Consider the following 56,216-nt stretch of genomic DNA (forward strand, 5'->3'; position numbering starts at 1 on the left):
GTTTACTTTTACCCTGCTGCCGGCAACGACAGCTAACCCTGTCAGCATTAGTGTCAAGGGAACTGAATCAGCTAAAGTTAGCCAAGGGGCTGATAATTTAATCTATACTTCTTTTTTGCAAGTTTATCAAACAATAGGACAGAATCCGCCCCCTATCGCCATCGAGATCGGTTTAGGGGTTCCTCTGGCTAGAGGTTTAGGTAGTTCTGCCACTGCTATTATCGGTGGGTTAGTGGCTGCCAATCAATGCGCCGGAAATCCTTTATCTATGGGGGAAATCGAAGCATTAGCGATCGCATTGGAGGGACATCCAGATAATGTGGTGCCGGCTTTGCGGGGCAACTGTCAGCTATCGGCAGGTGATAGCACAAATTGGGCTATTTGTCAAGTATTTTGGCAAAAAAATCTCATTCCCGTCTTGGCGATTCCCGATTTTGAACTGGCTACGGAAAAAGCTAGGGCGGTTTTACCCGAAAAAATTAGCCGTCAGGAGGCAATTTTCAATATTTCCCGCTTGGGTTTATTATTGCGGGGATTAGAGACGGGTAACGGCGATTGGCTGAGAATTGCCCTAGAGGATAAACTGCATCAACCCTATCGCCAATCTTTGATCCCGGGTTACGAAAAGGTGAAAAAAGCCGCCATTAATGGGGGTGCTTACGGGATGGTAATTAGTGGCGCAGGTCCGAGCCTATTGGCTTTAACTAACCCCGACAATGCCCAAAAAATAGCCACAGAGATGACCAATGCTTGGGAGGAAGTGGGGATTAACTCCAGCGCCAAAATTTTGGCTTTAGATACCCTAGGGGCCCAAGTAAACTGTTAAGAGTCCCTGGCAGATGGGTGTAGGGTGTGGGGTGTAGGGTGTGGGGAAGTGGGGAAATGGGGAAGTGGGGAGCTTTTCAGTGTTGCCAAAGGCACGGCGTAGCCGTCCAGTAAACAGTGAACTGATCACTGATCACTGATAACTGATCACTGACTCCGGACTGCCAAAAGCGTTAGTATAAAAATAAATATAAATAATTATTAAGAAAATGACGCAAATTACCGTTATTGGTGCAGGGATTGGCGGACTAACGGCGGCGGCATTATTGGCGCGTCGAGGTTATCAAGTCACAGTATATGATCAGGCGCTCGTCCCCGGAGGTTGTGCCTCGACTTTTTCCCGTCGGGGTTTTACCTTTGACGTGGGGGCAACTCAAGTGGCAGGATTAGAAGTAGGGGGCATTCATCAGCGCATTTTTGCCGAATTAGGGATAGATTTACCCGATTCTGTCCCCTGCGATCCCGCTTGTGCCGTTTTTCTGCCGGGGGAAACCACTCCGATAAATGTCTGGCGCGATCCGCAAAAGTGGCAAGAGGAAAGACAAAAACAATTTCCGGGCAGCGAACCTTTTTGGCAATTATTACAAAAACTCTTTCAAGCAAGTTGGCGTTTTCAAAGTCGCGATCCAGTTTTACCCCCGCGCAACTGGTGGGATTTAGGGCAATTAATCGCCGCTTTGCGTTTAGATACTGCCATTACCTTCCCCTTTACTTTGATGACTGTGGGAGATGCTCTGCGATTATACGGCTTAGAGAGGGATAAACGCCTAAAAACCTTTCTTGATCTCCAGTTAAAGCTTTATTCCCAAGTTAATGCCGATGAAACTGCTTTACTTTATGCCGCCACCGCTTTAGCAGTTTCTCAGTCTCCCCAAGGTTTATCCCACCTTCAGGGTAGTATGCAAGTATTAAGCGATCGCCTAGTAGCAGCTTTGGAAAAATACGGCGGTAAATTGCAAATGCGCCACACAGTAGAAAAAATACTGACAGAAAAGGGAAAAGCCACGGGAATTATCGTCATAAATCAAAAAAATGGTCAAATATATCCAGAAATGGCCGATGAGATTGTGGCTAATATCCCGATCCAAAATTTACCACAATTAATCGATCGCGAAGCCATTCCCAGTCTTTATCACCAGAGAATCGAAAAACTTCCCCCCGCATCCGGTGCTTTTGTGGTTTACTTAGGAGTCGATCGCGCTGCTATTCCCCCCGATTGTCCTCCCCATTTGCAATTTCTCTACGATTACGATGGCATAATCGGCGAAAATAACTCTTTGTTTGTTTCCGTGAGTAAAGAAGGGGATGGCCGCGCTCCAGTGGGAAAAGCGACGATTATTGCTTCTTCCTTCACCGATACCAGTCTTTGGTGGCGAAAAGGAGAAGATAATTATCAGCAATTAAAAGCAGCATACACCCAAGAGGCGATCGAGCGTCTCGGTAATTATTTCCATCTTAGTCCTGATCACATCGTTCACATCGAATCAGCTACACCTCGTACTTTTGAGCGGTTTACGGGGCGAAATCAGGGCATTGTCGGCGGTATTGGTCAAAGATTGTCCACTTTTGGCCCTTTTGGAGTAGCGACGCGCACTCCGATCCCCCATCTTTGGTTAGTGGGAGATTCCACCCATCCGGGAGAAGGCACTGCCGGAGTCAGCTATTCGGCGCTAACGGTAGTTAGACAGATTGAGAATCAATTAAGTAGTCGTGCAAAATAAATTTCCTAGTGAAGATAGGCAAGAGGCAATAGGCAATAGGCAAAAGCTTTATCGAAATGTGTAATTAATTTTGCTTAGGTACTTAGCTTCTAGTTAGCCGTAATTATGAATTATGAATTATGAATTATGAATTGGGAAGAATAAATAAAAGCAATCTTCTGAATACTGAATACTGTTAACTGTTAACTTACCCACTGATAACTGATAACTGATCACTGATAACTGTTATAAAGCGCCGGCTGCCGTGCGATCGAGTATTCCCGCTCCTAGATGAGAGGTAATATTAATTGCTTGTAGGACCGGTTGAGAGTCAACCCCTTTGGGATAATCGATAACACTAACCGCGCCATTTCCCTGTTTAATATTCCAGAAATTGGCGGGTTTTAAACCCAATAAATAACAAAGAATCACCTTATTAATGGCATCGTGAGCTACTACCATAATTGTCTTAGGACTATCGCTATTACTATAGGTTTTAACGATTTGCTGCCAACAAGCGATCGCTCGATCCCAAACCTCCTGTAAATTCTCCCCTTCCGGCATTTGCACGGTTTCCGGGGCATTTTTCCAGTCTTCTAACATCCCGGGGAAACTTGCTTCAATTTCCTCCTCTAATTTACCTTCCCAAAGTCCGTGACAGATTTCCGTCAGATCTACTTGGGTATCTAAGGTGACATTGGGGTGATATTGCAGGATAATTTGGGCAGTTTCCTTGGGACGAGACAAAGGACTGGTGACAGCGTGATCGATCGCCGTTTCTCGCAGAAATTCGGCGGCTTTCTCAGCTTGAGCTTTGCCATTATCATTGAGAGGAATATCGCGCACACCTTGAAAACGTTTATCCCGATTCCATTGGGTTTCTCCGTGACGCACCAGTAGCAGCCTAGAACCTTGGAAAGGAGGACGCGGTGGGGGTAAAGCTATCCCTAAGTGTGCCGTTTGATTGAGGGATTCCACCTGGACAGGATCACCAAAATTACGCGTAAAATTGAGAACATTAACACAACAGTTAGATTGTTGCAGGGAATGGTATAAGGAAACTGGAATACCGATGGCACTGAGGATTAAACAGCGATTAATGCCGTTATGGGCAACAATGAGGATAGTTTGGCCCTCGTGTTGGGGAATAATTTCTCGCCAAAAATCCTGCGCTTGTTGATAGAGAGAGAGAACGGGATAATGTTCTTGACCATCGGGCAGTATCATCTTAAATTCGTGAGGTTTTTGGTGCCAATCCCGATATTCTTGGGGGTATTGAGCTTTTACCTCCTCTTTGACCATATTTTCCCAGATAGGCAGATCGATTTCTAGTAACTGCGAAGTGGGTTGAATGACGGGAGAGTTATTTAAACGAGACTGAATCACCTCAGCAGTAGATTTGGCTCTTTGGAGAGGACTACAGTAAAAAGCGGCGATATCGATTTGACTGAGGGCATTTCCCACTTTTTCCGCGTCCAGATGCCCTTTTTCCGTCAAAACCGAGCCATCACTGCGACCTTGTATTTTCTGCTCTGCGTTATAACTGCTTTGTCCATGACGAACAATAATCACACGGGTAGCCAAGCGGTTCAGTCTCCTTAACTAAAAGTCTCAATATCAGATTACAGGCGATCGGGATCGGAGTACAAATCAGTGATCAGTAATCAGTGGAGACTGTTAAGTAAACAGTGGGGAGCGGCGAGCATTTGTACTAAAATTTCCTGATGCAGTTTCAAGGCAGCACAGCGTATCAAAACTTCCTGATATTACAATCTCTTTGGGATCAAGGGTTTGGCGGTTTTATCAAGAAATCATGACAATGTACTTGGCCAAAATCGGAATCTTACTGTTTAATAGGTATTTATAACAAGCGATTCCCTTGATCCCCATCGAGTGGATCTCTCGTTCACACAGCAATCGATGAGTAGTTAGAAGGGTTAACCAGATCACTGCTTTTGCAAATGCTCAAAAACATTTGCCGTCGTAACTAATCGGAGAGTGTCAACTCATGGTTCCAGAATACCCACCCTTAGATGAGATGACCTTGCGGCAACTACGACGAGTTGCCAGTCAATACAGCATCTCTCGTTATAGTCGGATGCGGAAAACGCAATTAATTGAGGCAATCAGCCAAGCTATGGGAGTAAGCGGCAATTTTAAATCTACTATTAAAGAGGAAAAACCAGTGGAAGCAGCAAAATTTGAATTAGGTCAAGCTCACCCGATCGAAGATATCCTAGGTTCGGTGGATGATGGTTTAGGAGATCTGCCCGGTGGCTACGGTGAAAATCGCATTACCCTCCTACCTCGCGATCCCCAGTGGGCCTATGCTTACTGGGATATACCCAACGAATCGAAGGAAGGTCTACGTCGTCAAGGGGGACAACAATTAGCCCTGCGTCTTTATGATGTCACCGATATCGATCTCAATAGCCAAGGCGCTCACAGTGTCCAAGAATATCTCTGTGATGAATTGGCCCGGGAATGGTATTTACCGATTCCGGTCAGCGATCGAGATTATGTTATCGATATCGGTTATCGTTGTGCTGATGGTCGTTGGTTAGTTTTGGCCCGTTCTCCTTTAGTCCGGATTCCTCCCGTCTATCCTTCCGACTGGATTGAAGATGTTTTTGTCACCGTTAACTGGGAAGAAGAACTGGTGGGTAAAACTGTTTACGAACTCGTTCCCCCCAGCAAACGCTACGGCAGCAGCGCTGGAACCACGGCAACTAGCCCCATCTACGACCAAATTTTCGAGAGTGTCGGCGATATCGAGGCCCTACGGGTGGCCGGTTCCTTGTTTGGTTCCATGCAGCACGTCGCCGGTTCCGTACCGATGTCGGAAGTGATCAGTTCTTATGTATTCCCCTCCGGAGTTGGTATGTGGGCGGTTCCCACGGTATCGGGACTAACCGCTTCTGGTATCGGCATGACTGCTTCTGGTATCGGTATGGGTGCTTCGGAAACCCTACAACGTCCGCGCAAATTCTGGTTAGTTGCCGATGCAGAATTAATCGTCTATGGTGCCACCGAACCCGATGCCACCGTAACTATCGGTGGTCGTCCGATCAAACTCAATCCCGATGGCACTTTCCGCTATCAGATGTCCTTCCAAGACGGTTTAATCGATTATCCGATTATGGCCGTGGCCGCCGATGGTGAACAAAATCGTTCTATCCACATGAAATTCACCAGGGAAACCCCCTCTCGCAATACCAACAGTAAAGACGAGGCGGTTCTAGAATGGTTATTCTAGATCGGGTTTTCTAGCGTTACCAAAGCCAAACCAATTACTTCCCCCTAACTAAATCTCAGTTAGGGGATTTTTTTGGGATTGTCAACGCTATCAACTTCTATTCCCAAATCTGACAGCTTAAATCGCCCGATTTTTGGGAAAGACGCAGATTTTCACCGTAATCGACGGGAACATCGATCACCGTAGGGACATCTTGCCGGAAAGCATCCTCTAGTGTCGGGATCAAATCCTGAGCAGATTCCACCCGATAGCCTTTTAATCCCATACTTTCAGCAAATTTAACAAAATCGGGATTACCAAACTTAATAAAAGAAGATGTCCCAAAATAGTTTAACTGCTTCCATTCGATTAAACCGTAACCGCCATCATTAAAAATGAGAGTGACGAAGGGAGTCCCCACCCGCAAAGCTGTCTCCAATTCCTGACAATTCATCATAAAACCGCCGTCCCCCGTCACCGCTACAATGCGTTTATCGGGATGAACTAACTTAGCGGCGATCGCACCAGGGATAGCAATACCCATAGCGGCGAAACCGTTAGAAATAATGCAAGTATTGGGACAATCGGAGTGATACTGGCGCGCCATCCACATTTTATGAGCGCCCACGTCACAAATAGCGATATCTTCTGGTCCCATCACCTGACGCAGATCGTAGATCAATTTTTGTGGCTTGATCGGAAAACCCGTATCATTGGCATAGGTTTCGTAATCGGCCCGAATTTCCGTCTTTAATGCTGCGGTGACAGGAGTTGGTTTATTCTGGCGATCGGCCCGTTTGAGGATATCGATGAGAGAATCGGTGATATCACCCACCACTTCCACTACTGGGGCATAACTGCTGTCAATTTCCGCCGGAGTCATGCCGATGTGAATAATCGGTAATTTCCCGTCTGGATTCCATTTTTTCGGGGAATACTCGATTAAATCGTAACCGACAGCAATAATTAAATCACTGCGATCAAAGGCACAACTAATCAAATCCCGTTGCTGTAATCCTACCGCCCAAAGAGCCAGAGGATGGGTATAGGGAATCACCCCCTTACCCATAAAAGTGTTAGCCACAGGGATATTCAAGGCCGTGGCGAATTCCGTTAAAGCCTCACTAGCATTAGCGCGAATTGCCCCATTTCCCGCCAAAATCAAGGGATTTTTCGCTTTAGAAATCACCGCCGCCGCCATATTCAAAGTCCGATAGGAAGCGTAAACTTTTTCCTGACTATCGAGGGGCAAAGGATGACCATCGGCAGCCATAGCGGCGATATTTTCGGGAAGATCGATATGAACTGCCCCCGGTTTCTCACTTTGGGCGGTTTTAAAGGCTCTCCGTACCACTTCCGGGGTGATACCTGGCCGGACGATCTGTTTATTCCATTTCGTCACCGGGGCGAACATGGCCACAAGATCCAGGTATTGATGGGATTCAATGTGCATCCGGTCGGTTCCCACCTGGCCGGTGATGGCCACCAAGGGCGCCCCATCGAGGTTAGCATCGGCTACCCCTGTCATTAGGTTAGTCGCCCCCGGTCCTAAGGTGGAGAGACAAACCCCCGCTTTTCCCGTCAAGCGTCCATAGACATCGGCCATAAAAGCCGCGCCCTGTTCGTGACGGGTGGTGATAAATTTGATCGAGGAGTTTTTGAGGGCTTCCAAAACATCGAGGTTTTCTTCCCCGGGTAGCCCAAAAATATACTCGACTCCTTCATTCTCCAGACATTTAACTAGAAGTTCGGCTGTGTTTAATTCCCCCATAATTCCCTCCTGTAGAGCTTACTTCATCAGTAAAGTCTCTAGAGATAGTTCATCCCGGCGGATTGAGGTTGTTGCGCTCAACTCGTCGGGATGATATCAGTAGACTATATGTACCAATGCAGCTGACTAAAATTTTGTTTAAGCCTATCCATATATCATTGTGACTTAGATCTTGACCCTTGGCAGATTATTTATTAGGACAATGGGAGGGAATTTTGGCTCTCTTAGGTTTGATGGGTAAAATGTATTCTAAGATACAGTCCTGCCAGTGAGCCAGTGGAACGAACCACAAAGACACAAAGGACACAAAGATCGATCACTCTTATATAAGTTAAACTTATCACACAAAGAAGAAGAGAGCCGAATTTTTTTTAGGCTGTTAATTCTTCGGCGGCGTGGGCCAGTTGGGCAGCGACTTTGGCTAAATAGGGACGACTTAACCACCAGATAAAGGGGGACAGCCAACCGCGCAGGGTGACAGAATAGGAAATATAACTACCACAGAGGGTTGATTCTACTTGGTAGGTCATTTTCTGTTCCATGCCGGGGATAGCGAGAACTCTTAAGCTGAGGAGTTCCCCGGGGCGGACATTTTCCACGAAAACCCGGATAGGAATGGGAGTCAGACGGGTGACAGCTTGATAGATTAACCCCGGTTTAGCGATTAAACCCAGGGGAACATCAGCCTTGGCGATCAAAGGATGCCAAGAGACATCGGCCACATTGATTAATTTTTGCCAGAGGACATCGACGGGGGCGCTACTGACCACCCGATAGGTTTTGTAGAGTGAAAACTTACAGAATAGTCTGCCTTTGGCCGCTACAATCCTTAAGGAAAAATTGAGAATCACCGATTGCCTCCCGCAAAAATAATCCGGCGAATTTTCTATTGTAAAAAATAAATGGCTTTCCGGGAGTGTGAGCTTTTTATAACTTTAACTTAGTCTCAGCAGAAGTCCCTCGCGCTTAGTGCGATCGGATGAAGGCTGACTTTGTATATAGACAATTCTCAAAAACTGAGCCACAACAAACAGATCTCGACCACTATTCCTTACGCGATAACCGAGCTTCGGCGGGTCCTGTTGCAAGAAAAAGTATGGGTCTTGTAGCAAATTAAATTGTATTCAGTGCAGATAGAGCATCAAGGATGAAGGGAAATCCTGTCAGAGAAGCAACCCTCTGGGGGTGTTAAATTCTTAAACAATTCATCTAATTTGACTTCCAAGCTTTCTTTGACTACTGTTGAGGTTACTGCTGCCATGATTTTTCAATCATATACGACCTCTTCATTCTAGATCATTTGCCTTTTTCTCTATTTAATTTGGTAAGTACCTAAGCAAAATTAATTACACATCTAAGCCACTACTCCGTCAGACTTCTGGTGTGAGGAAACAGTGAACTGAAAACTCAAATCCGATCCCTAATAGCTGTCTCCTGTCTCCTGTCTCCCGTCTCCTGTCTCCCGTCTCCTGTCTCCTGTCTCCTGTCTCGACTAGGAAATTAATTTTGCACGACTACTTATGTAACCAACAATTCCCGACAGAGAAGTCATCATAATCGGTCAGAAACCGGACCTAGCCGCCTCTACCGATGATGGCGTGGAGGATCGCCTCGATGGTGTTATCCTTGACATCAGCGATCACTATATCGACGAAAGTAGTCGTCTCAAAAGCTACCTCGACCTTTAGCCCTGGCGGAAAACTTTCCTGTCAGCGAGCGATCGCATTTTTCATCGTCTCTCCAGAGGGTTATCAATAAAAGCGATCGCTATTTACAGGCCATTACTGCGATTGTGTAGGCGTTATTATTCATCCCGTTAATATTAAAATTAATCTGATAGGGCTGTCTACCCGTGGGTGATTGGAAGGGTAAAGAATAGGTTTCACCCCGTTTCATTTCGACATTTTTCTGGAAGGCACTATTAACCGAATTATCGGGATACTTGAGATTGATCGTTACTCCGTATTTGCCATCGTTTTCGGGAACCATGACTCCTTTAAAAGAGGCAAATTTCACCCCGGAGGGAACGGCGAAATCGGTGTTAAAGTTATTCTTTCCTATGGCATCGATCTGTTTGCGGATATGGGTCTGATTAGTGGCTACTTCCTTGAGGTACTGACAGTTTTTCGGAAGTTCTGTAGCCTGATCTTTAGTAGCGGCAACAACCCCTATCGAGGTCAGTCCGAGGATTAAACCGACACAGAGAAGGCTGAAAGTTTTTGTCAACATGATAGTTCTTCCCGTTAAGGTTTTCTAAAATTGGCTCTTCGGGGACGATTAAAGATAATTAAGCCTTAATTGTCCCGCCTTGACTTTTTCCGTGACCAAAGTTCTCACTAATTCTAATTCTTGGCGCGGTACTTGGTCATTATCGCTCGCAGTGGAGCGAGTTCTCCTGTTTCTTCTGGGGTTAATTTCTGTGCGTCAACCCGTGAGATTTTCAGAGAATTGCTCCTCGTTTACTACTAATATTTAACGTTGGCAGGCTCGGAGAAACTATCAAAATTCTGCAAATCTAACTTTTATTTTGTTAAGAATTATCTCGCAAAGTTGCCGACGGACACTCACCGAACATTTTCTTATAATCTTTGGCAAATTGACCCATGTGCCAGAATCCCCACTGTAGGGCGATCGCACTAACGGTAATTCCTTGACCCGCAGACGCTTTTAGTTGTCGTCGTACCCCGTTAAGACGTTGAATTTTGAGATAAGTCGCAGGTCCGAGGCCAAAACATTCCTGAAAACCATAACGGAGGGTACGTTCACTGATGTGCAGTTCTTGGCACAGATCGAGGATCGAGAGGGGGCGATCGAGATTGTCCAGTAAGATCTCCTCTGCTCGCTTAATATAGGGATGTCGTATTGAAGGGCGCAGCGGCGGATAGTTTTGATGGGAATCGAGGGCGTTGCATAATAGAGATATGAATGGAGGAAATCAAAATGCAATGCCCTGAATGTAAATCTACCCATATCCGTAAAAATGGCATCAATAAACAAGGTAAACAAAATCATATTTGTGTAACCTGTGGCCGTCAATTTATTAATAACTATGAAAAACAGAAAGGCTATGACGAAAAAACGAAGCGAGAATGCCTAACTGCCTATGTTAATGGGATGGGATTTAGAGGAATAGAAAGGCTAAAGGGAGTTCATCATACGACCGTAATTAATTGGGTAAAATCTGTGGGAGAATTATTGCCAGTCGCCTATGACCCAGAAACAATTCCTGAAGTAGGGGAACTGGATGAATTGGAAACCTTTGTTGGCTCAAAAAAAACAAAATCTGGGTGTGGACAGCCGTTGACCACTTTAAAAAAGGAATTTTAGGTTGGGTAATCGGAGACCATAGTAGCGAAACGTTTCGCCCATTATGGGAATTAGTTAAGTCTTGGGGATGCTATTTTTATGTGAGTGATGGATGGTCAGTTTATCCATGTTTTATAGCAGAGGGCGACCATATAATTAGTAAGACTTATATGACCAGAGTAGAGGGTGAGAACACACGTTTAAGACATTATCTAGCCCGATTGCATCGCAAAACACTCTGCTATTCTAAGTCTACAGAAATGTTAGGATACTCTATTCGTTTATTAATTCATTATCTGAAGTTTCAAGAAGTGCCTATTCCTTACTGATTCATAGCTTAATTCAGCAACGCCGAATCGAGTACATCTAGAACCAGAGAGATAAAATCCTCTCGGATCAGCGATTGCATAGCTGGCTCTAGAATTGTCTGGGGTTGTCTCCAGAAAAGCTCAAAAATATATCTTAAATGAGAGCGGAATCGTCTCAGGACAGTCGGCTCTGGTTGAATTGCCAGGGTTGAATCCGTAATTAAAGATGCTACCCCGAGCCGATCGGTTTGTTCGGCCTGGGAAAACAGAGAATCGTTATCGATAGTAACCAGAGCGAGGGGCAAGTTTCCCGATCGAAGCATATCGATCCCCCTGGAACTTTTCTGCAAGAGAGCGGAATTCGACGATAAAGAATACCCGTGCCACTTGAAGACTCGGGGTGTAGACAAGGGTATCCCGACGGTGATTGTCCCGGGAGGAGAATCCCCTTGAGAACGAATTCCTCGATTGTAAATTGGTCGGGCGAATTGTATGCCCCCGACTTGAGCTACGAACAGTTCCCCCTCGAAAGTTCCCGCCTCGATCGGTCGATGAACCATGTCCCAACGAAAAGCTCTCATCCGCGACCCTAGTTCATCGATATCGTGAAAAGTAATAGTCTCGATCAGGGGCTGTAAATTGATATTCATTTTGTCTGATTTGGGATAGCAGAATTATTAAAAATTATTAAGTATTATTAAGAGTTATTCTCTTGTAAATATGCAGGATACCTCACTAATCTTAATTGTAGAGTTTTTTGGCTTTTATGGGTTAATAACGTCAGACTCTGACTTTTTTCCTTGATTGAAACAAATAGGGGTTTCTGGTTATCTGCAATATTTTTTAAAATTTATGGTCAATTCTTAATAAAAAAATTACCGAAAAGTTCTATCTATAAGTCTAAGTTTGCCATTTTTTGATAGCGATCGCTCTTGCCAAGCGTCTATAATAGTCTTCTAGAGGCTAATAGATAGAAACTCGCTGTTTATTCAAGCCAGAAAATTTATAAAGAAGATAGGAGATAAATACCCTTAAAATTAATTAGCAGGAGGAAATATTACCAATTAAAGGTTCGCTGCTATGAAATTTCGTCAATTGATGCGGGCAACAGAAAATAAATACAATCGGCTGCTGGCAAATCTAGTCTTGCTCTACATTATTTACCCGTTTTTAGTATATCTACCCCTGGGAGATTTGCTAGTTTTCTTTTTCTTCTCCCTCTCCCTGATCATCGCCGTCTATCAGATCGATCGCAGTAAATTGGCTTTAAGATGTAATATCGGTCTGTTTCTAATTGCCCTCATCCTGCGAGTATTCGGCAGGATTATCCCTATTTATAGGGATTTAACCGGTTGGTTCGATCTGTCTAGTACATTAATTTCTCTAGCTTTTATTAGTTTATGCGTGTACTCGATTTTACGAGAATTAATTCTCGCCGAACAGGTAACATCCGATATCATCAAAGGGGGAATTTGTGTCTATTTTCTCCTAGGATTTTTCTGGGCATCCGCTTATAGTATCGTCCAGATTTTTGAACCCGATTCCTTTAGCTCCGCCGCTAAAACCGTCAACCAGGCGGATCTACTTCATTTCAGCTTTACTACCCTGGCCACGGTTGGCTACGGTGATATAGTTCCTACCAGTAAAGTCGCTAGAGTTTTGGCCAATTTAGAAGGAATGACTGGAGTTCTCTATCCCGCCGTTTTTATCGCTCGTTTAGTCAGTTTACACAATGGTCGTTAACCAAAACAATCCATCGCCTTGGGGGAATATTAGATGATTATGCCTCGCTTCATGCCGATTCTTTCTTTACTTTTGCCTTGGGTCACTGCCGCAGGAGTCTTGGCGGAAATACCGACTCTATCCCAGGAAATCCGCCCAAAAACGGCGGAACAGGTGATCGAGCAACTCTGTGCTAATTTAACCAAACAGCGATCGTTCACCGTCAATATGGATGTCACCTATGACGATATACTCGACTCCGGGGCGAAAGTTCAGTACAGTGCCTATCAAAACATCTGGGTAGAGAAACCCGATCGCCTGCGCTCGGACTACACTGGGGATGAACGAGTTACCCGCTTTTTTTACGACGGTAAAACCTTCACCCTCGCGGATCTGGAACGGGATCTATACGTCACCAAACCGGCTCCGAATACTCTAGATGAAGCCTTAGACCAAGTAGAGCAAAGGTACGGAATCACCATTCCCATGTCAAATCTAGCAGCCAACGATCCCTGTGCAGATCTAATGGCTGATGTCAGACAAATTATTTTTATCGGCAACAACATGGTCAACGCCGAACAAATGTATCATCTGCTGCTGATCGGTAGCGATCGCGATTATCAAATCTGGGTTACGCAGGATGCCACCCCCCTACTGAGGAAAGCGATTATCACCTATAAAACTCTACCCGGTTCACCCCAGTACACGGCAATATTATCCGACTGGAATTTTAATCCCAGCACACCCGCCGATACTTTCACTTTCCAACCAGGATCAGAGTCGATCCCTATCGAACTTCTACCCCCTAGGAATAATCAATCCCAGCCATAAAGCCCGTTCATAAAACGCGATCGCTTGTCGGTATTCCCCTAAATCAGCGTTTTGATATACTTTAAATATCTAACGAATTCGAGGTGGGATCATGAAGTCGCAGATTGGACGCTGGGGTAATTCTTTAGCGATTCGGATTCCTAAGTATGCGGTGGAGGCGCTGAACCTCAATCCTAAGGACGTTGTTGAATGTTCTGTGGAAAACGGAAAGCTAGTAATTGAGCTAATTCAAGCCTTGCCTGAGTTAAGCCTAGAAGAACTACTGGCTGAGGTTGTTGAATCACCGGAGCCGGAAGTGGATTGGGGACGGCCAATGGGAGAGGAGGTTTGGTGACATACATTCCAGAACGTGGAGATTTCGTGCGTTTGAGCTTTGACCCACAAATTGGGCATGAGCAAATGGGTAATCGTCCAGCACTGGTGGTAAGCCCTATTGATTTTAATCGCAAGATTGGTTTTGCCTTTGTCTGCCCGGTGAGCAATACGCAACGCCAGAACCCTTTCTACGTCAAGATTCCAGATGGAGAGGCGGTGACAGGAGTTATCATGGTAGATCAACTGCGATCGTTGGACTTCCGAGCGAGAAAAGCGAGCTTTATCGGCAAGTGTCCAGAACGGTTGCTCCAGGATGTTTTCAGAAGAATTAAGCCGATTCTGTTCTGATCGGGACATTCTCAAAAGCCTTACACATCCATTGTAGCTATCCCTCTCGCTCTTTACTCAAAATTAAGTAGCTGGTTATAATTAAATTAAAAATGGATTTTAGGTTCGATCCCCCCTTAGTCCTAGAGTTGATTCATAGTAGGGTTGATTCATGAATCAACCCTACCCTTAGTCCCCCCTTGATTAGGGTGGTGTCTGATAATTTTTAACGCCTACCTACTTATCGAAGATGTTCCCGCCAGAGTGTGTCTAGAAACAGGAGAGCGTTTTTTTGCACCAGAAACCGTCGAACGCTTGCAGAAAATAATCTGGGAAGATAAGCAGCCAAGGCGAATAAAAAAATCAAGGAGTCCGGGCCATGAAAAGATCTTTATGTCAAAACTTATGTGTTCTTGCCGCCCTCCTCTTGGGTACAAGTTTACTGGTAACGGATTATGTGGACGCTCGCGGTGGCGGTGGTGGCGGTAGTCGTGGCGGTGGTGGCGGTAGTCGTGGCGGTGGTGGAGCTTCCCCACGGGTTAACCGCAGTAGTGATCTGCAAAACCGAGGTAATTTTAGTAATCGTTCCCAACCCTCTAGAGATTTTTCTGGAAGACAGGGAGAACGGCAAACCAGTCAACAAACCCGTCAAGGGGAACGCACGGAAAGACAGGGTGAACGGCAAACCAGTCAACAAACCCGTCAAGGGGAACGCACGGAAAGACAGGGTGAACGGCAAACCAGTCAACAAACCCGCCAAGGGGAACGCACGGAAAGACAGGGTGAACGGCAGGGGGAACGCAGCGAAAGAACCGATATCCGTCAAGGGGAACGCAGCGAAAGACAGGGTGAACGGCAGCAGCAGGTTAGCGATCGCCAACAGAACCGTCAGAACTTTATTGACGATAATCGCAACGGTTACTGGCGTGGTGGCGGTTGGTACGGTGGCGGTTATTACGTCCCCCCGGGTTGGGGTTGGGTGGGGTTAACCACTGGCCTAGTCATCGGTTCAGCGATCGCCACTCTCCCCCCCTACTACAATACCGTCTATGTGGGTTCCACTTCCTACATTTACTCGGACGGCATCTATCTTCAGCCTAGCGGTAGTTCCTACACGGTGGTGGCCCCTCCCATCGGCGCGATTGTCACCTATCTTCCCGACGGCTGCACCACAATCACGGCTGACAATACACTTTATTACAATTGTAGCGGTATCTACTATCAGCCCCTGTTTGAGAATGGTTCCACGGTTTATCAGGTGGTTCGCTTCTAATCGGTTTCTTCTTCATCAATAATTGCCGATCGATCTAATAATAATAAATCTCGCAGGCGATCGGTATCTAATTCTGTTAACCAATTTTCCCCAGCATCTACGGTTTGTTCCGCTAATTGTTTCTTGCTTTCGATCATCTCATTAATGCGTTCCTCTAGGGTTCCCGTACAGATGAATTTATGTACCTGAACATTGCGTTTTTGTCCGATGCGGAAAGCGCGATCGGTGGCCTGGTTTTCTACGGCCGGATTCCACCAGCGGTCGATATGAAAAACGTGATTAGCGCGGGTTAAATTTAATCCTGTTCCCCCCGCTTTGAGGGAGAGAATAAAAATCTTCGGTCCTTGGGGATCATTTTGAAAGCGCTCGATCATTTCTACCCGATCTTTTGTTTTGGTAGAACCGGAGAGAAATAATATTTCCTCGGTTAATTTTTTCTGAAGATGGGTTTGTAGGAGTTTTCCCCACTCGGCAAATTGTGTAAAAATTAAAGCTCGATCGCCTTCTGCTATCACTTCCTCTACCATGGCTTCTAAGCGTAATAATTTCCCCGATCTTTGACTGGTTTCTAAACTATTTTCTTTCAAAAAATGGGCGGGATGATTACAAATTTGTTTTAGTTGCATTAGCAAGGTTAAAATTAATCCATGTTTCTGAATTCCCTGAGTTTCTTCAATTTTCTGGAGCGTTGTCTCGACTAATTGTTGATAAAGTTGTCCCTGTTCTTTCGATAAACCACAAAAAATATTCATTTCCTGTTTTTCTGGTAAATCTTCAATAATATTTTTATCGGTTTTTAATCTCCGTAAAATAAAAGGACGGACGAGGGAACGCAAATTATGCAGGGATTCTTGATCGCCGTATTTTTCAATAGGAAGGGCAAAACGACGCTGGAAAAATGTTTGAGTTCCTAAAAAATTGGGATTGAGAAAATCCAAAATTGACCACAATTCCGTCAGGCGATTTTCTACGGGAGTTCCCGTTAAGGCAATGCGAAATCCTGCGGGTATTTTTCGCACTGCTTGGGATTGTTTAGCCGTAGAGTTTTTAATATTTTGAGCCTCATCTAAAACTAAACCTTGCCATTGTACTGCTTCCAAAGTGGACAGATCGCGATAGATTAAAGGATAACTGGTAATAACAACCGATTTATTTTTTACCTCTTGAGCAAAAGCTTGACCTTTTAATCTTTTTTCGCCATGATGCACAAAAACCGCCAGGGTGGGAGCAAATTTTCTTAACTCATGTTCCCAGTTATTAACCACAGAAGTGGGAGCCACCACTAACACGGGATTAACTAACATATCCTCTTCTTTTAATGCTAGTAAAAAAGCGATTAATTGCGGGGTTTTTCCTAAACCCATATCATCGGCTAAACAAGCACCTAAACCCCACTTTTCTAGGAAAGCTAACCAACTAACCCCCTTGATTTGATAGGGACGTAATTCCCCCCGAAACTCCCGGGGTGGGTTGATTAATTGAATCCCTTGATTGTTGTTTAAATTATCAATTAATTCCTTTAATGATCCCTCCGCTTGGAAATTGACTACCGGCAGTTTAGCAATTAGATTATTATCTCCTGAACTCAAGCGCAGGGCATCCTCCACCGAGAGATTCAGGGGAGCGATGGTATTATTTAAAATTGCCTGAGCTGCTTTGACATCCGTAGGCTGTAGGATTAACCATTTGCCCTCCACTTCCACCACTGGCGATTTTTTCTCTAATAACTTATCAAAATCTTTTTTCGATATTTCCTGTTCCCCTACCACTAATTTAAGCTGAAAGTTTAACAAACTGGTTAAACTTAATCTTTCTCCTTTTTTGGGAGTTACACTGGCAGCAATCTTAATTCCTAATCTTTGTTCATTACTACCAGCAGTTAAACCCGTTGGCAAAATTACCCCTAATCCCTGATCTTGCAATTGCCAAGCGATCGAGCGAATAAACTGATAAACTTCGATCGAATCAAGAGAACATTCCTCTGGGTGTCTCTGCTCTAAACTAATTCTAATCGGTTCGTACAATCGCGCCGCTAGTCCCAATCCTTTTAAGAGAATTTCCTGGGGATTATTGACAACTCTTTGATAACTATGATAACTTTCTTTGCCCTCTAACCAAATCAACTTGGCACTAATGAGAAAGTCGGGATCATCTAACGCTTGTAAATAATAGCTGAGTTTCCATACTGTTCCTAAACTGGGAGGTTGTAAGGATAGACAGACACGGTATTGATTCTCGATTAATTGGCGATTATTGCCATTAACTAAACTTTCTTGGATAGGAAACACCCAGTTATGATAAGCATTTTCTAGACGCTGTAAATTCTTGGCTTCTAAGGCAATGTCATGATGATCACCGCTTAAAGATTGTAGCCAAGGTTTCACCATCAATGAGGGGGAAATATTAACAGTACTATCTATCTTTTGTCGCAAACGAGCATCGACAATATTTTTTAAGCAATCGAGAATAATTGTTTGTGGTTCGCTATTTTCTTGATAGGCAAGACAGACCGGGGGGATGGTTTGGATAAACTTAGCTAAACGAGTGCGATCGATGGTACTATCCAGCAGGGGATACCAGCAACTTTCACCCTGATTTATTCCCGCTAAAAATTTCCCTCTTGCTAATAAATCTAAACTCCAACGGTGCAAATATAGCCAAAATCGTAGATCATTGCCGATAAATTCGGCCTTAGCTAGGGGCAATTTCTCCCATAACCGCACTATCATCCCCGCAGAAAAAGTTAATCCTGATATCTGCCATGGTTGCCAAGACAAGGATTTAGGTATAGGTTCGAGAATTTGCCCCGACAGCAGCGGTAAAAAATATTTTTTCCTAGGGGGGGAATAACTAGGCAGACTGAGCTTGATTGATTCTGGAGAATAGCAGTCAAGCTGAGGAGAAAATTTCTCGATAAATTGGGCTAATGCCCCGGATTCTAGACAAAAAGGATGATTTTCCTTTGTTTCACTTAATTCTTTCCCTTGCCACTGTTCACCCCAAAGAAAAAAAACACTATCTTGCGAACGAATCAGCCAATTACCGTGTAGAGTAGTCATTATAAAATAGGGAAATTCCTCTAAAAAACTTGCTGTTGAAAAGGTAACAAATCTCGATTTTGTCGCTTCTTCTGACCTTAAGAGCCTCTCATCTTCTATTTTAGTTGACAAGGGCTGATTTCTCAAGCAGAATCTAGTTAAGCGATTAGCCCCGATCGAATGGTTATTATCAATAATAATAAATAGAGTTATTTTAAACTATGTACAAATCGATCGCCCTAACCCTCGTCCTCAGTCTTCCCCTGAACTTCTCCCTAGTTGGTTGGACGGAAGATTTAAACCACCTACAGCAATTATTATCGACCCGAAAATGTCCCCAATGCGATCTGAGCGGTTCAGGGTTAGTGCAATCGAATCTAGTCGGGGCAAAATTAAATGGGGCCAATCTCGTCGGTGCTAATCTTAGTCAAGCTAATTTAAGTGGGGCGGATCTGAGGGGCGCAAATTTAACTGGAGCCTCTCTTTTTGGTGCTAATCTGACTGGAGCGAACTTAACTGGCGCAATCTTGACGGGTGCGGATTTAAGAGGCGCTTATCTCAATAATGCTAACCTCGAAAACACTAAACTAGATACTGCATACGTGCAGGGTGCGGTGGGAATTCCCAGTAGTGCCGGTACTCCTGAACTATTCTACGGACTAGGGATGGTGGAAGGAAAACAGGGACGCACCAGTGCCGCCATAGAAAATTTTAATAAGGCCTTGACAATCAACCCAGAATATGCTCCAGCTTATCTGGCCCGGGCCATGGCTCACTATCGTCTGGGACAAAATGCTCTAGCGGCCCAGGATGCTCAAATGGCTTCGACTCTCTTTCAACGCCAAGGCAATACCCCCGGTTACGAAGCGGCAGAGAATTTTATTAAAGGCATGGAAATCGCCCTAAAACCGCAAGAACAAGGTGGTGGCAACGCTCAATTAGACCAAATGGTGCAGGGGATTGGTTCTCTGCTCTTACAGTTTGTTTTACCCGCTTTGGGACTGTTTTAATCCTCGTCCCCCGGTTCTTCTAAATGTTCCGAGACCGCGTAATAAAGGTCAAGAACATGATGATCGGCAAGGCAATAAAAGACTCTCCGTCCCTGTTTTTGGTATTTAACTAATCTTAAGGCTCTTAGGGTTCTTAACTGGTGCGATACGGCCGATTCACTCATCCCTAACTCGTCGGCTAAGTCACAAACACATAATTCTTGTTTGGCTAAAAGCGATAGAATTCTGAGGCGGTTGGCATCCCCCAAAAGGCTGAAAAATTCGGCCATTTTTTGGGCTTTTTCTAGTTCTAATCCCTGCAAGTGCTGGAATTTCCCCTCTTGGTGATGGGATTCCCCACAAACCGGTGCTATTTTCTCTATGGCCATGTTTTTTCCCGATCAGTTATTAAGGGAAAGTTGAGAAAGGGGGGTATCGATCGAATCTTCAATGCCGATACTTGTCCCTTTCTTCCCAATAACTAAATTTAACCGCAAATACAGCCCTGGTGTCCACAGCCTTTCCCGTCAACGTGACCATCGGCACAAGCTTGGCAACAGTAGTATTTATCGTTTTTTTTGATGGCATCGGCGATCGATACTACACAGTCACAGGATTTACAAGCACATTTCATGGTGGTGTCAGCGATCATGGTTACTACCTCTGAACTTCTTTACTGACTTTAGTATAACATCTGAACAGATGTTCATGGATTGAATAAAGTTAAATTTTTCTAAAACTCAGACAGGAAAGTTAGAGCAGTCATCTCAAGGGTAAGGTGGGAAGTTCTCCTTAATGTTTTTAGACGCAGAACGACCTACCAGCGATCGCCAGCCTCATAAATTGCTAAACGTCCGACACCTAGATATAATCCGGGAGAATTCTCACCGGGGGGATAAGCAGTGATTCCAAACTGATAGACACCACCATAATCGGGATTTCGTACTGGTTTCAGACCGATGGAAACGGTATTACCGGGGGGGACAGGAGGATCAAAAATGACCGTAATCGTCTGAGTCTTGGGGTCAAAGGTAGTGGATTTTAGGGTTAATTTTTCGCCTCGCTGATTGCGATCGCCAAGAAAAGCAAAGGTTTGATCAACAAGAAAAGCAATAGTTTGAATATTAGGCTGCTGTTGTATGGTTACTTTGGCCAAGGGCGCCCCGAGAGACGGCGGTAGAGCGATGGTAAGATAGTATTTGGCCCCCCAAGTACGCACGGATTGGAAAGTAGCGAAAAAATTAACCAGAGTAGGAGAGCGCTCAAAAAATATTCTGCCATCGGGAAATTGTCCTGCGAGGGAAACAGAAGCATCAAAAGCGAGTATAGCAATCAAAGCGAGTTTAGATAGACTTTCAGTCTGTTTTAAGGGTAAAAAAGGGATTTTCAAAGCAAAAGCTACTATAAAATATTGATTGTCAAGGGGAATTATAGCAAATTCACTTAACCCTAAACCTCTGCCATTGTCAGTGATCAGGAGTCAGTGATCAGTGATCAGCTTTTTTCTCCCCACTCCCCCACCCCCAACACCCCACACCCCACACCCCACTTCATAATTTATAATTCATAATTCATAATTCATAATTCATAATTCATAATTCCCCAACCCCGAACTTGCAATGTATCTAGAACACCTGCACCTTCACAGTTTTAGAAATTATGCCGAACAGGTGCTAAAATTCGAGTCCAAAAAAACAATATTATTGGGCAATAATGCTCAAGGAAAATCCAATTTACTAGAAGCGATCGAACTTTTGGCCACTCTCAAGAGCCATCGAGTCAGCAAGGATCGGGATCTGGTGCTAGAATCGGACTCGGAGGCGAGAATTTTTGCTAGGGTTAATCGTCTTTATGGAGCATCAGAATTAAGTTTAATTCTCCGTTCTTCCGGTCGTCGCACCGTGATCCGTGACCGTCAACCCCTGCGCCGTCATCTCGATTTTTTGGGCGTGATTAATGCGGTACAATTTTCTAGTCTCGATCTGGATTTAGTGCGCGGTGGTCCGGAAGCTCGCCGAGATTGGTTAGATACTTTATTAATTCAATTAGAACCCCTATACGTTCATATTTTACAGCAATATAATCAGGTTTTACGACAAAGAAATGCCCTATTAAAAGAGATTCGTAAACAGGAATTAGAGGGAAAAGTTTATGGAGATTTGTCCCAACTAAAACTCTGGGATTTACAACTAGCAGAAACCGGTTCAAGAGTTACGAGAAGAAGGGCGCGAGTCCTGCAAAGATTAATTCCTTTAGCCCAAAAATGGCACGAAAGTATTAGCGGAAAAACTGAATATCTAGAATTACAATATGTTCCCAATGTGCCTTGGGTAGAAGATGATGTCAATGGGGTACAAAGGGCTTTTTTAGATAAGATTGAAACCCGTCGTTTGGCAGAGAAACAACTAGGGACATCGGTAGTCGGTCCGCACCGGGATGAAGTGGATTTTTTAATTAACCAAAACCCCGCTAAATCCTACGGTTCCCAAGGACAACAAAGAACCTTAGTTTTAGCCTTGAAATTAGCGGAATTACAGTTATTAGAGCAGATTATCGGAGAACCTCCCCTACTACTCCTCGATGATGTTTTAGCGGAATTAGATATCGAACGACAAAATCAATTATTAGATGCGATCGAAGACCGTTTTCAAACTTTAATTACCACCACTCATCTCAGTTCTTTTGAGTCTCGCTGGTTGCAATCTTCCCAGATATTTTCTGTCAAAAAGGGACATATTTTTTATTAGCCTATAGCCTCTCTTTATTTTGCTCTTTGTCTGTATAAACCCATAATAATAAAACAGGCTGCAGGCCTGTTTTATTATTAGCTTAAGAATAATTAAGCCTACCTAATCTCGCGCACTACCGGCTTACCGTCGATAATTTCACCGACGAGAATCAGATCAGCAACCCCGACAAATAAACCATTTTCTAAAACCCCCGGCATATTATTAATAGTTCTTTCCAAATCAGCCGGATCATCGATACTATCAAATTTAACATCGATAACTAAATTGCCTTGATCTGTCACCACGGGGCCAGCTTTTTTCACTCCCATGCGGAGAGAAGGTTTACCACCGAGGGCCTCTAATTTCAGCATCACTGGAGTCATGGCCATGGGTAACACTTCCACCGGCAAAAGAAAAGTCGATCCCAACTTATCCACCAGCTTATTGCCATCCACTACCACGACAAAAATATCGGCGAGACTATCGACAATTTTCTCCTGAGTATGGGCAGCACCGCCGCCTTTAATCAGGTTTTTCTGGGGATCCACCTCATCGGCCCCATCGATAGCGATATCCATCTTGGCGATGACATCGAGGGTAGTGAGGGGAATTCCGTACTTCCTGGCCAAAACTTGCGCTTGAAAAGAAGTAGGAACCCCGACAATATTGCTGATTTCCCCGCTTTGCAGTCTAGCGCCCAGATATTCGAGCGCGTAGGCCGTCGTTGAACCAGTTCCTAATCCCACGACCGAATTAGATTGAACTAGATTAGCGGCGGCCTTCCCGACCTCCTGTTTCATGATAATGACCGGATCGATTGCTGTCATGATGCACATTCCTAAAAGCGATATTTTGAACCTCTTAGTTATCGGCTATCCCTTGCCCTCTTGTCAATGGAATTAGGGATTAGTGGCCTGGGCTGCTAACATTTCCTTGAGTTTAGCCAATTCATTGGCCCAACGGGGATCTGGCTGTAAAGCGTCACCATCGCTGGTAACTTTCGGGGCATTATTGCCACCCCGTTCAGCCTTGCGTTTTTTGCCGCTGCCGCCGCCACTGGATTTGCGCGGTGCTGCCGTCGTCGGTTTCGGAGTTGGTCTTTCGACTTTTTCGGGGGTTTCTACGCTGGCCTCTGGGCCTTCTGCTTCTTCTCCTTCTTCTTTACCTCCCTTGCTGCGGGGGAGAGCTTTCTCGATTTTGATCGGGTTTTCCATGAAGGATTGACCGTTGTATTTTTCGATAAACTGGTCAGCTAGTTCATCGCTAGGGACGGTAACGAAGGCAAAACCGCGACATTTGCCAGTTTTGCGATCTTTGATGACTTTAGTGGTAATCGTCTCCCCTTCATCAGCAAAAAGCGCCTGTAATTTTTCGCGCTCGACGGATTCTTTGGGCAAATTACCAACGTATAGACGAATGGACATGATGGATTCCTCCAAGTATAGGTTGATGTAAAAACTTGTGCGACATTCCCTGCCTGTATCCTGATTTTTTTAAGGCAAACAGAGCTAAGGAGGATGTTTCCCAGCGATAGGCTTGTAGTTTCTGCACGATAGCGGCTGTGGCCGTCAATTTCGACTATCCTTAACGATTTCAACGAGAGGGACGGAATCTAGGGGTTACGTTTTTTAGCTGTTAACAGGGCTAATCATTCAACTTACCCGATTTATGTCGCTCTATTCGATTATTACAGAATGTTTACACAATTTGTCAAATATTTTCTCTCGCTCTGGGCTGTCATGGAAAATATAAGTATAACTACTTAAGTATTTGTTCACAGTAAGCAAATTTTTATGAAAACTCTTGCTAAATGTATCATTATATGCTTCTTTGCTTTTGGCGCCGGGGTATCCTAGCCAAGAGAAGGGAAAAAGCAGAACCCTCTCTACAGGTACATTGACACTTTGTCAAGTATTTGTTACATTAGTTAAAAAAGGTGATACCAATCACCCATCTCGCTTGTTATCAACCACTGTCTTCATCGAGGAGGAACACCATGTCTCAACCGATCGAACTTTCCTTAGAACAACAGTTCAACATTCGTTCTTTTCAGACTCAGGTAGAAAAAATGAGTCAGGAGCAAGCGCAGGATTTCCTGATCAAGCTCTACGAACAAATGATGGTCAGGGAAAATATGTACAAAGCTTTTCTCAAACACCAGTGGGGTCTAGATTCTAATCCCTGGGCCCCCCAGTAACTCATTTCACCCCTGCGGGCGACCTCTTTCTCCGGCTGGGTTTCTGCGGAAACGAGCTAGGGATGCGGGGCGCATTTCTTCACCTTTTTAGTTATTCTTAGGGAAGAATAACCGAATTGCTAGGGGTTAATTTATGTTCGAGCGCGCTTTGATCTGTACAGATCTTTTCGATGGTCTCCATCGTCTTGTCCATTGTGTGCCACACTTAGCCCTGAGCGGCTTAAAACAAGTTATCTTCCTCCACAGTATTCCGGTTTGGGAACAACCCACCCTAGCTGCCGTAGATCAAGGAAAAATTGACGCGGCTAAAGAAAAATTATCCCCAGCTTTAGCAAATATTCCCGACGGTATGACAGTTATTGTCGAAATCTCTAACCGTCGTCCCGTGGATGCCGTGCGGGAAATCCTCGCTCATCACTCTATTGACGTGATTTTGATGGGAAATCCCATGCGCGGTGCTGTCCAAGAAAAATTATTCGGTAGTACCAGTTTAGCGATCGCAGGTATTACCGATATTCCGCTGCTGATTTTCCGACCGCAATTATTATCAGTTTATACTCACGATGAATTAGCCCTGCGCTGTCAGCATCTCTGGAAACATTTATTAATTCCCTACGATGGCAGTCCCGACGCGATTTATCTAATTGAACAGATAGAAAAATACGCTCAAACTCGCTCCCCTGGCTCTTTTGAGCAATGTCTCCTCGTCCGGGTAGTGGAAAACATCAGTCGCGATCCCAGTGTCACCGAATCTCGTTTAAATGATGCCCGTCAACAATTAGAATCGGTGCAAGCGCGACTAGAAAAACTCGGTTTGCAAGTACAGAGCCAAGTGCGACAAGGAACACCTGTATTAGAAGTTTTGACGGCAGCAGAAGAAAATGATATAAGTGCCATCGCAGTGGCTACCTGCCATCGTTCCAATATGTTGGAATGGTTAGCAGTGCGTCGGATTAATGAAGATATTCTTCATCAACTGTGGTTCCCCTTATTATTTTTCTCCCCCAAGGGATAGACTGGAAAAAAAGGCTCTCTTGGGGAGAAACCACAAAGGCACAAAGGACACAGAGAGGAAGACAGATTCGATCGCTAAAATCTATCACACAAACGACAAGAGAGCCGCAAAAATTTGGGGAAAATTAACTTAAGTAAGTAGTTATAATTAAATTAAAAATAGATTTTGCCTCTGATCCCCCCTGCCCCCCCTAGGGTTGATTCATAGTAGGGTTGATTCATAGTAGGGTTGATTCATGAATCAACCCTACCCTTAATAAGGGGGGTGTCTGACAACTTTTAAAACCTACCTACTTAACTGCTCGATTAATCCGACAACTTTAGCCTTAATTTCATCGCGAACTCGGCGAAAAGTTTCCATGGGTTGACCATCGGGATCATCAATTAACCAATCCTCGAAAATTTCCTGTAAAACCCATCCTTCCGGCAGATTGACACCGCAACCACATAGGGAGATAACCGCATCGTAATCTTCAGGATTAAAATCCCTAATTGGTTTAGAAGTTTGGTCAGTAATATCGATACCAATTTCCCCCATAACTTCGATTGCTCCGGGGTGAACTTTGGCCGCTTCTAATCCGGAACTGGTGACAGCAATTTTACCCGCACCTAAAGTTTTAGCGAAACCTTCGGCGATTTGGGAACGACAGGAATTTTTTCTACAGGCAAACATGACTTTTTTCATGATTTTAACTCCTAGAAATTGATTTAATTAATAGCTTTATGGGCAATTGTGGCTATTTCTTTGGCGGCTTTTTCCTTCCTTTCACTATAGCGATCGGTCAGATAATCTACCTGATCTCGCAGGAGAATGGTAAACTTATAAAGTTCCTCCATCACATCAATAACTCGATCTCGATAGGGGGAATCTTTCATCGTGCCATCCTCGTGAAACTCCTGATAAGCTTTAGCCACCGAAGATTGATTAGGAATAGTAAACATTCGCATCCAACGACCAAGAATTCGCAGAGTGTTAACCGCATTAAAAGATTGGGAACCTCCGCTTACTTGCATAACTGCTAAAGTGCGGCCTTGGGTAGGTCTAACCGCACCAATACTCAAGGGAATCCAATCAATTTGGTTTTTGATAATGCCGCTAATATTGCCGTGAAGTTCGGGAGATGACCAGACTTGACCCTCAGACCATTGACTTAATTCTCGTAATTCTTGCACCTTGGCATGAGTATCGGGAACACTGCCATAAATCGGCAATTCACGCGGATCAAAAAAGCGCACTTCTGCCCCATATTCAGTGATAATTCTGGCCGCTTCTTCTGCTAATAAACGACTGTAGGAACGTTCGCGTAAAGAACCATACAGGAAAAGAATTCTCGGTTTGTGAGTCGATTGGATCATGGTGAATAATTATTTATAAGAACTCAAGCAACGAGGATCAAGAAGGGTGGCTTTTTCTGGATCTCTGGGAAACCAAAAGGCGGTTTTTTTACAGAATTCTACCAACATTAACATCACAGGTACTTCAATCAATACCCCCACTACTGTCGCTAAAGCAGCCCCCGAATTCAATCCGAATAACATCACCGCAGTGGCGATCGCTACCTCAAAATGATTACTAGCACCAATTAAAGCAGCGGGAGCGGCATCTTCGTAAACTAAATTGAGTTTGAGAGCGGCCACATAACTAAGTAAAAAAATCAGATTAGTTTGAATAAACAGGGGAATAGCAATCAGGAAAATATGCAGGGGATTACTAACAATTAAATCGCCTTTGAAAGCAAAGAGGAGGATTAAGGTTAACAATAAGGCAGTGATTGCCACAGGACTGAGATAGTGAAGAAAACGCGATTCAAACCAGGCCCGTCCTTTATGTTTAAAAATCCAGTGACGGCTATAGATACCAGCAATAAGCGGTAAACCAACGTAGATTAACACAGAAAAAACAATGGTCTGCCAGGGGACTACAAAATTATTAGCTGCCAGTAACCATTTACCTAGGGGAGCGTAGAGAAAAAGCATCGCTAGGGAATTGACTGCTACCATAATTAGGGTATGACCCTGGTTACTGTAGGAAAGATAGCCCCACATCAAGACCATGGCCGTGCAGGGAGCAATTCCTAGTAAAATAGCTCCAGCAGTGTAGGAACTAGCTAAACTTACCGTCTGTCCTCGGATAATCTCCGTTTGACTCAACCAAGGCAGAAACAGCCAGCCGAGAAAAAATTGAGCCAGCGCCACCATGGTAAAGGGTTTGATCAGCCAATTAACCACTAAAGTTAAAATAACTGGTTTGGGAGTACGGGCAGCCCGGAGAGCCTGAGAAAAGTCGATCTTAACCATGATCGGATACATCATGAAGAAAAGACAGATGGCGATCGGAATAGAAACGTTATAGATACTCATGGCATCTAAAGTCTGCGCTACGTCCGGAAATGACCGACCGAGGGCAATTCCCGCCAAAATACAGAAAATAACCCAAAGGGTAAGATATTTTTCAAAAACACTCAGGCTACCACCAGCTTTGGCGGCTTTAGGATTGATTTGATTAGTCATCGCACAAAGGTGGAAAGGGAATAATGGGAGATTGGGCAACCCACCTTTATTATTTCAAAAAAAGTTGATATGTCAAGGGTAAAAGCCAGTCATAAAGCTTTAATATTTCTAAAAATCTTGATTGGTTACTGATTTTCTTCGCAGAAACGAGCGGGGACGAGGGCGGCAAAACGACGATATTCCGATAGATATTCTTCTAGGAGAAGAAATTGAGATAGATTTAGGCTGTAGTAGATCCAACGACCCTCTTGACGACTGCGGACTAAATTGGCTTCTTTTAGCGTTTTTAGGTGAAAAGATAGTTTAGATTGGGCGATATCGAGATGGTCGCGCAATTCACAGACGCATAATTCCCGATGTCGCAACAGTTGCAGGATTTGCAGTCGCAGGGGGTCAGAGAGTGCCTGAAAACCAGTATAAATCCGGGTTAACGAGTCGGGAGATGTGGCCAGAGAGTTGAACATTGAGATTGCCCCTAGTGGGAAGGAAATAGGAAAGCGGGAAAATTCAGAATTGCAACAAAACTTTATGTATTTTTGTATCGAATCAGGAAAACCGGCGAATCATCCCCTGTATGATAGACAATGGTTTTGACCAGATTAGCCTTTAAAATCATTGTAGACAGGTTAGGAGACATCATGGAATTATTTGCGGCTCTCAATTTAGAACCCATTTTTCAACTCACCTTCGTGGCGCTAATCATGTTAGCTGGCCCCTTTGTCATTTTCCTACTAGCTTTTCGTGGTGGCGACCTATAAAAACTGCCTCCCCCCATTGTTATTCGTGCTTTTTTGAAATCTCTCCTCTTTAGGGAGAGATTTTTTGTCTAAAACACAGGAGTCAGTTATCAGTCATCAGTTATCAGTTATCAGTTATCAGATGTGACGCGATGTGCAACTAAAAACGACAGAATCAGGGTAGGGTTCCAGAGGATACTTTATCTCTGCTGATTTCTGAAAGCCTTGTAAATCAAGACTAAAAATATAGTTGCACACGGGGTGATGTGAGTTTTCAGTTCACTGTTTACTGTTTACTGGACGGCTACGCCGTGCCTTTGGCAACACTGAAAAAAGCTCCCCACTCCCCATCTCCTAACAATCGACTGCTAAGATCGAAGATAGCGATCGATCTCTCACTGCCACGATACCTGACAAAACTATCTATGATCATTAAAAATAACCCCTATTATCGGGCTGTAATCGGCTTTTGGGTGGCTTTCCTTGTGTTTTGGGGTTTTGGGAGTTTCTCACCCCTTCTTGCCCAAGCGAAAGAGGAACCAGCCGATGTACAATCGATTACCCCCTACCTTAAGCAATTTCAACAAAAAATTACCGAATTTCGCCTCGATAACGGACTAAAATTTATTATCCTAGAAAATCGCGATGCCCCTGTTATTTCCTTTGTCACCTACGCGGATGTGGGAGGTGCTGATGAACCAGACGGTAAAACAGGAGTTGCTCACTTTTTGGAACATTTAGCCTTTAAAGGCACAAAAACCATTGGTACTAGCGATTATCTTAGCGAGAAAAAAGTCCTCGATCGCCTTGAAGCTATAGACAAAGAACTGCAAGCGGCCAAAAAAGCGGGTAAAAGCGCAGAAGTGGCCAAATTAACGGAAGAATTTCAAAAAACTAAGGCAGAGTCCGAGAAATTCGTCCAACGCAACGAATACGGGCAAATCGTCGAAACTCAGGGGGGAGTCGGTTTAAATGCCACCACTTCCACCGATGCAACTAGCTATTTTTACAGTTTCCCGTCGAATAAATTGGAATTATGGATGTCTTTGGAATCGGAACGATTTTTAGAACCGGTGTTCCAACGGGAATTTTACAAAGAAAAAGACGTAATTCTAGAAGAAAGACGGATGCGGACGGATAATAGCCCCTTGGGTCTATTAATCGAAGCTTTTCTCGATCAAGCTTATACTGTCCATCCCTACAAACGTCCCGTTATCGGCTACGATCGAGATATTCGCAATCTGGAACCCTCGGATATCCAAAACTTTTTCGATAAATTTTATCCTGCCAGTAATTTAACCATAGCTATCGCCGGGGATGTGGACCCAGAACAGGTCAAACAGTTAGCTAAGGTTTATTTTGGTCGTTTTCCCGCTAAACCAAAACCCCCACAGGTGACAGTAGTGGAACCGGACCAAACCAAAACAAAGGAAATTACCCTAAAATTAGCCTCGCAGCCTTGGTATTTAGAAGGATACCATCGTCCCGCCCTCAATCATCCCGATCATGCGGTTTACGAGGTTATCGCCACTTTAATGAGTGAAGGAAGAACTTCGCGACTGTATAAAGCTTTAGTGGAGGACAGACAACTTGCCCTCGCTGCCCAGGGATTTAACGGCTTTCCGGGAGATAAATACCCGAATTTGCTGTTATTCTATGCTCTGAGCGCTCCTAATGTCAGTGTAGAGGAAGTAGCGCAGGGTTTGAATTTGGAGTTGGAAAGATTGAAAAATGAACCGGTTTCGGAACAGGAATTAGAACGGGTTAAAAATCAACTACGGGCAGCCCTATTAAGAGGTCTTGATTCTAACATGGGCATGGCGCGATCCTTGATTGAATACGAGGTAAAAACCGGCGATTGGCGTAATTTATTCGCCCAATTAGATGCTTATAATGCTGTCACCGCTGCCGATATTCAACGGGTGGCTAAAGAGACTTTTACCCCGGAAAATCGCACTATTGGCCGAATTTTACCGAAATAGAGAGATGGGGAGATAGGCGATTTTTCAGTGAGCAGTATTAGGTGAGCATTCCCTGAAAAAAAAGCTACCTTCTCTCCTCTTCTAGGTTCTGTGTGATAAGTTTAACTTACAATATGATCGATCGATCTTTGTGTCCTTTGTGTCTTTGTGGTTCGTTCCACCCCCTCGCTAGGAGGAATGTATCTTAGAATACATTTTACCCACCAAATCCAAGAGAGCCCCTTCTCTCCTCCCCAGTGCAGTCTTAACAAGTAATTTAGATACCAGTTAATCACCCACTGCAGGATCGCAGAATCCAACCCAGTAAGACTCCAATACCACCAAAGCGGACAATTTGCCAAAAAACTTCCCCCAGCAGTCCGCGACGGATTCCTTCCCAGAATAGGCGCTTTAATTCCCCTTCTTTGAGTAAATTGCTTTCTAAAATTACCTCTAATTCTTGAATCTGTTCGCGAATTTGTACCAATTCCTTTTCTAGTTCAGGTAGGGGATTTTCCCGCCATTGGGGTTCTATTTGGCTAAATTGTGCCTCTAGGTCTTTTTTTTGCTGTTCTGCTTCTTTGATCTGTCGATAACGGTCTTTTAGTGCTGCGATCGCCGCTTCGACTTCTTCAATCGCTTGGGTAAATTCTGCCGATTCATCGTTAGGGTATGGGTTTTCTTCTAAGGACATGGACTCGATGCGATTTCCTGCGTCTAAACTATAGTTATAGACGATTTTACGGTTTTACGAAACCTTTTGATTATGATTCCATCCCCTGTCTCTTCCTCATCTCAGACTATTGATCATCTATCTACCCTGGAATTAGCGCGGATTTTGGCGGAACGTTTGGCGATCGCACCGATTGACTGGCATCGTCTGAAGGCCAACCGTAATGCTCGGGCTGCTGAACAATTAGGGACGGCTTTAGTGTTTTTATTAGATAATCAGCCAGAAGAAGCACTTCCTCGGCTACAACAGGCTACAGGCTGGCTCGATCGCTCGATTTCTGCTCCTCCCTGTCCTTCTCACGGTCATGGTCATTAATTCAACCAGCGTTCCTGCTTAATTTGCTTACAAAGTTTCAGTTGGGTTCCTTGTTGATTCCAGTGAACTTGGTCGAAGATTTGATATAACATACACAGTCCTCGGCCATTTTCCGCTTCTTCGGGGGGAAAATCGGGGCAATCGCAACTACAGCCATGATGGTGACAACGGGGAGTAAATCCACAACCTTCGTCGGTAATTACCCAAGAATACTCGTCTTTACTGCTAGAAAATTGAACGACCACGGTTTTGGTAGGATCGAGATGATTGCCGTGTTTAGCGGCATTAACTAAAGCTTCTTGCAATCCTAATCTAATTTCTGGTTCTAATTCTTCGGGAATACTAGCGGTCAATAAATCTAAAATCGGACAAAGATACAAGGTGGAAGCGAAACTCATGGTGTTCCAGCTTCGTTTTCCTGTGGGCAGTGAAATAGCAATCACGCACTTTACCTCTAGCTTATATTCAATTACTGTTCTCTTACAGAAAGATTAAGGTCTCTTAACCGTCGATCTAGATGATTGCCATACCTAATGAGTCATATTTTGTCCCTTTTCTGTCTCTGAGATGGATTAGATATTTTTATGATTGATCTACAAACCAATCGAGAATCAAGGCAACTTTGAGCGGGTGATTAATTAAAAAAGTAGCTGATTGGAACGGTTCCTAATATGCTATTATCCTTAACCGTTGACTTTTGAGCTACAAACGGCTAAAGTGTCAGGTTTTTCCTCCTCTCTCATCCTACCATATTCGCTGTTTTTTGTCCAAGAAAAGCGACGCATTCGACGTGGGGAGTTTGGGGAAAGAAATCAGCTGTTTGCACTTCTAGCAGTTGATAATCGCCTGTTTTACAGAGATATTGCAAGTCTCTGGCTAAAGTTGCACTTTGACAACTGATATAAACAATGCGTTGACTTTGCAGCTGTAACAGACTATCAAGGACAGAGCGATCACAACCTTTGCGGGGCGGATCGAGTAGAATAATATCGGGTTTAACTGTCAGTTGCGGTAAAGTTTTTTCTACTGCCCCCAAAATAAAGGTTGTGTTGGTAATATTATTTAATTGGGCGTTAATCTTGGCTCGATCGAGGGAAAAGCTATAGGATTCTAGTCCAATCACCTCTTTAACCCGTTTAGCGAGGGGTAAAGTAAAAGTACCGATACCACAGTAGGCATCAATAAGAATTTCTTCACCTTTAAGCTCTAATTTCTGGCAAATAACCGCAAATAAGGCTTCAGCAGCCTCTGTATTAACCTGAAAAAAGGTATCGGCAGCCAATTGATAGGTTAATCCGGCGAACTTTTCGGTAATATAATCCCGTCCGGCGATAGTTGTGGTCTGAGTGCCAAAAATAGCATTCCCTCGATCGGGGTTATAATTCACGGTTACACCGACTAAATTGCCGTATTTTGCCAGCCATTGCCGCGCCTGGGTCTCAATTCCCTGTAAATTATTATCGGTACTAATCAGGGTTAATAAAACTTCTCCAGTGTGGCGGCCAATTCTCAGGGATAAATGGCGTAATTGTCCTTGGTGGGTCTTTTCATCATAAATTGACCAGCCTTGCTCCTGAATATCCCGTTTTATCTCTGCTAGAAACGGATTTAAAGCCTGATCTTGAATCGGACATTGATTGAGATTAATCAGATGATGGCTGCCGCGACGATAATAACCCGCTTGCACATTGCCGGTGGGGGAAAATCCGAGGGGATAAGTAGCTTTATTGCGATAAGCGAGGGGAGAATTACCGGTGAGGGGAGGATGAACCAAAGGATCGGTAAAACCACCAATTCTGGTTAATACCTCTTGTACTTGCTGTTTTTTGACTCGGCGCTGAAATTGATCCTCGATGTGTTGCCATTGACAGCCACCACATTTATCGGCGACGATGCAGCGGGGCCGGATACGATGGGGAGATGCTTGTAGAATAGTTTGTAGTTTGCCGATCGCATGACTTTTTTTGATATAGGTGATGCGAGTTTGAATGCGATCGCCAATGACCGTATCTGGCACAAAAATCACCTGTCCTCGGTATTTTCCCACACCTTCGCCCGTATGGTTGAGGTCAGTAATTTCGATCTCGATTAAATCACCTTGTTGCATAGTTAGGGAAACCAGTTTTCATCTAGGGTTTCTTCTCAGTAAAAATAACCCAACTCTATTCTACAATCAAAAGTTAATTTTTCTAAAATCCTAGATCAGCTTTGGCAATTTTGGCCGCCGCTAAAACTTCCTCATCGGGTAATTCTCGCCAGTCGGTCGCGCCTATTTCAGTATAGAATTTTTGATCGTAGGCGCGAGTACGAATTACCACCGGCATAGGGACTGCATGACCTAAAACTAAAGCCTGTTGTTTTGAGTCTAATTTCGCTAAAACTGATCGCAAACTTCCCCCTCCAGAAACCCCAGTAAATATGGCTTCGATGTCCTTTTCATCGTTTAATAAACAGGTGATTCTCGTCCCTACCTGAGACATAACTTCGTTATCAATTCCTGAAGGTCTTTGATCGACAATTAAGAGAGTAACAAAGTATTTTCGCATCTCCCTGGCGATGGTTCCAAAAATAGTTTGATGCACCACGGCAGAATCGAGAAATCGATGAGCCTCTTCAATGGTAATCACTAACTGTTGCGGCCGATCAACGGGGTTTTTAGTTTGTAAAAAATATTCAGCTTTTTTAACATAATTAGCATGAATCCGACGGGTGATCATATTGGTGGCTAACATATAGGAAAGCATATTACTTTGGGAGCCAAATTCAATAACAACGTGCTTACCCGCATCTAAAGCTTGCAACACCTGATCGATATAATTGTGGGGACAAGCACTTTTTAAATATTTCAAACTATCTAGACGCATTAATTTTCTCTGGAGGGACATAATTGATCCCGCATGACCTTGTTTTTCCGTACAGAAGATTTTAATATCCTCGTTACTCATATTTAATAACTTATTAATCCAAAATTCTCCATACTCGTTATAGAGAATATTGGCATTATCTAAACTAGCTTCCGAGATGCCTAATTCCCGACCGATTAAACGAATATCCTCGATTTCAATTTGATTATAACTTAAGAATAATTCCTGCGCTCCTCGTACTCCCCGGCGTTTGGTAGAATCGGGATCGAGGGTATAAATTTCTACCTGTCCGGGGAATAATTGACATAATCCTTTCACCGTAGAAACCTCCTTCCCCTCTTTCATCGCTTCCCAACCGTATTCCGAGTGCATATCAAACATGAGGTTAACCCCTGCTTGTTTGCGAATAATGCCCGAAATTAGTAATCTGGTTAAAAAGGATTTTCCCGTCCCGGATTTGCCAAAAACACCGTTACTACGTTCCACAAAGCGATCGAGATTAATACATATTGGCACGTCCATGTCAAGGGGTTGACCAATAGCAAAATTCTTTCTGGTGGGATCATCTTCCCAACCGAAAACCATGCGAAAATCCTGCTCACAAGCTTCATAAACTTGGCTAAAATGGGCGGGAATAGTTTTAACTGGCAGTAATTCTAAATCGGCGCTAGTTTGGGGTTGAAAAGAGCCTAAAGAAGTGTCAGAAACTGCCGGGGAATTACCTCCAGTCGGAGTAAACATGAGCATAGGCGATAGTTCAATAGTACCATAAGTACCGCTACCCGCCAAAACATCGCGCATAAAACTATCATCGGGATGGGGAGGATTCGCGATAATCCGGGGACTGGAGTTACCCAGGGAGACATCGGTGAGGAGACAGAAAAAACGCGATCGAGTGCCTTGCACCACTAAAAATTTACCGACGCGCATATCTTCTACGGAAATATCCGGATAAAGACGGATTTCTAAACCTTCACTCAGGGAACCTTGAATAACCGATCCGAGGGGCTGTTCACTCATGCTAACCTTGGTTTGTGGCGATCTATCCCCCTATTCTGTCACTTTTCCGTCAATAAGTGCAAACTCTATCGGGTACAGTCATCACTGATCAGTAAACAGTAATCAGTGAACTTAAAACTCAAAACTAATAACTGATAACTGATAACTGATAACTGATAACTGATAACTGATAAAGGGGTTTAAGAAAAAAAATCGGGTTTATCAACGGGAAGCAAGGAAATAGCCAAGGGCGAAGAGAAGGCCACTAAAAAAGTGGAGATTAACCGCTATAAACTTGCAGTTACTGACTAGCTGAGGTTGGTCGTGATTTTGGTTAACGTGGTTGACTAATTGCCAAGCGAAAGGGAGACTAAGGAAGATTAAGAGAGTGAGAGGGGGATAAACTTGCAGCAGGACAAAAACTACCGTTAAAACGTAAACGAGAACCGTCACCACCGTTAAAACTCTAGAACCTTTTAAAGTACCCAAACGGGCAATAGGTGATTTTTTACCCGCTTTGAGATCATCGGCAACTTGATGGAAATGGGAACAAAAAAGGATGATAGAAGTGGTAATCCCAATAATAATTGAAGCCCCTAGACTAGAGACAGAAAAAGCCCCGACTTGGGAATAGTAGGCAGCAGCAATCGCCAAGGGTCCAAAAGTAAAGAAACAGATAATTTCACCTAATCCTTGATAACCGAGACGGAAGGGCGGTCCTTGATAGGTATAGCCCAAAAAACAGCAGAGGGCGATTAATTCTAGGATCATCCAATCGCCTCGCCAATAACTAATAGCAAAAATACCAGCGATGCCCACTAATAGAAAAAGATTACTCAGCCAGAAAATTAAAGATTTATTACCGGTTAAATTAACGATCGAATGAGCTTTATTAACATCGATCCCGGTATCGGCATCAAAAACATCATTACTGAGATTTAACCAAGCGAGAATTAAAATAGCTGAGAGGATAAAAGTGGCAAACATCGGCAGGGAAAATCGACCTGTTTCCTGATAAGCGATCGCTGTTCCCAGAATAATCGGTATAATCGCCACACTATACATTGGTGGTTTCAGGGCTGCTAACCAGAGTTTTTTGGGTGAGGGAGTGGTGATAGTATCGGTGGTCATAGCTGAATAATAATCAGGAAAACTCGATCGCTCTAGGGGGAAAAAACGAGGGTTTAAGGTAGAATTATAGCTTTTTGTGCCTCAACTAGAAAGGCGGCATTTCCTATTTGTGGTGATAAACAGAAGTTATTAAAAATGGTAGGGGTGCGGGGGATGCGCCCAAAATTTAACATAGGGTGTTATTCTCTAGACGGTAAGCCGAAAATTCCTGTAACTTTCCTAGCCACCGATGAGAGCGATCGCTAAAGATGATATTCTTTATATTCACCATGAGGATGTACCTGTTTATAAAAAAGGGGGTTCAGTGGTGAGAAATAGTTATTTTTGGGCGCTAAAATCGATCGCCTGTGGAGCGCGTCGGGGACAGGATTGGGAGTTCGATGCAGAGGTGTGGGTGGCACTGGTGCGGATGTTGCTCTGTTTTGCTAATTCTGGTTATTTGGGCGATGGTGAGACAATTTTAGAGTTTACTGTCGATTGTCCCATTCCCGAACCTTTGCGGGGGATATCTACTTACTTTTGACTCTCCCCCGCTAACCGCTCGCGCGGTGTAGCGGGGGATTCTCGGTTCTTAGGCTTTTAACTAGATCGACCGAGTTTAACCCAGTCGATCCGCGTCAAATCGCCTCCGCGAGCGTTTTCTAACACGGTCAGTCCGACCGCGTTTTTTCCTCGGTTCTCAATTACCTTCGCTGATGCCGTATCTCTCGGTTCAATGTGGCCGCAAGAATCACACCGGTGAACTCTTTCCGATAACGCTTTTTTACCAGTAATTGCGCCACAATTCGGACAATCCTGGGAAGTTCCGTTTTTATCGACTTTAAGATAATATTTTCCCCGTTTCCAAATAACAAACGGTAGTATCTCGTTAATAAAACTACCGATAGCCGAATCTAGAGATTGTTTTCTAACGATCCCTCTAGACCAAGAAACGAAGTTAATATCTTCAACGAAGATGTTATCAGCGAGATCGCAAAGGTAATGAGCTAGTTTAAAATGCCAATCTCTACGAGTATTAGACACTTTTTCATGTAATCTTGCTATCTTCTCCTGAAGTTTTAACCAATTGCTAGAGCCTTTAGTTTTCCGTTTCAAGCGTCCTTGTAGCAATTTAAGCTTACTCTGTACTTTCAACAAAAATCGAGGGGCTTTGATTAAATCTCCCCGTGAAGTAGCAACAAAACTTTCAATTCCCGCGTCAATTCCTAAACAGGTCTTCCCTACTGTCATATCGGGAACTAATTCCGTAGATTGGAAAGAAACCGAAACGTAAAATCCCGACGCTTTGCGGATAATTCGAGCTTGTTTAGGCTCGAACCCAGACGGGTACTCTCTAGATTGCCTGATTCTAATTTTTCCCAATTGTGGAAAATTTAAGTATTCGTCACCTAAGAAGTTTTTTGACAGCGCAGGAAAAACAAAACTTCGCATCTTTTTCTTAAATCTAGGAAAGCCAAAACTTTTCGACTTCATCTGGTTAAACGCCTTATCTAAAGTTTTTAATACTTGCTGTAAAACTTGAGCGTTAACCGTCTTTAATATCGGATAGATTTTTTTAGCTTCCGTTAGATTTTTAGCTTGAACGAAGTAATTAGGATAGGGTTGATCCGCAGGAATTATGTACTCAGAAACTAGCGAACAGTGATCCGCAAGACACTTTCGAGAGTTTAACCAATCTTTCCGTTCTGAAAGAGCGTAATTATAAACGCTTTTGCCAACATCAAGAATGTGGATTATCTCTCGTTCCTGTTTCTTGTTTACCTTTAGTTTGTACTGGTAGGTAAGCGTTATCACTGTCGTTAGTTTCGTGATGTATAGTTAAATCATAACACTTACCGCCCAATATTTCAACTGATTACAATCATAGATTTTGTTCTGTTTATAAACTTACCGCTCATGTTGTATTCGTGATCAAATACCGACGAAAAGCTATTAATAATGAAATCTTAGTCCGACTGAAAGAAATATTTGTGTCAACGCTGACGAAATGGGAAAGCGCGTTGCTTGATTTCAACGGTGAATCGGATCACGTTCACCGGATTATCGATTACAAACCTGACATCGCTTTATCCAAATTAATCGCTAACCTTAAAACAGTTAGTAGTCGTTTAATTAGAAAAGAGTTTCCGTATTTGGCTGCAAAGTATTTCTACAATAAACCTTATTTTTGGACGGGAGCTTATTTCGTGGCCAGTTGTGGCGACATTACCATCGAACAACTAAAAAAATACGTCGAGAACCAAAACTCCCCGAAAGTGGAAACGCTACCGCGTTAGTTTTATTCTGGTCGTGATTCATCTCCCGTTAACCGCTACGGAGTTTAACGGGAGTCCTCTCGCGACCTTGAGATAGCCTCGCTGAGATAGTTAGCGGTGGATTCTACTAGGGGAATGGTATTTTCGTATAACATTCGCGTCGGTCCAATAATGCCGACACTACCGACGGGAGTATCTCCCTGTTTATAAAAAGCGGAGATAAGAGTACAAGGGCGCATGGATTCCAGAGGATTTTCGGAACCAATAGTGATTTTGACTTTTTTAGCTGATTTTTCCGGTTCTGGTCTTTGTAAAATCAGGGGTAAAAGGCGATCCTGTTCTGCTTCCAAGAGATGCAGTAACATTTGTACTTGTTGCCATTGGGCGAATTCTGGCTGTCGAATGACTTCGGCGACACCGTGGACGATAATTTCTGGGGTGGCAGTGGATTGGAGACTAGCGCTGATTTCTTGGCTTAATTGTTGGAGAAAATGGGTATAACGGGTAAATTCTCGCTCGATTTGCCGCCAATCGAGGTTAATTAAATCTGCCAAGCAATAACCTTTTAATTTTTCCCCGAGAAAATTAGAGAGGATTTGTAATTCTTCTGCTAATCCATCCTTCTTTTCCGTTTCCATAGACTCAGGAATCTCTATCATAACCGAGCGTGTTTGTAAACTATCTGTAACAATAATTAACATGATCTGCCGGCCTGAGACGGGGACTAATTGCAGATGACGCAGGGTATTGGTGAGGGTGTGGGGAAGAGTAACGATAGCGATATAACCGCTTAAACCGGCTAAAAGTTGGGTGGCCCGTTGCAGCAGACTTTCGAGACTCCAAGCAGGAGACTTAGCGTTTTTATGCAGATAATAGCCGATTTTTTCGCCGATACGGTCATCGGGAGTCATTAACTCATCGACGTAGAGACGATAACCCCAATCGGAGGGAATGCGTCCGGAGGAAGTGTGGGGTTGATAGAGTAAACCTTCTTTTTCCAGTTTACCGAGAGCATTGCGAATCGTGGCGGAACTAACAGTAAATTTGTACTCCTGCAGCAGAGTTTTCGACCCAACTGGTTCGGCCGTGGCGATATAATGTTGGATTGTGGCCTTAAGGATATGTTGATAGCGATCGCTGAGATGGTTTCTAGCGGACATAGGGGGATAATCTTAACAAAAGATTTATAAGATTTTTCTAGACAGTATAACGCTTAATCAGTTATCAGTTATCAGTTATCAGTTATCAGTTATCAATGGGGAGAAAGGGGATAGTTTACCCCTCTCTTTTCCTGATTGAGGCCATCAAAATTAGTAACGGGGAATATTAGGATCGACGAGGAGGGAATAAGCATCGATGCCGCCGTTAATATTCTTAACATTAGTAAAACCCTGACTTTGTAGCCATTGGCACATCTGTAGGGATCTCATGCCATGGTGACAGATAACGAGGGTTTCCGCTTGGGGGTTGAATTGGGTGGCAATAGTGGGCGACCATTCTTGGTATTGACTCAAGGGTAAAATGGTAAAATTGGCTACAGATGCGATCGCAACTTCCTCTGGTTCGCGCACATCAATAAGTTGTAAATTAGGATCATGATCGGCTAAACGGAGAGCGAGTTCATGGACGCTAATTTCGGGAATGCTCATAGATTTGGTCTTAAGAATCGGTTATCTTTCCTTTAGAGTAGCAAATCGAGGGACCCTGAGCGGTCAGGGACTTGCGTAGGAATAATATCGCAGCCAAGTAGGGGGATTTGGTCAGTGCCAGAGCGGGGGGGTGATATAATAGGGAAACGGCAGGTATTGAAGACATTGATGCTTTTTAGTACGCCGATTAATCGACAAGCTGAATTTCGATGAATATTGAACAAGCCGTTATCGAAAACTTGCGAAAACTTCCTTTAGAAAAACAACAAGAAGTCTTAAACTTCAGCCAATTTCTAACTCAGATAACTTCGCCAAAAATTGAAGAGATGACCTCCCACGAAAAAGCAGAAGATTGGCTAAAATTTCTGGAAAGTCAACCCAAGGATACCCCTGGATTACCCGATGAAGCCTTAGGGCGTGAAACTATCTATGACTAATGGCTAAATATCTATTTGATACTAATATTTTACTGAGGCTGAGTGACCGAATTTCCGCTAATTATGCCCTGGCAAGAGATGCGACCTATATCTTAATAGATCAAGGACATAAATGCTGCTTGACCTCACAAATTATCATTGAGTTTTGGGTAGTTGCCACCCGTCCTACTGAGGTTAATGGGTTAGGCTGGACTCCTGAAAGAACTAAAAATCAAATCAATCAATTTCTGAACAGATTCACCCTTCTCGAAGAAAACCCAGAGATATTTACCCTTTGGTTTCAATTAGTCACTGACTATAACATCAAGGGAAAAAGGACTCACGATATTAGGCTTCTGGCTGTTATGAAAGCTCATAATATCAACCATTTATTAACCTTTAATCCTGATGACTTTGTTACCCTTCCTAATATCATCATCGTTCAGCCGCAAGACTTACTTAATCCCTAATGGTGAGGAGAATTCTGGAGAACCAAAAAAGCGCATTTGCCCCCGGCTGGATTTCAGTTAAGCTTTGATTAGAGGTTATTGTAGGAGAGAGTTATTGATACCGAATAGATTCACCCAGATGTATTGCGCTGAAGCTATCTTGTCCTCGGTTTTTTATCCTCCGATTAATTTCTAACCTGTACTGCATTCTCTCCCCACTTCCCCACTTCCTACCTCCCAGCTTATGATTCCCCTACAATTAACCCTAAAAAATTTTCTCAGTTATCGCGAGGCAGTGCTAGATTTTCGCGGATTACATACTGCCTGTATTTGTGGTGCCAATGGTGCGGGAAAATCCTCTTTACTGGAAGCAATTACCTGGGCAATTTGGGGAGAAAGTCGCGTCTCGATTGCTGATGATGTGATTCATGCGGGCAGCGATTATGCGCGGGTAGATTTCGAGTTTAGTTATGGGGGAGAAATTTATAAAATTATCCGTAGTCGTCACCGGGGGGGAAAAGCTTCTGGTTTAGATTTTCAGGTGATTAATGATCAAAGTTTTCGTCCTTTGTCGGGCAAAAGTATTAAAGATACCCAAGCACAGATTAATACTTATCTAAAAATAGACCATAAAACTTTCATTAATTCTGCTTATTTACGACAGGGACAAGCGGACGAGTTTATGAAACAGCCTCCCAGTGGTCGTAAACAGATTTTAGCAGAATTATTACAACTCGATCGCTATGAAATTTTAGCAAATAAAGCTAAGGATATATCGAAACAATTTGATGGACAGTCCCTCCAGATTGAGCAGCAAGTAGAAACGATAAAACTCCGTCTTCAGGAGAAAAATTCCTATCGGGAACATCTCCAAGAGTTGAGTGGCCAAATTGACCAAATTAATCAAGAACAAGAGGCAAATAATCGGCGTTTACAGCAACTACAAGGGGAAGAAAATCAGCGTCAGAATTGGGAAAAACAGCTGCAGTGGCAAAGAGAACAGGAGCGAGCTTTATTAGCAGAAATCGAGAGATTAGACCGGGAAAAAGTTAGTCTAGACAATCAATTAAATCAAATAAGGACTATTCTTCATCGCAAAAATGAGATTATTACCGCACACGAGCGCCTAATCAATTTAGACCAGAAAGAGGCCAGTTTGTCAAGTCAATTGCAAGCTTGGCAACAGGCCCAGTATGATAAACAACAATTAGAACAGAAATTACAGCAAAAAATTAACGAATTTACCCTTCCCATCCAACAAACGAGCGCTCGTTTAGAAGAATTGGGAAGACAGGAACAAGAAACTCAAAAAATTATCGAGCAAGCGGGAGATATTCAAGCAGGATTAGAGAAGTTAAATTATCATCGTCAACGTCTTCAGGAATTGGATAGATTAGCTTTAAAATATGCTCCTTTAAATAGCAGAAAAGCTGATCTAAATATGCAGTTAGAACGGGAAAAAGCTAAGATCAATGCTCGTCGGGAACAACTGCAAAGAAATCGGCAACAATTAGAGACAGAAATCGCTCGTATTCCTGTACTAAGAGAAGAAGCTCTCAATTTAGCCAAACGAATTAAGGAACTAGATAAAAAACAAACCTATTGTGAACGAGTTGAAGAAAAGGAAACTCTTAAACAAGTGGATAAAAAAAGTTTATTGGAGCAACAGAAAAGATATGAAGAACAACTTTTAGAGTTAACTGATAAATTGGAAAAATTAAATATTCCCGATTCGGTTTGTCCTTTGTGTGAACAGAATTTAGACAGTCATCACCGTCATCAAGTAATCAGGAAAACCCATCAACATCAAGAACAAATTCAAGAGCAAATTTGGTCCCTACAGGAAAGGATGGCAGACTGCGATCGAGATTTAAAACGTTTACGCGAGGAATTAGCCCAAATTAAACAAGAATTGCCAATAAGATCGAGCCTACAACAAAAATATGTGCAGTTAGAAGTCAAGTTAGAAACCATTGAAGAAAAGGAAATAGAACTAGAGAAAACCGAGGAGATACTTGTCCAGTTAGAAGCACTTTTAAACAGTGGCAATTATGCCTTAGAACTACAGCAAGAATTGCAAATTGTCAATCAAGAAATCGCCTTCTTAAACTATGATGAACAAAGTCATGCTTTAGTCAGAGGAGAAGAAAAAAGATGGCGTTGGGCAGAAATTCAAGAATCAGAACTTAAGCAAGCAAACCGTCGTTTAGCTAATATCAAGGCCGAGAAACCTAATTTAATTAATCGATTAGCTAGACTAGAACAGGAGAAACAAGAACTAGGTCAAAACTCCCCACTTAAACAGGAAATTGAACGCTTAGAAAAGCTTATTCAAAACTTGAATTATGATCGCGGTGAACATCAGAATATTCAAAATCTGATCCGACAATTACAGGGGGTAAGATTACAGTATCAAGACTGGCAACAAGCAGAAAAAAATTATCCAGAAATAGCCGCTAAAATCGCTGACATTGAGCAAAGATTACAGGTGCGAAATGAGGATCACCAGAAGATAAATCAGGAGTTAGCAAATATTAGTCAAAAGATTGGTACTTTGACCGACTATCGCCAAGAAATAGCCGTATTATCGACTAATATTCAACAGCGAAGACAGATAATTGATGGATTGCTCTCCCAAAAAGGTCGGGTTGAGGAGAAGTTACATCAACTAGAAACTTTAGGTAAACAACTGACAGAAAAAGAGAGTGATTTAGCTAAAGTTAAAAAACAATATACAGTTTATAAAGAGTTAGCCATAGCTTTCGGCAAAAATGGCTTACAAACTCTGATGATTGAGAATGTTTTACCAGAGTTAGAAGCTCAAACTAATCATATCTTAGCTCGCTTAACTGGTAATCAATTTCATGTGCATTTTTTAACCCAAAAAAGCGGTAAAGGTACGAAGAAACAGCAACAAAAGTCAATCGATACTTTAGATATTATTATTGGTGATACCCGGGGATCCCGTCCCTACGAAACCTATTCAGGAGGGGAAGCTTTTCGGATTAATTTCTCGATTCGATTAGCTTTAGCGAGATTATTGGCACAAAGAGCGGGAACAGCCCTACAAATGCTCATTGTTGACGAGGGATTCGGAACTCAGGATGCGGAAGGATGCGAGCGCTTAATCGCGGCAATTAACGCTATATCCGCCGATTTTGCCTGTATTTTGACGGTAACTCATATGCCCCAATTTAAAGAAGCGTTTCAACATCGCATCGAAGTCCGCAAAACCGAACAGGGTTCTCAATTAATGTTATTATCCTAGAAAAAATATTGATGTAAATATGGAAAAAATTACCGTCACAGTAAAACTATTTGCTATTTATCAAGAAGTCTATCAAACTTCACAATTAAACCTCGAATTTCCTGCCCACACTTCCGTGGCAGCAGTGTTAAACTATATTATAGCCCCCTATCCTCAATTAGAAAGATGGCGCGATGTTACTCGTTTTGGAGTCAATCTTCAGTTTGTTTCGGGAGAGAAAATCCTCGAAAATGGTGATGAGATAGTTTTAATTCCCCCCGTTAGTGGTGGCTAAATGGAGATAGGGAAAATCACAAAAGTTGACTGTCACCTTTTTTCCTTGTTACTTTTTCCCTGATATCCCGTGTCTAACTGGCAAATTCCCCCATCGGTGTCTCTTCCCCAAGAGTTTTTAAAAATAGTCCAAGACTATACCCCAGAGTCGAATGGCAGCGTCGTGGCACAAATATTATGGCATCGCGGTGTCCGGGATGTGGTGACTCTGGGGACGTTTCTGGATGAGAAAGCTTATCAGTCAAAAACTCCCTTTGATTTTGGGCAAGAAATGAACTTCGCCGTCAAAAGACTGGAAAAAGCCCTAAATAAAGGCGAAAAAGTGGCTATTTGGGGTGATTTCGATGCCGATGGTGTCACCGCTACCAGTGTCCTCTGGGAAGGATTGGGACAGTTTTTCCCACCCTATCAACAGTTAGATTATTACATACCCGATCGCCAAAAAGAATCCCACGGCCTCAATTGTCCTGGTATCGAGAAACTAGCGCATCAAGGAACCAGTTTAATCGTCACCTGTGACACGGGAAGCACGAATATTGCCGAAATTGACTATGCAAACAGTCTAGGCATCGATATTATCATCACCGATCATCATACCCTACCCGACGAGCGCCCCGAGGTGATTGCCCTGATTAATCCCCGCTACTTTGTGGAAACCCATCCTTTCTATCATCTTTCTGGGGTTGCCGTTGCTTATAAATTAGTGGAAGCGATGTATTTAACTTTGGCAGATATTCCCAGAAAACCCCTAGAAAATTTACTGGATTTAGTTGCGATTGGTTTAATTGCCGATTTAGTCAAATTGACGGGAGAATGTCGTTATTTAGCCCAAAAAGGTATACAAAAACTGCAAAATACTCAGCGTTTGGGAGTTAAAAAATTACTCGATTTATGTAACAAAACCGGAGATAGACCGATGGATATATCCTTCGGTATTGGACCGCGCATTAATGCCGTCAGTCGCATTTATGGCGATGCTAGATTTTGTGTAGAATTACTTACCAGTGAAGATGAAAAACGTTGTCACGAATTAGCTGAACAAGCGGAATTAGCCAACATTCGTCGCCAAGAAATCCAACGGGATATTATTAAACAAGTTCAGAAAAAATTAGAGAGAATTGATCTTTCTACCACTAATGTAATTATTTTAGATGATCCCCAATGGATGGCGGGAATTTTAGGATTAGTTGCGGGACAAATTGCCCAAGAATACCAACGACCAACAATTTTATTAAGTACCAGTGAACCACCTTTTGCTAAGGGTTCCGCTCGGTCAATTCGCGAGATCGATCTCTATCAATTAGTATCCTCTCAATCCCATCTTTTACATCGTTTTGGTGGTCATCCTTTGGCCGCAGGTTTAAGTTTAACCATAGAAAATTTACCGCTATTTATTGAGGGAATTAATCAACAGTTGCGACGCACAGGAATTGATTTAACTTCCCTTTATTCCCAGATAGAAGTGGATGCGGTGGTGACGGTTTCCCAATTGGGAAAAAGTCTATTTCGAGAATTAAAATTACTGGAACCCTGCGGGATGGGTAATCCGACACCGAAGCTATTAATTCAAAATTGTTATTTTCAAAATCTTTGGCATAAAAATCTTGAGGATTTCAAAGGCAAAAAAATCGCTTATCCCCGGACAACTTTTGAGATCTGGGATAGTTCAATCGAGCAGGGTTTCCCCGGTATGTGGTGGGGTCATCACAAAGACGAAATTGCTGCCGATACCCGTTATGATGCCGTAGTCGAATTAGATTTTAATACCTACAAAAATCGCTATGAAGTGCGCTTAATTGCCTTGCAAACCTATCAACAAGAATCCCTAACCTATAGCAATAAAAAAGATTTTTTAATCGACAATCGCCATCGAGAAATTAATCAAGAAGTTAAGCAATTAAATCCCCTTTTTCTCCTGGAATGTCCCCGGGATTGGACAAAACTTTCCAGGGAATATCAACAGGCAATTTTACGCGATAAAAAGTTAGTTCTTGCCTATGCTAGTCCTTTAAAAAAATCCGCTCACACCACATGGATAAACCTTGTGGGGATTGGGAAATATTTAGCTAGAACTAAAACCAGTATTTCCCGTCAACAATTACAAAAGCGCTTAAACCTCAGTTATCATACCCTAGAATTAGGATTAATTTCCCTAGCAGAAAATGGCTTTAAAGTCAAGAAAAATCAAGAAAATTTATCCTTTGAATTAATCAATCATGAGGCAAAAATTAATAAGATTGAGCAATTTCTAGAAGCAGTGGCCCTAGAAAACTTTCTCCAGCAATACTTTGCTACTGTTCCCCTAGAAATACTGCAAACAATTCTTAATCATGAAGACTCGATCGATTTCTAGTTATAACCCTTATTTACTGATAACTGATAACTGATAACTGATAACTGATAACTGATTACTGATTACTGATTACTCCTTGACCGAAGAATTTCGGGGGTTTTGCCAGGGTATAAACTTCCGTATTTTGTGCGATTGCTTGACGAATATAGAGAGGAGTTTGTAACATTCCGAGTAAACTCATGCCATCAATTAAACGTAATCCTCCCGTAGTTGTATCGCTGATTAATTCATCCACCACCTCGGGATCGGGACGAGTATTTAAAGGATGATTAGCACAGAGAGTAAAACCCCAAGGGGAACCATAACTAGGAGTGGGAGCGCAATAGGAATGAACGTAGGGAAAAACTGCTTTTAAAGTATTCACCAAACGCGCATGATACATCACCGAAGGAGGAGAAACCGGGCCAGATTGCACTACCACAATGCCATTTTCTGCCAAAACTCTTTGTAGTTTTTCAAAGTATTCTTTCGTGAATAGGGGGAAAGAGGGACCCTCTTCGATGGGATCAACCAGATCCGAGATAATAATATCCCATTTATCGTTAGTGGTGTCTAAAACTTCTAAAGCATCGGCCACAACTAACTGAAAACGAGGATCATCAAAAGTGCCTTGGTGCATTTCGGGAAGATGTTCCTTACAAGCTGCCACCACATCCCCATCGATATCGATCATCATCACTTTTTCGATTGTTTTCCAACGCAATAACTCCCGCGTTGTCGCACCTTCACCACCTCCCAAAATTAAAGCAGTTTTTGCTTCTTGGTGGGCAATCATTGCCGGTTGCACTAATGCTTCATGATAAATAAATTCATCCCCCGTACAAGATTGCCATTTCCCATCCAGTACCAAGGCTTTTCCATAGGCCCCCGATTCAACAATATACATTTCCTGAAAAGCGGTTTTTTTGTAGGCTAAAATCCTGGAAACCCCATGACTATAAATGTCCCAGGGGGTAATATATTCGTTAACCCATAGATCCGCTTTTAGTTCACTTCCTGCCATAACTAATCCTCCTTGGGGTGAAAAAGGCACGATCCACTATTATACGACAATTGACAAAATTCGATCGATAACCTGAAATTATCTCCAGGTAATCCCGAAGCTGCCGATAATCGATCGCTGAAAAACGGTAAGCTAGAAAAGATTAGCTTCAAGTAAACTTCTAGCCACTAACCTATGACTAAAAACGAGACTACCGAGAAAAAGATTTTTCTCCTAGATTTTGAGAAACCCCTTTACGAATTAGAATCCCGCATCGAACAGATTAAAGAATTAGCCCAAGAAAATAGCGTAGATGTCTCGGAACAAATTAGTCAACTAGACGAACGAGCTAATCAATTACGTCGTGAAATTTTTAGCAATCTCACCCCTTCCCAAAGGCTACAATTAGCCCGTCATCCCCGGCGCCCCAGTACCCTAGATTATATTCAAGCCATCACCGATGAATGGTTCGAGTTACACGGGGATCGCGGTGGTTACGACGATCCCGCCCTTGTGGGTGGTGTTGCCCGTTTTAACGGTCGTCCTGTGGTGATTATCGGGCATCAAAAAGGCCGGGATACTAAGGATAATGTGGCTAGAAATTTCGGCATGGCTGCCCCCGGGGGTTATCGTAAAGCCATGCGTTTAATGGAACACGCCCATCAGTTTAATCAGCCAATTTTAACCTTTATTGACACCCCCGGCGCCTGGGCGGGGGTGGAAGCGGAAAAATTAGGTCAAGGAGAAGCGATCGCCTATAACCTCCGGGAGATGTTTCGTTTAGATGTGCCGATCATTTGTACTGTTATTGGCGAAGGGGGTTCGGGCGGTGCTTTGGGCATTGGGGTCGGCGATCGCCTATTAATGTTAGAGCATTCTGTCTATACCGTGGCGACTCCCGAAGCTTGTGCCGCCATTCTCTGGAAAGATGCCAAAAAATCCGATAAAGCAGCAGTTGCCCTCAAAATTACCTCAAAAGATTTAAAAGAGTTAAATATTATCGATCAGATCATTTCTGAACCCTCCAGAGGGGCCCATGCTGATCCGATTAAAGCGGCAGCCAATTTAAAAGCCGCTATTAGTGAAAATTTAGAGGCTTTATCTTTGTTAACTCCCCAACAACGGCGCGAATCTCGTTATCAAAAATTCCGCAATTTAGGCGTATTTTTAGAGGCTACAGCTTAATCAGTGAGCAGTGAGCAGTTATCAGATGTGAGTTTTCAGTGATTAGTTTGTTTTGTAGATTTGGAAGATTTCAGCTTGAGTTTGAGGGTTACACCGACAAAGCTATAATATTAATGGCAGGTTCAAGGACAGACCAAATGAAACAGGACGAGGTGCTGGCAATTCTAGAGGCACACCGAGAACAGTTACAAAAACTAGGGGTGCAATCTTTGTCTTTATTTGGTTCAGTGGCCAGGGATGAAGCTGATGCCGATAGTGATGTAGATTTGTTAGTAGAATTCGATCGACAAGGTGGTTTTTTTCAACTTCTGCAAGTACAGTATTATTTAGAAGATATTCTGGGATGCTCTGTGGATTTAGGAACTCAGGATGCCTTAAGAGAACATTTACGAGAACCTGTGCTTGAGGATCTGATCAATGCCTTCTAGAGATTGGCGACTTCGCCTTCAAGACATTTTAGAATCTATCAGTGAAATTGAACAGCGGACAAAGGCAATGACGTTTGAGGAATTTGCCAAGAATCAAACAAATATCAAAGCGGTTCTCTATGATTTTATTATTATCGGAGAAGCAACTAGAAATGTACCGAAGGAAATTCAGTCTCGCTATCCTCTTATTCCTTGGCGTTTAATGGCGGGAATGATAAATGTGGCAACTCACGAATATTTTCAAGTTAATTTAAGTAGAATTTGGGCAACAATTCGAGAAGATTTGCCGACCTTAGTACCACAACTACAAGAAGTATTAGCAAGGGAAAAAAAACCAGAATAGTTGCGGGGCATTTTTCATATTTATTGGGCAATTTAGCCTACTTTTGTGGTTTCTTTTTCGCTGGATTGGGAGGGTTTTAGTTTGCCCTTGAGGATTGAAGCTGCACCAAGATTAGCGGGGGTGAGGAGTGCTTGAGTCCTACGCCCCCACAGAACAACTAATATGTAGTAATGTAGGGGCGCAATTGACACCATGATGTCAAGAGAGTCGATTAACTAGCGCTAACTTCAGCGGGATAAATGCTAACTTGACGGCGACTTTTATCCTTGTATTCAAATTTGACCACACCATCAATTAAAGCGAATAAAGTATCATCGCCACCACGACCGACATTTTTACCCGGGTGAACTTTAGTACCCCGTTGACGGATGAGAATATTTCCCGCTTTTACCACTTGACCACCGTAGCGCTTAACGCCTAGGCGTTGGGAACGAGAATCGCGTCCGTTGCGGGTACTACCCGTACCTTTCTTATGAGCCATAATTTCTCTCCAAATGCTTTTTTGATTCTAAAAGTTATTCTTCTTTATCGCTACTATCTTCCACAACTTCAGCGCCGGAGGTAGCAGCAGTGGCGACTAGGGTTTTACCGTTATAATTGATTGAATCAATCATAAAACGGGTAATTTCTTGACGATGACCGCGTTTTTTACGAGTTTTCTTTTTCGGGCGCATTTTATAGACAATAACTTTTTTGCCCCGACGATGTTGCATGACAGTGCCTTCCACGGTAGCCCCTTCGATAAAGGGCTGACCGATGCTAATATCATCCTCATCATGGATTAATAGCACTTTGTCGATGGTATGGGTACTTTGTTCATCGACGGGAAGAAGTTCGATATCGTAATAGCGACCGGGTTCCACCCGAATCTGTTTGCCACCGGTCTCAATAATCGCGTAACTCATAAATTTTCTGCGCTCGTTTTGCCGTACAGGTAGCCGAAAAAAATTCCAGCTTTTGTGCTAATGTCTTCACCTGATCCGAGCAGGAATTGACACAATTTACTATTATCTAATATTCGGGCGGCAATTGTCAAGCTTTTAGCCCACCGATTGGCTATATACTGAAAATAATCTTACGAAAAACTCAATTAAACCGTTATGGAACAGTGGGAAAGCAGAGGACACCTGTTAACCGAACAAATTAACCCAAACAGCCTCAATTTAGACCAATTAAACCCACTCGAATTGGTGGATCTCTTCAATCGCGAGGATGCCCAAACCCTAAAAGCGATCGCCATGGCCCGGCAAGAATTGGCCCTAGCGATCTCCCTGACCGGTCAAGCTCTGGCTAAAGGTGGTAGACTCTTTTACATTGGGGCGGGAACCAGTGGCCGGCTGGGGGTTTTGGACGCGGCCGAATGTCCTCCCACCTTCTGCACTCCCCCGGAATTGGTACAGGGAATTATTGCCGGTGGAGCGGCGGCGCTGGTGCGTAGTTCCGAAGATTTGGAGGATAAAGCGGAAGATGGGGCGGCCGTGATTGCCCAGCGAGAAATTCACGAATTAGACGTGGTAGTGGGGATTACCGCCGGGGGTACTACTCCCTACGTTCACGGGGCTTTACAGGCGGCAAAACAGCGAGGTGCGACGACGATTGCTATTAGTTGTGTCCCCGCCGAACAAGTGGAGATCGCGGTGGATGTGGATATCCGCTTATTGACCGGACCAGAACTTCTGGCCGGCTCCACCCGCCTGAAAGCGGGAACAGTGACGAAAATGGCTTTAAATATCCTTTCCACAGGGACAATGGTCATGTTAGGCAAGGTTTACGGCAACCAGATGGTCGATGTGGCTGTTACTAATCATAAACTCCATGACCGCGCCCTGCGGATTATCTGTAACCTTAGCGATATTAGTCGTGAGGAAGCGGCAATTTTACTGGAAAAAAGTGGCCGCCGGGTTAAACTGGCTTTGTTAATGCAGAAAACGGGACTTTCGGCGGCGGCAGGACAAGAATTGTTACAAAAGCATCGGGGTCAATTACGGGCCGCCCTGCAAGCTTATAATCAAATTGATTGATAAAAACCTATTGATTTTGACTTTCCTATGGTTAATATTTCTTCGGAAATTGCTGCGGTCGCTGTTATTTTCCTCGTCGCTGGTGCTATCTTGACTTGGAGTTTTTATCGAGCTAAACCCTACGGCCAACTGGGAATTTTACCTTGGTTACAATCCTTGGTACTAATTGCTCCTTGGTTAATTTTTTTCGGGCTATTTGCGGCGGGAATTTATCTCAATCTAGCGGTAATTCTCTTTTTACTGGTTGCTTCCACCATTATCTATATTTATTTGGGCAACCGTTTACGCTTACTGAAAACCAATCAGATAATTGAACCGAAAGTTAACCCAGCAGTTAGCCAGTCCGTTACTCCTCTAGAAATCCCAGCAGCGGTGACAGCAATTGTACCGGATGTGATGCCAATTACCGAAGAGGATTTAAAAGTTATTCAGAGCATTTTTGGGATAGATACTTTTTTTGCCACCGAGACTATCTCTTTTCAAGAAGGGGCTATTTTTAAAGGCAATTTACGAGGAGAACCGGATATGGTTCACTCTCGCTTAACCCAGAAATTAAGTAATCATTTTGGCGATAAATATCGTTTATTTCTGGTGGAAGGAACCGAGGAAAAACCTGTGGTAATTATCCTTCCCAAAACTAACGATCCTAGTCCTGCCACTCTTGCTCAAAAAAATCTCTCTTTAGTTTTGTTAGTAGCCACCATTGTCACCAGCTTAGAAGCGGCGGGAATTTTATTAGGTTTTGATTTGTTTAGTAATTGGCAGAGATATCGAGAAGCGATTCCCCTGAGTTTGGGTTTATGGTCGGTATTAATTGCCCACGAAATCGGTCATCTAATTATCGCTAAACGCCATAATGTTCGTCTCAGTTTACCCTATTTTCTTCCCACTTGGCAGATTGGTTCTTTTGGGGCGATTACTCGTTTTGAATCTTTATTACCTAACCGCAGTGTCCTATTTGATATAGCTTTCGCTGGTCCTGCTTTGGGAGGTTTAGTTTCTTTAATCTTATTAATTGTTGGACTAACTTTATCTAATTCTGCCAGCCTTTTTCAAATCCCTAGTACCTTTTTCCAAAGTTCGATTTTAGTGAGTTTTTTAGCGCGGATAGTTTTGGGTGAAGAGTTACAAAATGCCGTTATCTCCGTGCATCCTTTAACTGTTATCGGTTGGTTGGGATTGGTGATTACCGCCCTTAATTTACTGCCCGCCGGACAGTTAGATGGTGGCAGAATTATTCAGGCTATTTATGGTCGCAAAATTGCCCGCCGTACCACTGTCGCCACTTTGGTCATTTTGGGCATTATTTCCTTAGTTAATCCCAGTAATCCCATTCCTCTCTATTGGACAATTTTAGTCGCTTTTTTACAAAGAGAGTTGGAAAGACCTAGTTTAAATGAGTTAACCGAACCCGATGACAACCGCGCTGGTTGGGGTTTATTACTACTCTTTTTAATGTTGGCGACTCTGATTCCTTTAAGCCCTAGTTTAGCGGGACGGTTAGGCATAGGTGGCTAAATACTTCCCCGAAATTCTTGCCATTGATTACCGTCAAAAAAAGCTTGACAAAAACTCAAGTCTTGACTTATAATTTTCTTATAATGGGAATCCGTGTCCGCCTATAGACCCCTGATTTTTCCGTAAAATATAGCCTCCAGCATTTACCCCTGAAGATTTGACTTTTGGAGTTGCTCAAAATGTCTAACGAAACTGTCACTTATTCCCTAGAAGCTGTCCTGACAAGGATTGAGGGGAAAATCGACTCTCTGGAAAAACGCCTTGACGAGAAAATCGACTCTCTGGAAAAACGTATTGACGAGAAAATCGACTCTCTGGAAAAACGTATTGACGAGAAAATCGACTCTCTGGAAAACCGTATTGACGAGAGATTTGACAAGATAGAAGACCGGTTAACTAAAGTAGAAATAGGACAGGCCGAACTCAAGGGAGATATTAAAGCTTTAGACGAAAAAATCAATGGATTAACTGCAAGGGTTGCCTATCAGGAATTCACCAATCGAGGGATTCTGATAGCACTGGTGGTCGCTATTTTAGGAGGTGCCGCTAAACTTTTTGGTTTTTTCCCTAATCCTTAGAAGTTGCCGGTAGCCGTACCTAGTAGATAGGCTCTTCCCCAAAATTTTTCGCTCATTACCCCGATCATCCGTTAGAATAGATTCAGAATTCAAGGATAAAATCTCATCTATGAATCCCGTTGTTTTGGTGCATGGTTTTCTGGACACTACGGCTGTTTTTAAACCGATGAGCGAGTATTTAAATTATCATGGTTGGCAGGTGCATAGTTTTAACCTAATTCCCAATCATGGTTACGAAAAGTTAGAAGTTTTAGCCAGTCAGGTGGAGAATTATATCGAGAAAAACTTTGCTAAAGAGCAGAAAGTAGATCTGATTGGGTTTAGTATGGGAGGATTAATTACCCGCTACTACCTGCAAAGATTGGGAGGAGTGGCAAGAGTGCAACGTTACCTAAATATTTCTGCTCCGAATCGAGGCACTTTAACCGCGTATAGTTTACCCTTAGATGGGATTAGACAAATGCAGCCGGGGAGTCAATTTCTAGAGGATTTAAATCAAGATTGTCAACAAATTTTAAATAAAATTAAAACCACAATTATCTGGACTCCCTACGATTTAATGATATTTCCCGCCCATAGTTCCCGTTTATCGGTGGGCAAAGAAATTTCGATTCCCGTATTGCTTCATGCTTGGATGGTCAAAGATAGCAAAGTTTTAACAACAATTAAAGAGACCTTATTAGAATAGAAATACTGGTTGTCTCCAATACCGGAACAAGGTCAAAATATGACCAATAAAAACGTTAATTATCATCAAAAAAGCTTGACTTAACGTTATAATTGTGCTAGGCGATCAAATTCCCCTAGGTGTCACCATGTCCACTCAAGAACCCACCCTAACCGATGTTCTCAACGAATTGAAAAGCTTCCAAACAGCAGTAAATCAACGTTTTGAAGCGATAGACCAAAGTTTTGAGGCTATAGACCAACGTTTTGAAGCGATAGACCAACGTTTTGATGCTATGGGGCAACGTTTTGAGGAAATAGACCAACGTTTTGATGCTATGGGGCAACGCTTTCAGGAAATAGACCAAAGATTAGACAAACTCGACTATAAATTTGACACCTACGAAAAAGCCTCCGAGAAAGTGCTGAGATTGGCCACGACAATTATTATCGCAGCCGCCACCGTAGCGGTTTTACCCTCGGCCTTTCAGGCAATCGGTCCCCTATTAACCCAAATCATCGCCGCCGGCAATAACTAACTTGTGATCGAGACTTGACGATTGCATGGTATGATAAAGGTTTTGGAACTATTGTTTTAGGTCAAGATCATGGCGAAACGAATGCAGGTTATCCTCAATCAAAAAGTCAGCAAATTAGGTGAAAATGGCGATGTGGTGGAAGTGGCCCCCGGTTATGCGCGCAATTACCTTATCCCCCAAGGTGTGGCCGTTTTAGCCACCAAAGGCGCGATTAAACAAGCAGAATTTAGGAAAGAAAAAGAGCGTCAACGTCTCCTCGCTGAAAAACAAGAAGCGGAAACCAGAAAAACTGCGATCGAAAAACTCAGTCCCTACAGCATCCCTAAACAGGTGGGTGAAAATGAGGCAATTTTCGGTACTGTCACCAGTCAAGATGTGGCCACGGTCATTCTAGAAAATGCTAAATTAGAAATCGATCGCCGTGGTATTACCGTCCCCGATATCGGTCAATTGGGAGTCTAT

62 protein-coding genes and 1 pseudogene (2 of these 63 running past the window's edge) are annotated in these 56,216 nt (G+C 43.3%); 34 read left to right on the forward strand and 29 right to left on the reverse strand.

Going from position 1 to position 56,216, the window contains the following annotated elements:
* Both thrB and crtD read left to right on the forward strand, forming a co-directional pair.
* On the forward strand, positions 1-826 hold the 3' portion of the coding sequence (gene thrB / locus myaer_RS17045) for a homoserine kinase (RefSeq protein ID WP_046662957.1). The gene continues 92 nt to the left of window position 1, outside the view; the window shows 826 of its 918 coding nt (coding positions 93-918); its start codon lies off the left edge, out of view; the stop codon is at positions 824-826.
* A gap of 208 nt (positions 827-1,034) precedes the next feature.
* A complete protein-coding gene (gene crtD / locus myaer_RS17050; protein ID WP_046662958.1) occupies positions 1,035-2,546 on the forward strand; it encodes a C-3',4' desaturase CrtD in 1,512 nt (503 codons plus the stop codon).
* 225 nt (positions 2,547-2,771) lie between these two features.
* Here crtD and myaer_RS17055 read toward each other — a convergent pair whose 3' ends face one another.
* Complete coding sequence (locus myaer_RS17055; protein ID WP_046662959.1) at positions 2,772-4,109, reverse strand: histidine phosphatase family protein; 1,338 nt, start codon at positions 4,107-4,109, stop codon at positions 2,772-2,774.
* A gap of 424 nt (positions 4,110-4,533) precedes the next feature.
* Between myaer_RS17055 and myaer_RS17060 the strand changes: the two genes are divergently transcribed.
* Positions 4,534-5,781: a DUF4912 domain-containing protein gene (locus tag myaer_RS17060; RefSeq protein ID WP_046662960.1), complete on the forward strand. Its 1,248-nt coding sequence runs from the start codon at positions 4,534-4,536 to the stop codon at positions 5,779-5,781.
* A gap of 97 nt (positions 5,782-5,878) precedes the next feature.
* Here myaer_RS17060 and myaer_RS17065 read toward each other — a convergent pair whose 3' ends face one another.
* Positions 5,879-7,531, reverse strand: coding sequence for an acetolactate synthase large subunit (locus myaer_RS17065; RefSeq protein WP_046662961.1), 1,653 nt, complete (start codon positions 7,529-7,531; stop codon positions 5,879-5,881).
* A gap of 371 nt (positions 7,532-7,902) precedes the next feature.
* Positions 7,903-8,382 carry a hypothetical protein gene (locus tag myaer_RS17070; protein WP_002782775.1) on the reverse strand — a complete coding sequence of 160 codons (480 nt, stop codon included), beginning with the start codon at positions 8,380-8,382 and terminating at the stop codon, positions 7,903-7,905.
* Positions 8,383-9,145: 763 nt separating this feature from the next.
* On the opposite strand from myaer_RS17070, the gene myaer_RS21395 reads away from it, so the two are divergent.
* Positions 9,146-9,289 (forward strand): hypothetical protein, encoded by a 144-nt coding sequence (locus tag myaer_RS21395; RefSeq protein WP_158524809.1) that lies wholly within the window; start codon positions 9,146-9,148, stop codon positions 9,287-9,289.
* A 9-nt stretch (positions 9,290-9,298) separates the two neighbouring features.
* Here the strand turns inward: myaer_RS21395 and myaer_RS17075 are convergent, their stop codons facing one another.
* The gene (locus tag myaer_RS17075; RefSeq protein WP_002800691.1) at positions 9,299-9,760 is read right to left on the reverse strand and encodes a hypothetical protein; all 462 of its coding nucleotides are present in this window, start codon (positions 9,758-9,760) and stop codon (positions 9,299-9,301) included.
* Between the two features lie 91 nt (positions 9,761-9,851).
* Here myaer_RS17075 and myaer_RS21400 point away from each other — a divergent pair, with 91 nt between their 5' ends.
* Entirely contained in the window at positions 9,852-10,007 is a 156-nt protein-coding gene (locus myaer_RS21400) for a hypothetical protein (RefSeq protein WP_158524810.1), read from the forward strand.
* Positions 10,008-10,061: 54 nt separating this feature from the next.
* On the opposite strand, the gene myaer_RS22105 is transcribed toward myaer_RS21400, so the two are convergent.
* A complete protein-coding gene (locus myaer_RS22105) occupies positions 10,062-10,454 on the reverse strand; it encodes a helix-turn-helix domain-containing protein (RefSeq protein ID WP_327348264.1) in 393 nt (130 codons plus the stop codon).
* Positions 10,455-10,471: 17 nt separating this feature from the next.
* On the opposite strand from myaer_RS22105, the gene myaer_RS17085 reads away from it, so the two are divergent.
* Positions 10,472-11,166, forward strand: a protein-coding gene (locus myaer_RS17085; RefSeq protein ID WP_103672714.1) for an IS1 family transposase whose coding sequence is annotated in 2 segments (ribosomal slippage) — positions 10,472-10,814 and positions 10,814-11,166 — 696 coding nt in all. Because the reading frame shifts where the segments join, the coding sequence is not laid out codon by codon here.
* A gap of 8 nt (positions 11,167-11,174) precedes the next feature.
* On the opposite strand, the gene myaer_RS17090 is transcribed toward myaer_RS17085, so the two are convergent.
* Complete coding sequence (locus tag myaer_RS17090; protein ID WP_235614763.1) at positions 11,175-11,795, reverse strand: hypothetical protein; 621 nt, start codon at positions 11,793-11,795, stop codon at positions 11,175-11,177.
* 430 nt (positions 11,796-12,225) lie between these two features.
* On the opposite strand from myaer_RS17090, the gene myaer_RS17095 reads away from it, so the two are divergent.
* The 5 genes from myaer_RS17095 (at position 12,226) to myaer_RS17120 (ending at position 15,613) form a co-directional block, all read left to right on the forward strand.
* Positions 12,226-12,888, forward strand: a complete 663-nt coding sequence (locus myaer_RS17095; RefSeq protein WP_002780534.1) for a potassium channel family protein — start codon at positions 12,226-12,228, stop codon at positions 12,886-12,888.
* A 33-nt stretch (positions 12,889-12,921) separates the two neighbouring features.
* Positions 12,922-13,698 carry a DUF2092 domain-containing protein gene (locus myaer_RS17100; RefSeq protein ID WP_046662962.1) on the forward strand — a complete coding sequence of 259 codons (777 nt, stop codon included), beginning with the start codon at positions 12,922-12,924 and terminating at the stop codon, positions 13,696-13,698.
* Positions 13,699-13,789: 91 nt separating this feature from the next.
* Positions 13,790-14,032, forward strand: a complete 243-nt coding sequence (locus myaer_RS17105) for an AbrB/MazE/SpoVT family DNA-binding domain-containing protein (RefSeq protein ID WP_002760402.1) — start codon at positions 13,790-13,792, stop codon at positions 14,030-14,032.
* A complete protein-coding gene (locus myaer_RS17110) occupies positions 14,029-14,361 on the forward strand; it encodes a type II toxin-antitoxin system PemK/MazF family toxin (RefSeq protein WP_046662963.1) in 333 nt (110 codons plus the stop codon). The genes myaer_RS17105 and myaer_RS17110 overlap by 4 nt, the downstream gene beginning before the upstream one ends.
* Before the next feature lie 358 nt (positions 14,362-14,719).
* Positions 14,720-15,613: a DUF6515 family protein gene (locus tag myaer_RS17120; RefSeq protein WP_046662964.1), complete on the forward strand. Its 894-nt coding sequence runs from the start codon at positions 14,720-14,722 to the stop codon at positions 15,611-15,613.
* On the opposite strand, the gene myaer_RS17125 is transcribed toward myaer_RS17120, so the two are convergent.
* A complete protein-coding gene (locus myaer_RS17125; protein WP_046662965.1) occupies positions 15,610-18,672 on the reverse strand; it encodes a DEAD/DEAH box helicase in 3,063 nt (1,020 codons plus the stop codon). The two genes, myaer_RS17120 and myaer_RS17125, sit on opposite strands and share 4 nt — an antisense overlap.
* A 200-nt stretch (positions 18,673-18,872) precedes the next feature.
* Between myaer_RS17125 and myaer_RS17130 the strand changes: the two genes are divergently transcribed.
* Positions 18,873-19,661 carry a pentapeptide repeat-containing protein gene (locus tag myaer_RS17130; protein ID WP_046662966.1) on the forward strand — a complete coding sequence of 263 codons (789 nt, stop codon included), beginning with the start codon at positions 18,873-18,875 and terminating at the stop codon, positions 19,659-19,661.
* On the opposite strand, the gene myaer_RS17135 is transcribed toward myaer_RS17130, so the two are convergent.
* From myaer_RS17135 to myaer_RS17145, 3 genes are all read right to left on the reverse strand, one after another.
* Positions 19,658-20,029, reverse strand: a complete 372-nt coding sequence (locus myaer_RS17135) for an ArsR/SmtB family transcription factor (protein WP_046662967.1) — start codon at positions 20,027-20,029, stop codon at positions 19,658-19,660. The genes myaer_RS17130 and myaer_RS17135 overlap by 4 nt on opposite strands.
* Before the next feature lie 98 nt (positions 20,030-20,127).
* On the reverse strand, positions 20,128-20,292 hold the full coding sequence (locus myaer_RS17140; RefSeq protein ID WP_071846484.1) for a metallothionein: 165 nt from the start codon (positions 20,290-20,292) through the stop codon (positions 20,128-20,130).
* 165 nt (positions 20,293-20,457) lie between these two features.
* Positions 20,458-21,030: a DUF2808 domain-containing protein gene (locus myaer_RS17145; protein WP_046662968.1), complete on the reverse strand. Its 573-nt coding sequence runs from the start codon at positions 21,028-21,030 to the stop codon at positions 20,458-20,460.
* A gap of 229 nt (positions 21,031-21,259) precedes the next feature.
* On the opposite strand from myaer_RS17145, the gene recF reads away from it, so the two are divergent.
* Entirely contained in the window at positions 21,260-22,387 is a 1,128-nt protein-coding gene (gene recF / locus myaer_RS17150) for a DNA replication/repair protein RecF (protein ID WP_046662969.1), read from the forward strand.
* Positions 22,388-22,485: 98 nt separating this feature from the next.
* Here recF and rpiA read toward each other — a convergent pair whose 3' ends face one another.
* Both rpiA and myaer_RS17160 read right to left on the reverse strand, forming a co-directional pair.
* Entirely contained in the window at positions 22,486-23,196 is a 711-nt protein-coding gene (gene rpiA / locus myaer_RS17155) for a ribose-5-phosphate isomerase RpiA (protein WP_046663823.1), read from the reverse strand.
* 72 nt (positions 23,197-23,268) lie between these two features.
* Positions 23,269-23,793, reverse strand: coding sequence for an RNA recognition motif domain-containing protein (locus myaer_RS17160; protein ID WP_046662970.1), 525 nt, complete (start codon positions 23,791-23,793; stop codon positions 23,269-23,271).
* 572 nt (positions 23,794-24,365) lie between these two features.
* Between myaer_RS17160 and myaer_RS17165 the strand changes: the two genes are divergently transcribed.
* Both myaer_RS17165 and myaer_RS17170 read left to right on the forward strand, forming a co-directional pair.
* Positions 24,366-24,566 carry an NblA/ycf18 family protein gene (locus myaer_RS17165; protein WP_002739006.1) on the forward strand — a complete coding sequence of 67 codons (201 nt, stop codon included), beginning with the start codon at positions 24,366-24,368 and terminating at the stop codon, positions 24,564-24,566.
* A gap of 133 nt (positions 24,567-24,699) precedes the next feature.
* Positions 24,700-25,581 (forward strand): universal stress protein, encoded by an 882-nt coding sequence (locus myaer_RS17170; RefSeq protein WP_046662971.1) that lies wholly within the window; start codon positions 24,700-24,702, stop codon positions 25,579-25,581.
* 285 nt (positions 25,582-25,866) lie between these two features.
* On the opposite strand, the gene arsC is transcribed toward myaer_RS17170, so the two are convergent.
* The 4 genes from arsC to myaer_RS17190 all read right to left on the reverse strand — a co-directional run bounded on the left by arsC (position 25,867) and on the right by myaer_RS17190 (position 28,555).
* Positions 25,867-26,265 (reverse strand): arsenate reductase, glutathione/glutaredoxin type, encoded by a 399-nt coding sequence (gene arsC / locus myaer_RS17175; RefSeq protein ID WP_046662972.1) that lies wholly within the window; start codon positions 26,263-26,265, stop codon positions 25,867-25,869.
* A 23-nt stretch (positions 26,266-26,288) separates the two neighbouring features.
* A complete protein-coding gene (arsH, locus tag myaer_RS17180; RefSeq protein ID WP_046662973.1) occupies positions 26,289-26,936 on the reverse strand; it encodes an arsenical resistance protein ArsH in 648 nt (215 codons plus the stop codon).
* A 9-nt stretch (positions 26,937-26,945) separates the two neighbouring features.
* Positions 26,946-28,091: an ACR3 family arsenite efflux transporter gene (gene arsB, locus myaer_RS17185; protein WP_046662974.1), complete on the reverse strand. Its 1,146-nt coding sequence runs from the start codon at positions 28,089-28,091 to the stop codon at positions 26,946-26,948.
* A 125-nt stretch (positions 28,092-28,216) separates the two neighbouring features.
* Entirely contained in the window at positions 28,217-28,555 is a 339-nt protein-coding gene (locus myaer_RS17190; protein ID WP_046662975.1) for an ArsR/SmtB family transcription factor, read from the reverse strand.
* Between the two features lie 174 nt (positions 28,556-28,729).
* Between myaer_RS17190 and psb30 the strand changes: the two genes are divergently transcribed.
* The gene (psb30, locus tag myaer_RS17195) at positions 28,730-28,849 is read left to right on the forward strand and encodes a photosystem II reaction center protein Ycf12/Psb30 (protein WP_002736367.1); all 120 of its coding nucleotides are present in this window, start codon (positions 28,730-28,732) and stop codon (positions 28,847-28,849) included.
* 283 nt (positions 28,850-29,132) lie between these two features.
* Here psb30 and myaer_RS22370 read toward each other — a convergent pair whose 3' ends face one another.
* Positions 29,133-29,261 (reverse strand): hypothetical protein, encoded by a 129-nt coding sequence (locus myaer_RS22370; RefSeq protein ID WP_268807278.1) that lies wholly within the window; start codon positions 29,259-29,261, stop codon positions 29,133-29,135.
* On the opposite strand from myaer_RS22370, the gene myaer_RS17200 reads away from it, so the two are divergent.
* Positions 29,254-30,810, forward strand: a complete 1,557-nt coding sequence (locus myaer_RS17200; RefSeq protein WP_046662976.1) for a M16 family metallopeptidase — start codon at positions 29,254-29,256, stop codon at positions 30,808-30,810. The two genes, myaer_RS22370 and myaer_RS17200, sit on opposite strands and share 8 nt — an antisense overlap.
* 271 nt (positions 30,811-31,081) lie before the next feature.
* On the opposite strand, the gene myaer_RS17205 is transcribed toward myaer_RS17200, so the two are convergent.
* On the reverse strand, positions 31,082-31,483 hold the full coding sequence (locus tag myaer_RS17205; protein ID WP_046662977.1) for a hypothetical protein: 402 nt from the start codon (positions 31,481-31,483) through the stop codon (positions 31,082-31,084).
* A gap of 72 nt (positions 31,484-31,555) precedes the next feature.
* Here myaer_RS17205 and myaer_RS17210 point away from each other — a divergent pair, with 72 nt between their 5' ends.
* Positions 31,556-31,837 (forward strand): DUF6439 family protein, encoded by a 282-nt coding sequence (locus myaer_RS17210; RefSeq protein ID WP_046662978.1) that lies wholly within the window; start codon positions 31,556-31,558, stop codon positions 31,835-31,837.
* Here myaer_RS17210 and myaer_RS17215 read toward each other — a convergent pair.
* From myaer_RS17215 to menA, 4 genes are all read right to left on the reverse strand, one after another.
* Entirely contained in the window at positions 31,834-32,235 is a 402-nt protein-coding gene (locus tag myaer_RS17215) for an ATP-binding protein (protein ID WP_046662979.1), read from the reverse strand. The two genes, myaer_RS17210 and myaer_RS17215, sit on opposite strands and share 4 nt — an antisense overlap.
* 341 nt (positions 32,236-32,576) lie before the next feature.
* Positions 32,577-33,944 (reverse strand): 23S rRNA (uracil(1939)-C(5))-methyltransferase RlmD, encoded by a 1,368-nt coding sequence (gene rlmD / locus myaer_RS17220; protein ID WP_046662980.1) that lies wholly within the window; start codon positions 33,942-33,944, stop codon positions 32,577-32,579.
* Positions 33,945-34,026: 82 nt separating this feature from the next.
* Entirely contained in the window at positions 34,027-35,721 is a 1,695-nt protein-coding gene (locus tag myaer_RS17225) for a helicase HerA domain-containing protein (protein WP_046662981.1), read from the reverse strand.
* Between the two features lie 201 nt (positions 35,722-35,922).
* Positions 35,923-36,831: a 2-carboxy-1,4-naphthoquinone phytyltransferase gene (gene menA, locus myaer_RS17230; RefSeq protein ID WP_046662982.1), complete on the reverse strand. Its 909-nt coding sequence runs from the start codon at positions 36,829-36,831 to the stop codon at positions 35,923-35,925.
* A gap of 229 nt (positions 36,832-37,060) precedes the next feature.
* On the opposite strand from menA, the gene myaer_RS17235 reads away from it, so the two are divergent.
* On the forward strand, positions 37,061-37,354 hold the full coding sequence (locus tag myaer_RS17235; protein WP_046662983.1) for a hypothetical protein: 294 nt from the start codon (positions 37,061-37,063) through the stop codon (positions 37,352-37,354).
* A gap of 56 nt (positions 37,355-37,410) precedes the next feature.
* Here the strand turns inward: myaer_RS17235 and myaer_RS17240 are convergent, their stop codons facing one another.
* A complete protein-coding gene (locus tag myaer_RS17240) occupies positions 37,411-38,625 on the reverse strand; it encodes an RNA-guided endonuclease InsQ/TnpB family protein (RefSeq protein WP_046662984.1) in 1,215 nt (404 codons plus the stop codon).
* A 50-nt stretch (positions 38,626-38,675) separates the two neighbouring features.
* Between myaer_RS17240 and tnpA the strand changes: the two genes are divergently transcribed.
* The gene (tnpA, locus tag myaer_RS17245) at positions 38,676-39,107 is read left to right on the forward strand and encodes an IS200/IS605 family transposase (RefSeq protein ID WP_071846485.1); all 432 of its coding nucleotides are present in this window, start codon (positions 38,676-38,678) and stop codon (positions 39,105-39,107) included.
* A 44-nt stretch (positions 39,108-39,151) separates the two neighbouring features.
* On the opposite strand, the gene hrcA is transcribed toward tnpA, so the two are convergent.
* Positions 39,152-40,246 carry a heat-inducible transcriptional repressor HrcA gene (gene hrcA, locus myaer_RS17250; RefSeq protein ID WP_046662986.1) on the reverse strand — a complete coding sequence of 365 codons (1,095 nt, stop codon included), beginning with the start codon at positions 40,244-40,246 and terminating at the stop codon, positions 39,152-39,154.
* A gap of 150 nt (positions 40,247-40,396) precedes the next feature.
* Positions 40,397-40,735 carry a rhodanese-like domain-containing protein gene (locus myaer_RS17255; protein WP_046662987.1) on the reverse strand — a complete coding sequence of 113 codons (339 nt, stop codon included), beginning with the start codon at positions 40,733-40,735 and terminating at the stop codon, positions 40,397-40,399.
* 209 nt (positions 40,736-40,944) lie between these two features.
* Between myaer_RS17255 and myaer_RS17260 the strand changes: the two genes are divergently transcribed.
* From myaer_RS17260 to recJ, 5 genes are all read left to right on the forward strand, one after another.
* Positions 40,945-41,172: a hypothetical protein gene (locus tag myaer_RS17260; RefSeq protein WP_002782697.1), complete on the forward strand. Its 228-nt coding sequence runs from the start codon at positions 40,945-40,947 to the stop codon at positions 41,170-41,172.
* Positions 41,172-41,621 carry a type II toxin-antitoxin system VapC family toxin gene (locus myaer_RS17265; RefSeq protein WP_046662988.1) on the forward strand — a complete coding sequence of 150 codons (450 nt, stop codon included), beginning with the start codon at positions 41,172-41,174 and terminating at the stop codon, positions 41,619-41,621. Before myaer_RS17260 ends, myaer_RS17265 begins: the two co-directional genes overlap by 1 nt.
* A gap of 223 nt (positions 41,622-41,844) precedes the next feature.
* A complete protein-coding gene (gene sbcC / locus myaer_RS17270) occupies positions 41,845-44,868 on the forward strand; it encodes an exonuclease subunit SbcC (protein WP_046662989.1) in 3,024 nt (1,007 codons plus the stop codon).
* A gap of 19 nt (positions 44,869-44,887) precedes the next feature.
* Positions 44,888-45,142 (forward strand): MoaD/ThiS family protein, encoded by a 255-nt coding sequence (locus myaer_RS17275; protein WP_046662990.1) that lies wholly within the window; start codon positions 44,888-44,890, stop codon positions 45,140-45,142.
* Positions 45,143-45,211: 69 nt separating this feature from the next.
* Positions 45,212-47,494 carry a single-stranded-DNA-specific exonuclease RecJ gene (gene recJ, locus myaer_RS17280; protein WP_046662991.1) on the forward strand — a complete coding sequence of 761 codons (2,283 nt, stop codon included), beginning with the start codon at positions 45,212-45,214 and terminating at the stop codon, positions 47,492-47,494.
* Between the two features lie 55 nt (positions 47,495-47,549).
* Here recJ and myaer_RS17285 read toward each other — a convergent pair whose 3' ends face one another.
* Entirely contained in the window at positions 47,550-48,497 is a 948-nt protein-coding gene (locus tag myaer_RS17285) for a fused MFS/spermidine synthase (RefSeq protein ID WP_002782691.1), read from the reverse strand.
* A gap of 174 nt (positions 48,498-48,671) precedes the next feature.
* Between myaer_RS17285 and accA the strand changes: the two genes are divergently transcribed.
* From accA to myaer_RS17300, 3 genes are all read left to right on the forward strand, one after another.
* Positions 48,672-49,661: an acetyl-CoA carboxylase carboxyl transferase subunit alpha gene (accA, locus tag myaer_RS17290; RefSeq protein ID WP_046662992.1), complete on the forward strand. Its 990-nt coding sequence runs from the start codon at positions 48,672-48,674 to the stop codon at positions 49,659-49,661.
* A 137-nt stretch (positions 49,662-49,798) separates the two neighbouring features.
* Complete coding sequence (locus tag myaer_RS17295) at positions 49,799-50,089, forward strand: nucleotidyltransferase family protein (RefSeq protein ID WP_046662993.1); 291 nt, start codon at positions 49,799-49,801, stop codon at positions 50,087-50,089.
* A complete protein-coding gene (locus tag myaer_RS17300) occupies positions 50,079-50,432 on the forward strand; it encodes a DUF86 domain-containing protein (RefSeq protein ID WP_046662994.1) in 354 nt (117 codons plus the stop codon). Before myaer_RS17295 ends, myaer_RS17300 begins: the two co-directional genes overlap by 11 nt.
* 32 nt (positions 50,433-50,464) lie before the next feature.
* On the opposite strand, the pseudogene myaer_RS22110 reads toward myaer_RS17300, so the two are convergent.
* From myaer_RS22110 to rplU, 3 genes and pseudogenes are all read right to left on the reverse strand, one after another.
* A pseudogene (locus myaer_RS22110) lies at positions 50,465-50,542 on the reverse strand (PEP-CTERM sorting domain-containing protein); the annotation flags it as partial.
* Between the two features lie 101 nt (positions 50,543-50,643).
* Complete coding sequence (gene rpmA, locus myaer_RS17310; RefSeq protein WP_046662995.1) at positions 50,644-50,913, reverse strand: 50S ribosomal protein L27; 270 nt, start codon at positions 50,911-50,913, stop codon at positions 50,644-50,646.
* 34 nt (positions 50,914-50,947) lie between these two features.
* A complete protein-coding gene (gene rplU / locus myaer_RS17315) occupies positions 50,948-51,337 on the reverse strand; it encodes a 50S ribosomal protein L21 (RefSeq protein WP_046662996.1) in 390 nt (129 codons plus the stop codon).
* Positions 51,338-51,532: 195 nt separating this feature from the next.
* Here rplU and murQ point away from each other — a divergent pair, with 195 nt between their 5' ends.
* The 6 genes from murQ to rplI form a co-directional block, all read left to right on the forward strand.
* Positions 51,533-52,453 carry an N-acetylmuramic acid 6-phosphate etherase gene (gene murQ, locus myaer_RS17320; RefSeq protein ID WP_008196984.1) on the forward strand — a complete coding sequence of 307 codons (921 nt, stop codon included), beginning with the start codon at positions 51,533-51,535 and terminating at the stop codon, positions 52,451-52,453.
* A 27-nt stretch (positions 52,454-52,480) separates the two neighbouring features.
* A complete protein-coding gene (locus myaer_RS17325; protein ID WP_046662997.1) occupies positions 52,481-53,971 on the forward strand; it encodes a site-2 protease family protein in 1,491 nt (496 codons plus the stop codon).
* Positions 53,972-54,150: 179 nt separating this feature from the next.
* On the forward strand, positions 54,151-54,549 hold the full coding sequence (locus tag myaer_RS17330) for a DUF4164 domain-containing protein (protein WP_002800640.1): 399 nt from the start codon (positions 54,151-54,153) through the stop codon (positions 54,547-54,549).
* Positions 54,550-54,658: 109 nt separating this feature from the next.
* Positions 54,659-55,237, forward strand: coding sequence for an esterase/lipase family protein (locus tag myaer_RS17335; protein ID WP_046662998.1), 579 nt, complete (start codon positions 54,659-54,661; stop codon positions 55,235-55,237).
* Between the two features lie 94 nt (positions 55,238-55,331).
* Positions 55,332-55,754: a hypothetical protein gene (locus myaer_RS17340; RefSeq protein WP_052734193.1), complete on the forward strand. Its 423-nt coding sequence runs from the start codon at positions 55,332-55,334 to the stop codon at positions 55,752-55,754.
* 69 nt (positions 55,755-55,823) lie between these two features.
* A protein-coding gene (gene rplI / locus myaer_RS17345; protein WP_012264300.1) for a 50S ribosomal protein L9 crosses the window boundary here: on the forward strand, positions 55,824-56,216 show its 5' portion. 66 nt of this gene lie beyond the right edge of the window; only the first 393 of its 459 coding nucleotides appear in the window; it begins with the start codon at positions 55,824-55,826; its stop codon lies beyond the right edge, outside the window.

The sequence above is a fragment of the Microcystis aeruginosa NIES-2549 genome, from assembly GCF_000981785.2.
Classification (GTDB): Bacteria; Cyanobacteriota; Cyanobacteriia; order Cyanobacteriales; family Microcystaceae; genus Microcystis; species Microcystis aeruginosa_C.

Bases quoted from the DNA above. Each gene is read 5' to 3' on its own strand.
- crtD (WP_046662958.1), top strand. From the start codon at position 1,035: ATGACGCAAATTACCGTTATTGGTGCAGGGATTGGCGGACTAACGGCG.
- myaer_RS17060 (WP_046662960.1), top strand. From the start codon at position 4,534: ATGGTTCCAGAATACCCACCCTTAGATGAGATGACCTTGCGGCAACTA.
- myaer_RS17065 (WP_046662961.1), bottom strand. From the start codon at position 7,531: ATGGGGGAATTAAACACAGCCGAACTTCTAGTTAAATGTCTGGAGAAT.
- myaer_RS21395 (WP_158524809.1), top strand. From the start codon at position 9,146: ATGGTGTTATCCTTGACATCAGCGATCACTATATCGACGAAAGTAGTC.
- myaer_RS17075 (WP_002800691.1), bottom strand. From the start codon at position 9,760: ATGTTGACAAAAACTTTCAGCCTTCTCTGTGTCGGTTTAATCCTCGGA.
- myaer_RS17090 (WP_235614763.1), bottom strand. From the start codon at position 11,795: ATGAATATCAATTTACAGCCCCTGATCGAGACTATTACTTTTCACGAT.
- myaer_RS17095 (WP_002780534.1), top strand. From the start codon at position 12,226: ATGAAATTTCGTCAATTGATGCGGGCAACAGAAAATAAATACAATCGG.
- myaer_RS17100 (WP_046662962.1), top strand. From the start codon at position 12,922: ATGATTATGCCTCGCTTCATGCCGATTCTTTCTTTACTTTTGCCTTGG.
- myaer_RS17105 (WP_002760402.1), top strand. From the start codon at position 13,790: ATGAAGTCGCAGATTGGACGCTGGGGTAATTCTTTAGCGATTCGGATT.
- myaer_RS17120 (WP_046662964.1), top strand. From the start codon at position 14,720: ATGAAAAGATCTTTATGTCAAAACTTATGTGTTCTTGCCGCCCTCCTC.
- myaer_RS17125 (WP_046662965.1), bottom strand. From the start codon at position 18,672: ATGACTACTCTACACGGTAATTGGCTGATTCGTTCGCAAGATAGTGTT.
- myaer_RS17130 (WP_046662966.1), top strand. From the start codon at position 18,873: ATGTACAAATCGATCGCCCTAACCCTCGTCCTCAGTCTTCCCCTGAAC.
- myaer_RS17135 (WP_046662967.1), bottom strand. From the start codon at position 20,029: ATGGCCATAGAGAAAATAGCACCGGTTTGTGGGGAATCCCATCACCAA.
- myaer_RS17140 (WP_071846484.1), bottom strand. From the start codon at position 20,292: ATGATCGCTGACACCACCATGAAATGTGCTTGTAAATCCTGTGACTGT.
- recF (WP_046662969.1), top strand. From the start codon at position 21,260: ATGTATCTAGAACACCTGCACCTTCACAGTTTTAGAAATTATGCCGAA.
- rpiA (WP_046663823.1), bottom strand. From the start codon at position 23,196: ATGACAGCAATCGATCCGGTCATTATCATGAAACAGGAGGTCGGGAAG.
- myaer_RS17160 (WP_046662970.1), bottom strand. From the start codon at position 23,793: ATGTCCATTCGTCTATACGTTGGTAATTTGCCCAAAGAATCCGTCGAG.
- myaer_RS17165 (WP_002739006.1), top strand. From the start codon at position 24,366: ATGTCTCAACCGATCGAACTTTCCTTAGAACAACAGTTCAACATTCGT.
- myaer_RS17170 (WP_046662971.1), top strand. From the start codon at position 24,700: ATGTTCGAGCGCGCTTTGATCTGTACAGATCTTTTCGATGGTCTCCAT.
- arsC (WP_046662972.1), bottom strand. From the start codon at position 26,265: ATGAAAAAAGTCATGTTTGCCTGTAGAAAAAATTCCTGTCGTTCCCAA.
- arsH (WP_046662973.1), bottom strand. From the start codon at position 26,936: ATGATCCAATCGACTCACAAACCGAGAATTCTTTTCCTGTATGGTTCT.
- arsB (WP_046662974.1), bottom strand. From the start codon at position 28,091: ATGACTAATCAAATCAATCCTAAAGCCGCCAAAGCTGGTGGTAGCCTG.
- myaer_RS17190 (WP_046662975.1), bottom strand. From the start codon at position 28,555: ATGTTCAACTCTCTGGCCACATCTCCCGACTCGTTAACCCGGATTTAT.
- psb30 (WP_002736367.1), top strand. From the start codon at position 28,730: ATGGAATTATTTGCGGCTCTCAATTTAGAACCCATTTTTCAACTCACC.
- myaer_RS17200 (WP_046662976.1), top strand. From the start codon at position 29,254: ATGATCATTAAAAATAACCCCTATTATCGGGCTGTAATCGGCTTTTGG.
- myaer_RS22370 (WP_268807278.1), bottom strand. From the start codon at position 29,261: ATGATCATAGATAGTTTTGTCAGGTATCGTGGCAGTGAGAGATCGATC.
- myaer_RS17205 (WP_046662977.1), bottom strand. From the start codon at position 31,483: ATGTCCTTAGAAGAAAACCCATACCCTAACGATGAATCGGCAGAATTT.
- myaer_RS17210 (WP_046662978.1), top strand. From the start codon at position 31,556: ATGATTCCATCCCCTGTCTCTTCCTCATCTCAGACTATTGATCATCTA.
- myaer_RS17215 (WP_046662979.1), bottom strand. From the start codon at position 32,235: ATGAGTTTCGCTTCCACCTTGTATCTTTGTCCGATTTTAGATTTATTG.
- rlmD (WP_046662980.1), bottom strand. From the start codon at position 33,944: ATGCAACAAGGTGATTTAATCGAGATCGAAATTACTGACCTCAACCAT.
- myaer_RS17225 (WP_046662981.1), bottom strand. From the start codon at position 35,721: ATGAGTGAACAGCCCCTCGGATCGGTTATTCAAGGTTCCCTGAGTGAA.
- menA (WP_046662982.1), bottom strand. From the start codon at position 36,831: ATGACCACCGATACTATCACCACTCCCTCACCCAAAAAACTCTGGTTA.
- myaer_RS17235 (WP_046662983.1), top strand. From the start codon at position 37,061: ATGAGAGCGATCGCTAAAGATGATATTCTTTATATTCACCATGAGGAT.
- hrcA (WP_046662986.1), bottom strand. From the start codon at position 40,246: ATGTCCGCTAGAAACCATCTCAGCGATCGCTATCAACATATCCTTAAG.
- myaer_RS17255 (WP_046662987.1), bottom strand. From the start codon at position 40,735: ATGAGCATTCCCGAAATTAGCGTCCATGAACTCGCTCTCCGTTTAGCC.
- myaer_RS17260 (WP_002782697.1), top strand. From the start codon at position 40,945: ATGAATATTGAACAAGCCGTTATCGAAAACTTGCGAAAACTTCCTTTA.
- myaer_RS17265 (WP_046662988.1), top strand. From the start codon at position 41,172: ATGGCTAAATATCTATTTGATACTAATATTTTACTGAGGCTGAGTGAC.
- sbcC (WP_046662989.1), top strand. From the start codon at position 41,845: ATGATTCCCCTACAATTAACCCTAAAAAATTTTCTCAGTTATCGCGAG.
- myaer_RS17275 (WP_046662990.1), top strand. From the start codon at position 44,888: ATGGAAAAAATTACCGTCACAGTAAAACTATTTGCTATTTATCAAGAA.
- myaer_RS17285 (WP_002782691.1), bottom strand. From the start codon at position 48,497: ATGGCAGGAAGTGAACTAAAAGCGGATCTATGGGTTAACGAATATATT.
- accA (WP_046662992.1), top strand. From the start codon at position 48,672: ATGACTAAAAACGAGACTACCGAGAAAAAGATTTTTCTCCTAGATTTT.
- myaer_RS17295 (WP_046662993.1), top strand. From the start codon at position 49,799: ATGAAACAGGACGAGGTGCTGGCAATTCTAGAGGCACACCGAGAACAG.
- myaer_RS17300 (WP_046662994.1), top strand. From the start codon at position 50,079: ATGCCTTCTAGAGATTGGCGACTTCGCCTTCAAGACATTTTAGAATCT.
- rpmA (WP_046662995.1), bottom strand. From the start codon at position 50,913: ATGGCTCATAAGAAAGGTACGGGTAGTACCCGCAACGGACGCGATTCT.
- rplU (WP_046662996.1), bottom strand. From the start codon at position 51,337: ATGAGTTACGCGATTATTGAGACCGGTGGCAAACAGATTCGGGTGGAA.
- murQ (WP_008196984.1), top strand. From the start codon at position 51,533: ATGGAACAGTGGGAAAGCAGAGGACACCTGTTAACCGAACAAATTAAC.
- myaer_RS17325 (WP_046662997.1), top strand. From the start codon at position 52,481: ATGGTTAATATTTCTTCGGAAATTGCTGCGGTCGCTGTTATTTTCCTC.
- myaer_RS17330 (WP_002800640.1), top strand. From the start codon at position 54,151: ATGTCTAACGAAACTGTCACTTATTCCCTAGAAGCTGTCCTGACAAGG.
- myaer_RS17335 (WP_046662998.1), top strand. From the start codon at position 54,659: ATGAATCCCGTTGTTTTGGTGCATGGTTTTCTGGACACTACGGCTGTT.